Source organism: Gluconacetobacter liquefaciens (genome assembly GCF_003350405.1).
Lineage (GTDB): Bacteria > Pseudomonadota > Alphaproteobacteria > Acetobacterales > Acetobacteraceae > Gluconacetobacter > Gluconacetobacter liquefaciens.
Genome location: NZ_QQAW01000004.1, coordinates 1 through 56,672 on the forward strand (window position 1 = coordinate 1; position 56,672 = coordinate 56,672).

General features: G+C 66.5%; 58 protein-coding genes (1 of these 58 running past the window's edge). 25 read left to right on the forward strand and 33 right to left on the reverse strand.

Annotated elements, in window-relative coordinates; translation table 11 throughout:
- Window positions 1-363 precede the first annotated feature (363 nt).
- The 5 genes from C7453_RS08305 (at window position 364) to spt (ending at window position 5,163) form a co-directional block, all read left to right on the forward strand.
- Window positions 364-570: a hypothetical protein gene (locus C7453_RS08305; protein ID WP_114727096.1), complete on the forward strand. Its 207-nt coding sequence runs from the start codon at window positions 364-366 to the stop codon at window positions 568-570.
- A 9-nt stretch (window positions 571-579) separates the two neighbouring features.
- Window positions 580-1,710, forward strand: coding sequence for a sensor domain-containing protein (locus C7453_RS08310; RefSeq protein ID WP_114727097.1), 1,131 nt, complete (start codon window positions 580-582; stop codon window positions 1,708-1,710).
- 69 nt (window positions 1,711-1,779) lie between these two features.
- Window positions 1,780-3,516 (forward strand): fatty acyl-AMP ligase, encoded by a 1,737-nt coding sequence (locus tag C7453_RS08315; protein WP_114727098.1) that lies wholly within the window; start codon window positions 1,780-1,782, stop codon window positions 3,514-3,516.
- A 194-nt stretch (window positions 3,517-3,710) separates the two neighbouring features.
- Window positions 3,711-3,962, forward strand: a complete 252-nt coding sequence (locus tag C7453_RS08320; RefSeq protein WP_114727099.1) for an acyl carrier protein — start codon at window positions 3,711-3,713, stop codon at window positions 3,960-3,962.
- A 4-nt stretch (window positions 3,963-3,966) separates the two neighbouring features.
- Complete coding sequence (spt, locus tag C7453_RS08325) at window positions 3,967-5,163, forward strand: serine palmitoyltransferase (protein ID WP_114727100.1); 1,197 nt, start codon at window positions 3,967-3,969, stop codon at window positions 5,161-5,163.
- Between the two features lie 80 nt (window positions 5,164-5,243).
- Here spt and C7453_RS08330 read toward each other — a convergent pair whose 3' ends face one another.
- On the reverse strand, window positions 5,244-6,203 hold the full coding sequence (locus tag C7453_RS08330; RefSeq protein ID WP_114727101.1) for a hypothetical protein: 960 nt from the start codon (window positions 6,201-6,203) through the stop codon (window positions 5,244-5,246).
- Window positions 6,204-6,208: 5 nt separating this feature from the next.
- The gene (locus tag C7453_RS08335; RefSeq protein ID WP_114727102.1) at window positions 6,209-7,180 is read right to left on the reverse strand and encodes a diacylglycerol kinase family protein; all 972 of its coding nucleotides are present in this window, start codon (window positions 7,178-7,180) and stop codon (window positions 6,209-6,211) included.
- Window positions 7,181-7,300: 120 nt separating this feature from the next.
- Between C7453_RS08335 and C7453_RS08340 the strand changes: the two genes are divergently transcribed.
- The 6 genes from C7453_RS08340 (at window position 7,301) to C7453_RS08365 (ending at window position 13,190) form a co-directional block, all read left to right on the forward strand.
- The gene (locus C7453_RS08340) at window positions 7,301-8,197 is read left to right on the forward strand and encodes a metallophosphoesterase family protein (RefSeq protein ID WP_245948930.1); all 897 of its coding nucleotides are present in this window, start codon (window positions 7,301-7,303) and stop codon (window positions 8,195-8,197) included.
- Window positions 8,198-8,223: 26 nt separating this feature from the next.
- Window positions 8,224-9,432: an LptF/LptG family permease gene (locus C7453_RS08345; protein ID WP_114727104.1), complete on the forward strand. Its 1,209-nt coding sequence runs from the start codon at window positions 8,224-8,226 to the stop codon at window positions 9,430-9,432.
- Window positions 9,429-10,535, forward strand: a complete 1,107-nt coding sequence (locus C7453_RS08350; protein ID WP_114727105.1) for an LptF/LptG family permease — start codon at window positions 9,429-9,431, stop codon at window positions 10,533-10,535. The genes C7453_RS08345 and C7453_RS08350 overlap by 4 nt, the downstream gene beginning before the upstream one ends.
- Entirely contained in the window at window positions 10,532-11,311 is a 780-nt protein-coding gene (locus C7453_RS08355) for a sterol desaturase family protein (RefSeq protein WP_114727106.1), read from the forward strand. The genes C7453_RS08350 and C7453_RS08355 overlap by 4 nt, the downstream gene beginning before the upstream one ends.
- A 74-nt stretch (window positions 11,312-11,385) precedes the next feature.
- Entirely contained in the window at window positions 11,386-12,099 is a 714-nt protein-coding gene (locus C7453_RS08360) for an NTP transferase domain-containing protein (protein ID WP_114727342.1), read from the forward strand.
- Window positions 12,100-12,104: 5 nt separating this feature from the next.
- Window positions 12,105-13,190 (forward strand): glycosyltransferase family 4 protein, encoded by a 1,086-nt coding sequence (locus C7453_RS08365; protein WP_114727107.1) that lies wholly within the window; start codon window positions 12,105-12,107, stop codon window positions 13,188-13,190.
- A 7-nt stretch (window positions 13,191-13,197) separates the two neighbouring features.
- On the opposite strand, the gene C7453_RS08370 is transcribed toward C7453_RS08365, so the two are convergent.
- Window positions 13,198-14,115, reverse strand: coding sequence for a glucosamine inositolphosphorylceramide transferase family protein (locus C7453_RS08370; protein WP_114727343.1), 918 nt, complete (start codon window positions 14,113-14,115; stop codon window positions 13,198-13,200).
- A gap of 121 nt (window positions 14,116-14,236) precedes the next feature.
- Between C7453_RS08370 and C7453_RS08375 the strand changes: the two genes are divergently transcribed.
- From C7453_RS08375 to C7453_RS08385, 3 genes are all read left to right on the forward strand, one after another.
- Window positions 14,237-14,734 (forward strand): MmcB family DNA repair protein, encoded by a 498-nt coding sequence (locus C7453_RS08375; protein ID WP_114727344.1) that lies wholly within the window; start codon window positions 14,237-14,239, stop codon window positions 14,732-14,734.
- Window positions 14,735-14,772: 38 nt separating this feature from the next.
- The gene (locus C7453_RS08380) at window positions 14,773-15,564 is read left to right on the forward strand and encodes an inositol monophosphatase family protein (protein WP_114727108.1); all 792 of its coding nucleotides are present in this window, start codon (window positions 14,773-14,775) and stop codon (window positions 15,562-15,564) included.
- A gap of 197 nt (window positions 15,565-15,761) precedes the next feature.
- A complete protein-coding gene (locus C7453_RS08385; RefSeq protein WP_114727109.1) occupies window positions 15,762-16,586 on the forward strand; it encodes a lipid-binding SYLF domain-containing protein in 825 nt (274 codons plus the stop codon).
- Window positions 16,587-16,609: 23 nt separating this feature from the next.
- On the opposite strand, the gene mltG is transcribed toward C7453_RS08385, so the two are convergent.
- From mltG to C7453_RS08440, 11 genes are all read right to left on the reverse strand, one after another.
- The gene (gene mltG / locus C7453_RS08390) at window positions 16,610-17,602 is read right to left on the reverse strand and encodes an endolytic transglycosylase MltG (RefSeq protein ID WP_114727345.1); all 993 of its coding nucleotides are present in this window, start codon (window positions 17,600-17,602) and stop codon (window positions 16,610-16,612) included.
- 89 nt (window positions 17,603-17,691) lie between these two features.
- On the reverse strand, window positions 17,692-18,978 hold the full coding sequence (fabF, locus tag C7453_RS08395; RefSeq protein WP_114727110.1) for a beta-ketoacyl-ACP synthase II: 1,287 nt from the start codon (window positions 18,976-18,978) through the stop codon (window positions 17,692-17,694).
- A 48-nt stretch (window positions 18,979-19,026) separates the two neighbouring features.
- Entirely contained in the window at window positions 19,027-19,266 is a 240-nt protein-coding gene (locus C7453_RS08400) for an acyl carrier protein (RefSeq protein ID WP_012227163.1), read from the reverse strand.
- A gap of 276 nt (window positions 19,267-19,542) precedes the next feature.
- Window positions 19,543-20,292: a 3-oxoacyl-[acyl-carrier-protein] reductase gene (fabG, locus tag C7453_RS08405; protein ID WP_114727346.1), complete on the reverse strand. Its 750-nt coding sequence runs from the start codon at window positions 20,290-20,292 to the stop codon at window positions 19,543-19,545.
- 29 nt (window positions 20,293-20,321) lie between these two features.
- Window positions 20,322-21,293: an ACP S-malonyltransferase gene (fabD, locus tag C7453_RS08410; RefSeq protein ID WP_114727111.1), complete on the reverse strand. Its 972-nt coding sequence runs from the start codon at window positions 21,291-21,293 to the stop codon at window positions 20,322-20,324.
- 68 nt (window positions 21,294-21,361) lie between these two features.
- Complete coding sequence (locus C7453_RS08415; RefSeq protein ID WP_114727112.1) at window positions 21,362-21,892, reverse strand: YdcF family protein; 531 nt, start codon at window positions 21,890-21,892, stop codon at window positions 21,362-21,364.
- Entirely contained in the window at window positions 21,889-22,773 is an 885-nt protein-coding gene (locus C7453_RS08420) for a hypothetical protein (RefSeq protein ID WP_114727113.1), read from the reverse strand. Before C7453_RS08420 ends, C7453_RS08415 begins: the two co-directional genes overlap by 4 nt.
- A gap of 4 nt (window positions 22,774-22,777) precedes the next feature.
- The gene (locus C7453_RS08425; protein ID WP_114727114.1) at window positions 22,778-23,536 is read right to left on the reverse strand and encodes a glycine betaine ABC transporter substrate-binding protein; all 759 of its coding nucleotides are present in this window, start codon (window positions 23,534-23,536) and stop codon (window positions 22,778-22,780) included.
- Between the two features lie 114 nt (window positions 23,537-23,650).
- Window positions 23,651-25,753 carry a M13 family metallopeptidase gene (locus C7453_RS08430; RefSeq protein WP_114727115.1) on the reverse strand — a complete coding sequence of 701 codons (2,103 nt, stop codon included), beginning with the start codon at window positions 25,751-25,753 and terminating at the stop codon, window positions 23,651-23,653.
- Between the two features lie 45 nt (window positions 25,754-25,798).
- Complete coding sequence (locus tag C7453_RS08435; protein ID WP_114727116.1) at window positions 25,799-26,419, reverse strand: Dabb family protein; 621 nt, start codon at window positions 26,417-26,419, stop codon at window positions 25,799-25,801.
- A 27-nt stretch (window positions 26,420-26,446) separates the two neighbouring features.
- On the reverse strand, window positions 26,447-27,271 hold the full coding sequence (locus C7453_RS08440) for an acyl-ACP desaturase (RefSeq protein WP_114727117.1): 825 nt from the start codon (window positions 27,269-27,271) through the stop codon (window positions 26,447-26,449).
- 213 nt (window positions 27,272-27,484) lie between these two features.
- Here C7453_RS08440 and sucC point away from each other — a divergent pair, with 213 nt between their 5' ends.
- On the forward strand, window positions 27,485-28,687 hold the full coding sequence (gene sucC, locus C7453_RS08445; protein WP_114727118.1) for an ADP-forming succinate--CoA ligase subunit beta: 1,203 nt from the start codon (window positions 27,485-27,487) through the stop codon (window positions 28,685-28,687).
- Window positions 28,687-29,568 (forward strand): succinate--CoA ligase subunit alpha, encoded by an 882-nt coding sequence (sucD, locus tag C7453_RS08450; protein WP_114727119.1) that lies wholly within the window; start codon window positions 28,687-28,689, stop codon window positions 29,566-29,568. The genes sucC and sucD overlap by 1 nt, the downstream gene beginning before the upstream one ends.
- Before the next feature lie 39 nt (window positions 29,569-29,607).
- Here sucD and C7453_RS08455 read toward each other — a convergent pair whose 3' ends face one another.
- The 5 genes from C7453_RS08455 to C7453_RS08475 all read right to left on the reverse strand — a co-directional run bounded on the left by C7453_RS08455 (window position 29,608) and on the right by C7453_RS08475 (window position 33,747).
- Window positions 29,608-30,417, reverse strand: coding sequence for a shikimate dehydrogenase family protein (locus tag C7453_RS08455; RefSeq protein ID WP_114727120.1), 810 nt, complete (start codon window positions 30,415-30,417; stop codon window positions 29,608-29,610).
- 39 nt (window positions 30,418-30,456) lie between these two features.
- Window positions 30,457-30,837, reverse strand: coding sequence for a hypothetical protein (locus C7453_RS08460; RefSeq protein ID WP_245948932.1), 381 nt, complete (start codon window positions 30,835-30,837; stop codon window positions 30,457-30,459).
- Between the two features lie 115 nt (window positions 30,838-30,952).
- Window positions 30,953-31,507: a hypothetical protein gene (locus tag C7453_RS18680; protein ID WP_141288973.1), complete on the reverse strand. Its 555-nt coding sequence runs from the start codon at window positions 31,505-31,507 to the stop codon at window positions 30,953-30,955.
- Window positions 31,508-31,788: 281 nt separating this feature from the next.
- Entirely contained in the window at window positions 31,789-32,433 is a 645-nt protein-coding gene (locus C7453_RS08470) for a TetR/AcrR family transcriptional regulator (protein WP_141288972.1), read from the reverse strand.
- A gap of 57 nt (window positions 32,434-32,490) precedes the next feature.
- A complete protein-coding gene (locus C7453_RS08475) occupies window positions 32,491-33,747 on the reverse strand; it encodes a DUF2075 domain-containing protein (RefSeq protein WP_114727123.1) in 1,257 nt (418 codons plus the stop codon).
- 227 nt (window positions 33,748-33,974) lie between these two features.
- On the opposite strand from C7453_RS08475, the gene bioB reads away from it, so the two are divergent.
- From bioB to C7453_RS08500, 5 genes are all read left to right on the forward strand, one after another.
- Window positions 33,975-34,988, forward strand: a complete 1,014-nt coding sequence (gene bioB, locus C7453_RS08480) for a biotin synthase BioB (protein ID WP_114727124.1) — start codon at window positions 33,975-33,977, stop codon at window positions 34,986-34,988.
- Window positions 34,989-35,080: 92 nt separating this feature from the next.
- On the forward strand, window positions 35,081-35,716 hold the full coding sequence (queE, locus tag C7453_RS08485) for a 7-carboxy-7-deazaguanine synthase (protein ID WP_114727125.1): 636 nt from the start codon (window positions 35,081-35,083) through the stop codon (window positions 35,714-35,716).
- Between the two features lies 1 nt (window position 35,717).
- A complete protein-coding gene (gene queC / locus C7453_RS08490) occupies window positions 35,718-36,455 on the forward strand; it encodes a 7-cyano-7-deazaguanine synthase QueC (protein ID WP_114727126.1) in 738 nt (245 codons plus the stop codon).
- Window positions 36,448-36,975, forward strand: a complete 528-nt coding sequence (locus C7453_RS08495; RefSeq protein ID WP_114727127.1) for a 6-pyruvoyl trahydropterin synthase family protein — start codon at window positions 36,448-36,450, stop codon at window positions 36,973-36,975. Before queC ends, C7453_RS08495 begins: the two co-directional genes overlap by 8 nt.
- The gene (locus C7453_RS08500) at window positions 36,968-38,473 is read left to right on the forward strand and encodes a SulP family inorganic anion transporter (protein WP_114727128.1); all 1,506 of its coding nucleotides are present in this window, start codon (window positions 36,968-36,970) and stop codon (window positions 38,471-38,473) included. The genes C7453_RS08495 and C7453_RS08500 overlap by 8 nt, the downstream gene beginning before the upstream one ends.
- Before the next feature lie 270 nt (window positions 38,474-38,743).
- Here the strand turns inward: C7453_RS08500 and C7453_RS08505 are convergent, their stop codons facing one another.
- The 10 genes from C7453_RS08505 to C7453_RS08550 form a co-directional block, all read right to left on the reverse strand.
- Complete coding sequence (locus C7453_RS08505) at window positions 38,744-39,592, reverse strand: hypothetical protein (RefSeq protein ID WP_114727129.1); 849 nt, start codon at window positions 39,590-39,592, stop codon at window positions 38,744-38,746.
- Complete coding sequence (locus C7453_RS08510) at window positions 39,589-40,545, reverse strand: MlaD family protein (protein ID WP_114727130.1); 957 nt, start codon at window positions 40,543-40,545, stop codon at window positions 39,589-39,591. Before C7453_RS08510 ends, C7453_RS08505 begins: the two co-directional genes overlap by 4 nt.
- Complete coding sequence (locus C7453_RS08515; RefSeq protein WP_114727131.1) at window positions 40,545-41,240, reverse strand: ABC transporter ATP-binding protein; 696 nt, start codon at window positions 41,238-41,240, stop codon at window positions 40,545-40,547. The genes C7453_RS08510 and C7453_RS08515 overlap by 1 nt, the downstream gene beginning before the upstream one ends.
- 3 nt (window positions 41,241-41,243) lie before the next feature.
- Window positions 41,244-42,098 carry an MlaE family ABC transporter permease gene (locus C7453_RS08520; protein WP_114727348.1) on the reverse strand — a complete coding sequence of 285 codons (855 nt, stop codon included), beginning with the start codon at window positions 42,096-42,098 and terminating at the stop codon, window positions 41,244-41,246.
- Between the two features lie 32 nt (window positions 42,099-42,130).
- Window positions 42,131-44,452, reverse strand: a complete 2,322-nt coding sequence (locus C7453_RS08525; RefSeq protein WP_114727132.1) for an adenylate/guanylate cyclase domain-containing protein — start codon at window positions 44,450-44,452, stop codon at window positions 42,131-42,133.
- A gap of 111 nt (window positions 44,453-44,563) precedes the next feature.
- Complete coding sequence (gene dnaQ, locus C7453_RS08530; protein ID WP_114727133.1) at window positions 44,564-45,244, reverse strand: DNA polymerase III subunit epsilon; 681 nt, start codon at window positions 45,242-45,244, stop codon at window positions 44,564-44,566.
- Window positions 45,241-45,867, reverse strand: a complete 627-nt coding sequence (gene coaE, locus C7453_RS08535; protein ID WP_114727134.1) for a dephospho-CoA kinase — start codon at window positions 45,865-45,867, stop codon at window positions 45,241-45,243. Before coaE ends, dnaQ begins: the two co-directional genes overlap by 4 nt.
- Window positions 45,868-45,869: 2 nt before the next feature.
- Window positions 45,870-46,778 (reverse strand): shikimate dehydrogenase, encoded by a 909-nt coding sequence (locus C7453_RS08540; RefSeq protein WP_114727135.1) that lies wholly within the window; start codon window positions 46,776-46,778, stop codon window positions 45,870-45,872.
- Between the two features lie 8 nt (window positions 46,779-46,786).
- Window positions 46,787-47,563 (reverse strand): N-formylglutamate amidohydrolase, encoded by a 777-nt coding sequence (locus C7453_RS08545; protein ID WP_114727136.1) that lies wholly within the window; start codon window positions 47,561-47,563, stop codon window positions 46,787-46,789.
- A 100-nt stretch (window positions 47,564-47,663) separates the two neighbouring features.
- On the reverse strand, window positions 47,664-48,254 hold the full coding sequence (locus tag C7453_RS08550; protein WP_114727137.1) for a TlpA family protein disulfide reductase: 591 nt from the start codon (window positions 48,252-48,254) through the stop codon (window positions 47,664-47,666).
- 3 nt (window positions 48,255-48,257) lie between these two features.
- Between C7453_RS08550 and argH the strand changes: the two genes are divergently transcribed.
- Complete coding sequence (gene argH, locus C7453_RS08555) at window positions 48,258-49,688, forward strand: argininosuccinate lyase (RefSeq protein WP_114727138.1); 1,431 nt, start codon at window positions 48,258-48,260, stop codon at window positions 49,686-49,688.
- Entirely contained in the window at window positions 49,685-49,837 is a 153-nt protein-coding gene (locus C7453_RS18915) for a hypothetical protein (protein ID WP_170143165.1), read from the forward strand. Before argH ends, C7453_RS18915 begins: the two co-directional genes overlap by 4 nt.
- Before the next feature lie 250 nt (window positions 49,838-50,087).
- Here C7453_RS18915 and C7453_RS08560 read toward each other — a convergent pair whose 3' ends face one another.
- Both C7453_RS08560 and lysA read right to left on the reverse strand, forming a co-directional pair.
- Window positions 50,088-52,913 (reverse strand): DUF4175 domain-containing protein, encoded by a 2,826-nt coding sequence (locus tag C7453_RS08560; RefSeq protein ID WP_114727139.1) that lies wholly within the window; start codon window positions 52,911-52,913, stop codon window positions 50,088-50,090.
- 7 nt (window positions 52,914-52,920) lie between these two features.
- On the reverse strand, window positions 52,921-54,279 hold the full coding sequence (gene lysA / locus C7453_RS08565) for a diaminopimelate decarboxylase (RefSeq protein ID WP_114727140.1): 1,359 nt from the start codon (window positions 54,277-54,279) through the stop codon (window positions 52,921-52,923).
- Between the two features lie 117 nt (window positions 54,280-54,396).
- Between lysA and C7453_RS08570 the strand changes: the two genes are divergently transcribed.
- Window positions 54,397-54,801: a cytidine deaminase gene (locus C7453_RS08570; RefSeq protein ID WP_114727141.1), complete on the forward strand. Its 405-nt coding sequence runs from the start codon at window positions 54,397-54,399 to the stop codon at window positions 54,799-54,801.
- A gap of 4 nt (window positions 54,802-54,805) precedes the next feature.
- On the opposite strand, the gene C7453_RS19135 is transcribed toward C7453_RS08570, so the two are convergent.
- Window positions 54,806-55,201 (reverse strand): LytTR family DNA-binding domain-containing protein, encoded by a 396-nt coding sequence (locus tag C7453_RS19135; protein ID WP_211311037.1) that lies wholly within the window; start codon window positions 55,199-55,201, stop codon window positions 54,806-54,808.
- A gap of 539 nt (window positions 55,202-55,740) precedes the next feature.
- On the opposite strand from C7453_RS19135, the gene C7453_RS08580 reads away from it, so the two are divergent.
- Window positions 55,741-56,241: a DUF6622 family protein gene (locus tag C7453_RS08580; protein WP_141288971.1), complete on the forward strand. Its 501-nt coding sequence runs from the start codon at window positions 55,741-55,743 to the stop codon at window positions 56,239-56,241.
- Window positions 56,242-56,265: 24 nt separating this feature from the next.
- On the opposite strand, the gene C7453_RS08585 is transcribed toward C7453_RS08580, so the two are convergent.
- On the reverse strand, window positions 56,266-56,672 hold the 3' end of the coding sequence (locus tag C7453_RS08585) for an O-antigen ligase family protein (RefSeq protein ID WP_245948934.1). Its footprint extends 940 nt past the window's final position; 407 of the gene's 1,347 nt are visible here — the last part of the coding sequence; its start codon lies off the right edge, out of view; the stop codon is at window positions 56,266-56,268.

Sequence of the window (56,672 nt, forward strand, 5' to 3'; positions counted from 1 at the left end):
CCCCCCTCAAGAACCTCGCAGGCGGGGCGATGCAGATTGTTGCCAGTATCCGGCACTCCACTTTTCATCTCCAACGCCATTTTCATCCGGCCCTCAGCCATATACCGATATCAATGCAGCAGCCCCCACTCGAAACAGCCACCTCGTGGCAGAAGGGCACCGCCGAACGAACGTATCATCATGCATGGCTACTATGATGGCCGGAGGGACTGGTTGCCTGCTGATGGTCCTCGCGCTGCCGCCATACGTCCGACTGCTGACGCGGATGATCCACACATAAGATCCCGCAACGCTCAACATCGTGCTATGAATGATCAGTGCCGCGAACATTAGCCAATCGGCCTACCGCTGGAACCGTTATTGATGACCTTCCGTCTTATGGGCGCTCTTGTCATCGCATACAGCATGGATGCTGTCTTCCTCCTGCCCATTCTGGTGATCCTGCTTCACCTCTATGGACTGGCGGCCGTGGAGACCGCCGATTGCGACGGAACCATTATCGTGCTGCTTGCGCCACGGGCCATGATGCATGCACGCCTGCCATCCCAGATGCGTCCAGACCTGACCTGACCTCACCCGATGCGCATCGTTTTCCCTTTTATCGCCCAGCCCCATCAGATCGCGCATTCCCTGCCGATCGCGATGGAGATCGCGCGCCGGCATCCTGAGATTGCGGTCCATATCGCCTGCCTGACGGACGAGCAGGAGGCCTATATAAGACGCTTGGGTAGCCTCTACCCCGACTCGCACGTCTTTTATGAACGACTAACTCTCCCCCCGCTGTTACGGAGACAACTGACCCATCGCGGCCCCAGCGTTCTGACTAGATTGGCGGCTCTGTTTTTCAACAAGAATTATTTCGAGACATTTCAGGCTATTGTCGTTCCAGAGCGCACGTCACTCTATCTGCGCAGGATGGGCGTACGCAGCCCGCGCCTGATCTGGACCCGCCACGGTGCTGGAGACCGCGCTGTCGGCTTTGCCCGAGACGTCCGGCATTTCGATTTTATCCTGATGGCAGGAAGAAAGCTTGAAAAGCGATTGCTGAGCCAGGGTTCACTCCAGCCCGGACACTACGCCACGGGGGTCTATGCCAAATTTGATCTCGTGCGGCTGATGCATAGCAACGCAGCGCCGCTGTTCGGCAACAGACGCCCAACAGTTCTCTATAATCCGCATTTCAATGCGCGGCTAACATCGTGGTATAAATTCGGCACTCAAGTTCTGGACTATTTTGCCACTCAGGACCGATACAATCTTGTTTTCGCACCACATTACCGGTTGTTTGACGCACATCGCGACAAGGCCGCGAGTATTCTGCGCACCTATGAGGGGATACCGCACATGCTCATCGATCCAGGCAGTACCAGGAGCGTCGACATGACCTACACGATGGGCGCCGACCTCTATCTAGGCGATGTCAGCAGCCAGGTCGCCGAATTTCTGATCGAGCCGCGTCCCTGCCTGTTTCTTGACGCGCATGAGACGAAATGGCACGACAATCCCGACTATCTGTTCTGGTCCCTGGGGCCGGTGACTGACACGGCTGCCAGCCTTGACCAAGCTCTGGACGGTGCCGTTGCCGGGCACCCGGGTTTCCTTGACCGGCAAAAATCATATATACGCGAAACCTTCGGCCTCGCGGATATCGAGCCGACAGCGCCGATTGGCGCGGACGCCATCGTAGAATTCCTTCGAAAGGCGCATTGATGCGGGCTTTCGTCCTCGCTTTGAACCTGCCTTGATTACATACTCCAGGTGGAAGATTCGTTACCTGAAATGACACTCGATCCGACTCCGACAGATTCTGGTCAGGCGCGACGCCTGGGCGATTTTGCAACGTTTCCGGAAGCCTTGGATTACGCGGCCCTTGGGCAGGCGGGATTCAATGTTTATTCCGGGCGCGGCCAACTGCTGGAGTCCCTCCCCTACCGAACATTGCGCGAACAGGCCCTGGATGTCGCACGGCGACTGCTGACGCTTGGGCTGCGACCTGGTGAACGGGTCGCGATCGTCGCAGAAAGCGATGGTGACTTCGCGCGGATCTTTTTTGGTTGTCAGTATGCGGGCCTGGTGCCGGCTCCGCTGCCACTGCCGGTCGCATTCGGCGGGCGCGAAGGCTATGTGACGACCCTGCGCGGCATGATCGAAAGCGCCGGCGCCGTCGCCGTGATCGTGCCCGACATCATTGCCGGCTGGACAGGCGAGATCATCGACGGCTTCGATCTGCGTTTCGGCGGGAGTCCAGCCGAACTGATGGCCCTGCCGGTCGAACCAGTCACATTGCCGGCTGTCTCGCCGGACGACCTCTCCTACCTGCAATTCTCCTCGGGCAGCACGCGCTTTCCGATGGGGGTGGCGGTCACCCAGAAATCGGGCATGGCCAATGCCCGCGCGATCGCCCGCGACGGCCTGAAGGTCCGCGAAACCGGTGACCGATGCGTGTCCTGGCTGCCGCTCTATCATGACATGGGCCTCGTCGGCTTTTTCCTGACGCCGGTCACCTGTCAGTTGACCGTCGATATGCTGCCAACGCGCGAGTTTGCCCGTCGTCCCCATGTCTGGCTGGATTTGATCAGCCGCAATCGCGGTACTATCTCCTACAGCCCATCCTTCGGTTTCGAACTGTGCGCCCGCCGTGCCTCGACGGTTACGCTGGAACTGTCCTGCTGGCGCGTCGCGGGTATCGGTGGCGACATGATCCGTCACCACATCCTGGAAGAATTCGCCGAACGCTTCGCCGCATCCGGTTTCGACGGAAGGGCCTTTACCGCCAGCTACGGCATGGCCGAGGCCACGCTGGCCATCAGCTTCGTGCCCCTGCATACGGGTATACAGACCGATACCGTCGATCTGCGCTTCCTGGAAACGCAGGGTATCGCGCGCCCGTCGAACGATCCTTCCCATGCTCTCCGGACTTTCATCCTGTGCGGCAAGGTCCTGCCCGAGCATGAACTGGAAGTGCGTGACCCTGCCGGTCGTCGCCAGCCGGATCGCAAGGTCGGCACCATTTTCGTCCGTGGCCCCAGCCTGATGCGCGGCTATTTCAACCAGCCGCAGGAGACCCAGCGCGTCCTGGATGCCGATGGCTGGCTGAATACCGGTGACCTCGGCTACATGATCGACGGACAGGTGGTCGTCACCGGCCGCGCCAAGGACCTGATCATCATCAACGGCCGCAATATCTGGCCGCAAGACCTGGAATGGTCGGCGGAAACCGAAATCGGCGCGCTACGCAGCCGCGATGTTGCCGTCTTCTCGATCGATCAGGAAAAAGGCGAGAAGGTCGTCGCCCTGATCCAGTGCCGCGCCGCCACCCCCGAAGCCCGCGAAACCCTGCGCAACGAGGCCGCCAGCCTGTTCCGCCGCCAGCATGGGGTCGATGTCTCGGTCATCCTGATCCCGCCCCATACGCTGCCGCAGACTTCATCGGGGAAACTGACCCGCGCACGGGCCAAGGCCATGCTGCTGTCGGGCGCCTTCGACTCGGTCAGCGAAACCGCGTCGGTCGCGTGATCCGCTGGGGTCTGTTGCGCCACACACGGGCCCCAGCTTCAATACTGGCCATCCGACCGGATTTCGATATAAGGGCATCCTCTTTTGTTGAGAGGGGGCGCAGGCAATCCGCCAGACTGCCCTGATCCTCCTATGGCAGGCGGGGTTCGGGCACGTCATACGGGGACGGCTCCCGCAATAAGGATGTATTTATAATGAGTGAAACGGTCGCGGACGTCTCTGCCCTGATCATCCAGACGCTGCTGGCGAATCCCAAAGTCCCCCGCGACATCAGCGGCAGCAGCAAGATCGTCGAAGATCTGGCCTTCGATTCACTCGCAGTCATGAATTTCGTGATGGAAATCGAGGATTCCCTCGATGTGTCCGTTCCGCTCGACCGGCTTGCCGACATCCGCACCATCGACGACCTGGCCAACTGCATCGTGTCGCTCAAGCAGGGCGGCTGACTCCATGTCGATCTTCTCCAAATACGAGCCGCTGGCCCGTTCGCTGGCGGCCGTGACCCATGGCGGAGGCCGCAACCCGTTTTCCGTCGTGATCGACCATCCCATATCTTCGACCGTGGGCGTGATCGAAGGGCGCGAGACCCTGCTGTTCGGCACCAACAATTACCTGGGCCTCAGCCAGAGCGAAGCGGCGATCGAGGCCGCGATCGACACGCTGCGGACCCACGGCGTCGGCACCACCGGATCGCGTATCGCCAACGGCACCCAAGGGCTGCATCGCCAGTTGGAGGAGCGCATCGCCGCTTTCTTCCGCCGCCGGCATTGCATGGTGTTCTCGACCGGCTATCAGGCAAATCTGGGTATGATCTCGGCCCTGGCCGGCAAGGACGATTACCTGCTGCTGGACGCCGACAGCCATGCCAGCATCTATGACGGCAGCCGGCTCAGCCAGGCCCAGGTCATCCGCTTCCGGCATAATGATGCCGACGACCTGCACAAGCGCCTGCGGCGGCTGGACGGCACCCCAGGCGCCAAACTGATCGTCGTCGAAGGCATCTACTCGATGATGGGCGACGTGGTACCGATGGCCGAATTCGCGGCGGTCAAGCGCGAAACCGGCGCCTGGCTGCTGGCCGACGAAGCCCATTCCGTCGGCGTCATGGGCGAGCACGGCCGCGGCGTCGCCGAATCATGCGGCGTGGAGAACGATGTCGATTTCGTCGTCGGCACCTTCTCCAAGAGCCTCGGCACGGTCGGCGGTTACTGTGTTTCCGACGATGACGGGCTGGACCTGATCCGCCTGTGCTCGCGGCCCTATATGTTCACCGCGTCGCTGCCGCCCGATGTGATTGCCGCCACCATGGCGGCCTTGAGCGAACTGGAACAACGGCCGGAGCTTCGGCACCGCCTGATGGACAATGCCCGGCGCCTGCATGCGGGCCTGAATGCCATCGGGCTGCGCACCGGCCTGCAGGCCAGCCCCGTCGTATCGGTGGTGCTGGACGAGATCGACGAGGCCGTGCGGTTCTGGAACCGGCTCCTGGATCTGGGCGTGTACGTCAATCTCAGCCTGCCGCCCGCCACCCCCGACCAGCACCCACTGCTGCGAACCTCGGTGATGGCAACGCACGACGCCGCCCAGATCGACCAGGCGATCGAAATCTTCGCCATCGTGGCTCGCGAGCTGGGCCTCGGTCAGTAACGCCATGTTCCCGCTTCTACCGTCTTCAGGCGGTGGAAGCGATCCGGACCATCCTGATGTGTCAGGCGCCCTGACGCTCCTTACCTGCGGAAGACCCCAGCCCCCTGCAACCGCCAGAGCAGCCGAGGCAGGCAGATCAGCGGATGCCGGGCCTCGAACGGCGTCAAGGCGAGGTCGAAGCCGCTATGGCGCCGCACTTTCCAGGCAATATAGCGCGCACCGCCAGCGAAGGTGAACGCCGCCTTGAACAGGCGCGCGACATTCAGCGGACGCCCCATATCGGCGCGCACCCGCCATTGGCGCTCCGCTCGGGCGCGTGCTTCCGCCGGAACCACCGGATATAACGTCTCACCCTCCTGCCTGAACGACAGGCCGGACGCCGCCCAGGCCGCCGGCAGCAACGCCGCGAACCGCGTCCCCAATTCGCCGGCCAACAGCATGGTGGCGCGATTTCCCCCCTCGACCCGCAATTCCGCGGCATAGGTCCGGCGAAACAGGCTTTCCCAATAGACCAGAGCCGATCCGCTCTCCGGACCAAGCATGGCCGCCCACCAGGCAGCCACCCCCACGGCACGGATCAAACACCCCAGAATCGCGTCCGCCGCCACCCCATCGCGCACCCATACCAGCCGCGCCGGCTGACAGAAACGGGCCCAGATCGTGGTGTCCAGGCAGCCACGCGCCGTTAACGTCCGGAACTGCCCAAGGGTCAGAATGGCAACCTTGGCCCGGACAGTCCGGCCGTCGATGATGCGCTCGTGATATTCGACGTTCGGCGGCAACAGAGCGTTCGCCTCGCGCGCCGCCCTGCCGCGCACCCAGTCGGCCTGCCGCTCCAGCACGATATAGAAATCGAGGATGCCCTCCGGGTCCATCTGACGCAGACCCGACCCGTAGAACAGGACGCCCAACACCGGTGCATTCCCGACCAGTTGGCCGACAAAAGCCGTCACCACCGGCTCCACAGGGCGGACCAGTTCGTCGGTCAGAATGCGGGCAACCCGCCCGGCGGCGAGAGGATCGTGTCGCACGTCATTCATGAGAATCAGGCATTCCGGATAAAATCGAAGGCTGGCCCCGCCGACAGATAGGTCTGCCCATCCGAACCGGCATCCAGGATCTCGCCGTCCAGCACGAAATCCCCCGTCAGCCGCAAGGCCAGACGATCGGCCCGGCCACGCAGATAAGAAGGCGAGCGATCCATCCAGGCCGCGGGCCGCCCACGCAGGACCGACCACGTCGCGGAGAGCAGATGTTCAGGGAAAGCCCCAACATTCAGATAGGAGAGTCCCGCCCCTTCCCGCGCCGCGAAGGGCCACATCCCTCCGGGGAGACCGTCCAGCGTCGTGGCCAGGAACAGGAAGCAATCCGCCGTCCGAGGCACCTCGTCCCCCACCGCCAACGTCACGGAATCGCCGGCCAGCCATTTACGGCGCGTCGCGCGAAAGACCAGCCGCCCCAGGGAGGACGCGATCGCAATCCCAACGGCCAGTTCATGCGAAAAGCGATTGAGGATGACCGGCCGATGGGCGATCCGGATTCCGCGCGTAAAGGCGGCAGCACCATGGAACATCCCCAGCACAGCCGGACGCGCCGGATCGGACCAGCGAACGGCCAGCGCATCGCGCCGCCGGAGGCAACGCCGCAGCCCCCCCTCGCTTGCCAGAAGACTCAACCGCTCAAGCGCCGCCGTGCCACGCAGGCCAAACCCCACATCGGCGGCGATCAGGTTGGTATTCCCCGACGGCAGCACGGCGAGCGCCGGCAATGCATCCGCCGGATAAGCTTGATAAATGGCGGACATGACGTCACTGACGGTACCATCCCCGCCATCGATCGCGATCACTCCGACCTCGCGCCGCGCCAGTTCAGCCACGATCTCCACCAGACCGGGCCGGGATGCCGAATGAAAGAACAACGGCCCCAACACCTGTGACGCCCGCTGACCGAACGAACCGTCTTCACGGCCATTCCGACGGCTGCGCGGATTATGAATCAGGGCAAACCGCTCGCTCACGGCCTATCGACCTTTCTCTGTGACACCGACATTCTCCGGGTCATAAGCCGCGTTCCCTGCATTATTGCAAGATCGTGAACGCCCGAGGGCGGATTGGCCGAGGACTGACTGGAGGAAAGCGTGAACGAAACGACCCTGGCCCACCTGTCCGATCTGCATCTGGCACATGACGGACTACGCTTTCCTGCCTCGGCGCTGCTGAACAAGCGCATGACAAGCCAACTCTCCTGGCGGCGCCGGCGCCGGTTCCTGCATGTCGATACTGTTCTGGACGCGCTCGTCACAGACCTCCGCGCGATGGCGCCGGACGCAGTCGCCCTGACCGGGGACCTGACCAATCTGGGCCTCCCGGTCGAATGCCGACGCGCGGCAGCCTGGGTTGCAGCCCGCCTGCCCCGGCAGACCGCGATCATCCCCGGCAACCACGACATGCTGGTGCGCGAACCGTGGGATGCCACGCTGGGGGCCTGGAAACCCTGGATGGCCGCCCGGCCGGACGATTTCCCCTTCGTCCGCCGCTTCGGCCCTGTCGCACTGATCGGCGTCAATTCCGCCTGCCCCACCCCCTGGTTTTCCGCCGCCGGGCGGATCGGCGCGTCCCAGGCCGCCCGCCTGACCGAAATCCTGCACGAAACCGGCCGCGAAGGCGCCTTCCGCGTCGTCATGATCCACCATCCGCCGGTTCCCGGCATCGTCACCCGCCGTAAGGCGCTACAGGATGCCGGACTGTTCGCGACCGCCATCGCCCGGTCAGGCGCCGAACTGATCCTGCACGGCCACAGCCATCGCTCCGGCCTGTCCTCTCTGCCCGGCCCCACGGCGACGGTGCCGGTAATGGGCATTGCCTCGGCCTCGATGCTCGCTCCGGGCCAGGAACGCACCGCCGCGTGGCACCATATCCGCGTCGCCGGTACCGAACGCGGCTATTCCGCCGAAATCCGCCGTCGCCTGATCGCACCGGGCCAGCCGGTTCGCGAACTGCCCCCCTGGCGCTTCGATGCCTATCGCCTCCCCTAGACGATGCCTGTATGAATTACCCGACAATGACGCGCGCGCCTTTCCCTTCCGCCTTGCTGCAAAGGATTACGCCGGGAACCCTGGACCGTTATCTGGTACGGCAGATGGCCCCGCCCTTCCTGATCTCGCTGGCCGTGGTCATGACCGCGCTGCTGCTGGAACGGCTACTGGTGCTCCTGAACGTACTGGCGGCGGACGGCGGCACGCTCAAGGTTTTCGCCGGTCTGCTGGCCGACCTTATCCCGCATTATCTGGGCCTGGCCCTGCCGGCGGCGATCTGCGTCAGCGTCTTCGCCGTCGTGCGGCGGATGAGCCAGAACAACGAAATCGACGCCCTGATGGCCAGCGGCGTCTCACTGCTGCGCATCGCACGCCCCTTCATCCTCGTTGGCGCGGCCATGGGCCTGGTGGGGTTCAGTCTCTATGGCTTCATCCAGCCCTATGCCCGCTACGATTTCCGACAGGCGATGTATTTCGCCGCTCATGCGGGCTGGGCTCCCCACCTGCAAAGCGGAATGTTCGCCACTCCCTCCGACACGCTGATGCTGACGGCGGACCGGGTCGATGGCGCCGGCACCCGCCTGCATCACGTCTTCATCCGCGACCGGAGCGACGGCCTGGAACGCGACATCTCCGCCGAGAGCGGAACCTTGCGGATCGCCGACGACCGCACATCGGTCCGGCTGGACCTGAAGCACGGTACCATCGTCACCGAGCGGGAGGGCGAAACACCAACGCTGGTGCTGTTCGACACCACCACCCGCCTATTCAATACCGTCTCCCAGGCCCACGCCTTCCGCCTCCGCGGCAATGACGAGCGGGAGCTGACCCTGTTCGAACTGCTGCACGACGTGCGCACCGGCGATCCAACGATCCGCCGCCCCCACCTGGTCGCCGAACTCCATTTCCGCCTCGCCCGCGCATTGGCCATTCCCTTCATCCCGATCCTTGCGTGCGCGCTGGCAGGCATGGCCAAACGCCAGCGACGCAATCTGGGCCTGGCCATCGCCGCCATCAGCCTGGTCGGCTTCGATCACGCGCTACAACTGGGACTGAGTCTCGTCGCCAGCCGCGCCATGTCGCCCTGGCTGGTCATATGGGGTCCGTTCGTCCTGTTCTGCGGCTGCTGCGTCTGGCTGATCGCGCGCCGGTCCGGATCGGCGGGGGCCGGCCCGATCTGGCGGCGCTCCTTCGCCCGGCTGCGGGCACGTCCAACGGCCAGCCCGTCCTCATGAGCGCGCGTCCTCCATCGCCGGCACGCCACGTCCTGATCGGCTATCTCACCCGCGAACTGCTCGGACGAATCCTGACGACGGCCGCTATCCTGCTGGCACTTATGGAAGTCCTGGCGCTGCTGGAACAATTGACCCCGATCCTGGAACGACACCAGGGCGCACGCGGCATCGCCTATTACATGCTGCTGCACGCACCGCTGCTGGTGGGCGGCACCCTGCCGCTGGCGGTCCTGATCGGCTCACTGGTCCTGCTGATACAGATGACGACCGGCAGCGAGATCGCGATCCTGCGCGCCGCCGGCCTGACCACCCCCGGCCTGACCCGCCTGATGCTGCCGGCGATCCTCGCGCTCGGCGTTGCCGGCGCCCTGATCGACGATCAGATCACCCCGCGCACCGAACGGGCGCTGGCAAGCTGGTGGAACCGCACCGATCCCCATCCCGAAGCCGGGCACGGCTTCTGGTTCCGCTCAGGCATGACGCTGGCGGATATCGGCTATGTGGCGCAAGGCGGCACGACCGTCACCCATGTCGACCTGTATCAGCGCGACCCGAACGGCCGGCTGCTTCGCACCGTTCACCTGAACACGCTTCGCTATGCACACGGCACCTGGATCGGCGATGGCGGCCGCAGCCTGGAGCCGACGGGGGCTACCGTCCGCACGGCCACGCTCCTGCCGGCACCGGCTGTGGACCATGGCTGGCCGGCCGGGCTGCGCCCCACGGACATGATCCGGCTGTCGATGGACACGCCCCCGCTTTCCGTCGCCACCATCATCGCGATCCTGCGCGGGCACGCACCCGCGTCACAGCCGCCGGCGGCCCTGCGCACCGCACTGCTGGCACGGCTGCTCACCCCCTTCAGCTTTGCGGTAATGCTGTTATTGGCCCTGCCGGTGGTCTATATCCCACCACGAAGCGGAACGCGGAGCTGGCTGCCGGTCTGGTGCCTGGGCGCCGGCCTGCTGTTCGTGGTCTTCCAGGGCATGCTGCGGGCGCTGGGCAATGCCGGCACGCTGCCCGCCCCGGCGGCGACGCTACCCGGCATCGTCATCTTTACGCTCGCCGTCTGTGCCCTGGTGTTGAGGATTGAAGAGAGATGATCGGCACGACCCTACACAACACGTCTCTGCGCACCGGCCGGAGCTTCGACCTGGGGAAGATGAATCTCCGCCAGTTGTGGATCGCCTACCTGACCTATCCGACGATCCTGCTCTACATCGTTCTGGCCGTGATCAGCTTCGTCGTCCTGGCGCGGAATTTCCCCGGCATCGGCCCGACCCTGATCGCCGCAGGCGCCGTCGTCGCGGTCTACCCGCTGGCGTGGTACATGATCCATCGCTTCATCCTGCACGGCCGCTTCCTCTACCGGATGAAATGGACGGCAACGCTGTGGAAGCGCATCCATTTCGACCATCATCAGGACCCGCACCTGCTGGACGTTCTGTTCGGCTCGCCGCTGAACACGATTCCCACCATCGCGATCATCACCCTGCCGATCGGCTACCTGATCGGCAATGTCGGGGGTGCCGCGGCGGCCATGGGCACCGGGCTGGTCATTACCTGCATCTACGAATTCTTCCACTGCATCCAGCACCTCAACTACAAGCCGCGGATGCGCTGGATCCAGAAGATGAAGCAGCGCCACGTCCTGCATCATTTCCATGACGAGGACGGCAATTACGGCATCACCAGCTTCGTCGTCGACCGCGCCTTCGGCACCTATTATGTCGACGCCCGCGCACGGCCACGCAGCCCGCACGTCTTCAACCTGGGCTACGACCTGGAAGAAGCCAACCGCTATCCCTGGGTGATGGAACAGACCGGGGCGCCGCCGCGCGACCGGCCCGACGGCGCAACCTCGCGGAACGCGGCGTGACCTCCACCCAACCCGCGCCCGGCCCGCTGACCGTCCTGGTCCTGGCCGGCACCCGCGCCGGTACGGCGGACCCGATGGCCACCGCCGCCAACGTCTCGCACAAGGCGATCCTGCCCGTGGCCGGCCGGCCCATGATCGCGCGCGTGCTCGATGCGCTCGCCGCCTGCCCACGCATCCGCCGCATCGTCATCAGTATCGAAACCCCAGGCATCCTGGAGGGGCTCGAACTCGACCATCCGGTGGATTTCCTGCCCCCCGCCGCCGGCCCCAGCGCCAGCGTGATGGCGGCCCTGCGCACGCTCGGCACCCCTCTGCTGGTCACCACCGCCGACCACGCCCTGCTGCGCCCGGAATGGATCGAAACCTTCCTCGATTCCGTCGATGCGCACTGCGACATGGCCGCGGCCGTGGCGATGGAGGCCGACATCGCGCGCGATGTCCCCGGCACGAAACGCACGATGATCCGCTTGGCCGACGGGGCCTTTTCCGGCTGCAACCTGTTCCTGTTCCGCACGCCCGCCTCGATCGGCGTCGTGGAACTGTGGCAGCGGATCGAACAGGAGCGCAAACGGCCGATCCGCATGGCGCGCCTGCTGGGGATCGGAACCTTGCTGCGCTACATGACCGGCGGCCTCACCCGCTCAGCCCTGTGCGCCCGGGTAGGCAGCCTGAGCCAGGCCGCAGTCAGGCTGGTCCCCCTGCCCGACGGCCGCGCCGCCGTGGATGTCGACAAGCCCGCCGATCTGCTCCTGGTCGAATCCCTGCTCCGGAATCCCGCCGCCTCCTGACCCCCATGCGCATCGCCTACATCATCAACTCCCTGGAGGGTGGCGGCGCAGCCTTCCCCGTGCCCGACATCGCCGGTGTCCTCCGCCGCGCCGGGCACGAAGTCGCCGTCTTCGCGCTGCAACGCCGCGACGGCCGCGCCTTGGCGGCCTTGCAGGCAGCCGGCCTATCGGTCGAAATCTGCCCCGGCGGGCGGCGCGACCACCTGGCCGCCCTGCGCTGGCTGAACCACCAGATCGCCCAGTGGCAGCCCCACCTGATCTGGACCTCCCTCACCAGGGCAACGGTGATGGGCCAGATCGTCGGGCTGAGGCGTCGTATCCCAGTCGTAAGCTGGCAGCACTCCGCCGGATTGAGCCCCGCCAACACCCGCCTCCTGCGCAGCACCCGTCGTCTGAGCCGGATGTGGGTCGCCGATTCCACCTGCGTGCTGGATTTCATGCACCGCAGGCTGCACATTCCGGCCGACCGCGCCGCCTTGTGGCCAATCTTCCGCGCCGATCCAAACTGCCCGGCCGCCCGCCCATGGCAGGCGGGCGAGATCGTGCGGATCGGCTCACTGGGGCGTCTGCACCCGGTCAAGGGTTACGATATCCTGTGCCACGCCCTGGCGCTGCTAAAGACCGACCCGTCGCTGCCGCCCTTCGAGGTCACCATTGCCGGAGAAGGCGACGCCCGCCCCCAGATCGAGAACCTGATCCGCGAACACGACCTGAGTACACTGCGTCTGGCAGGCTTCACCAACGCGGTGCCGCACTTCCTCGCCACCCAGCACGGCTACGTCCAGCCCTCGCGCCATGAAGGATTGTGCATCGGCGTGCACCAGGCCATGCAGGCCGGACTGCCACCGATCGCCTCGGCCGTCGGCGAAATCCGCTACACGGTGCAGGACGGCATCTCCGGCCTGCTGGTGCCACCTGTCGACCCCACAGCCCTGGCCGAGGCGCTGGCCAGCATGCTGCGCCAGCCCCATTCACTCGCCACCATGGGCCACGCCGCGCGCACCCGCGTGCAGGACCTGTTCGCCCCCGAACGGTTCGACGCCGCCGGCCTGGCCATCCTGGACCGCATCGCCGCGTCGCCGCGCGGCTGACCACGTTCTACCCGCCCGCGCCCGTCCCGATCATCCGCCGGCCCAAACGGTCCAACGCGATCGCGATCCGGCGCGGAGACCGGCTGATCCGCTTCGCATCGACCAGCGTCACCTCCCCAGCCGCAGACAGTGTGTGCAACCCGTCGGTATAAGGCGTCCACTCCGACGCCGGGGCGATCGGGGGGCCAGCCTGACCGACGAAATGCCTCGTCCCCAGATCGGTCACCGTCAGTGGCACGATCGCCCCGCCATACGTGTTCGTACAGTCCTGCGTCGGCAGAATGACCCGCCCATCGACCAGCAGCGGCGTGCCCCCCGGCCGCGCACTCCGACGATCCCGCCGGACCGGATTGCCGGGATGCGGATGCCACGGTCCCCGCAACGTATCGGCCCAGGCTACATGCAGCAGGCTCTGCCTGTCTTCGCCCGACCCACCGGAGGGGCTGTAGAACATCCACCACCGGCCATCGATTTGCACCGGCGAAGCGTCGATCGCCGCTTCGGGAAAGACGAAATCCGGCACCCTCTCCCAGCGATCGGGAAAGGAGACGGCGCGATACAGCGTCAGCCGGCCAGAGCGATAGGCTTCGGGCAGCAGATAGATCTCGTCTCCCTCGGCAATCACCACCGGGTAGGACAGATGCCACGGCTCGGACAACACGGGCCGCGCCTCCAGAAGCCGCATGCCGCGATCGAAGACGAAAACGTCGATCCGACCGATCCGGACCCGGTAATCATAAGCCTCGACGAACAGATACAGCCGATCATCCCGCCACAGCCCGAACGGATCGGCGAGAAACCGGAACGGCCCCGGATCCGGCAACCAGGTCACCGGCAACCCGGCGACGTCGCCATGCCTCAGGATGTCGGACATCGGGCAGGACAGAATACCCGTCCGCCAGATATCGGTGCGCAGGAGGCCCATGCCCGCTCCCATGCTGCAATGCCGCCCCTGTGACGGCCGCCAAGCGGTCTATCCCATCAGACCCGGTTCGCAAACCGCGCCGGTCGTGACGCGCCGTCCCACCCGTGGCATGGTGCGCCCGATGCCCATCGACCCCGTCCAGAACCAGATCGCCATCCGCCGCGCGGTCAATCATCTCTGCGGCCAGATGGGCTGGGCGGCGCTGAACGAACTGGTCCTGCCGGATGGCCGTCGCGCCGATGTCATGGCCCTGCGGCCGGACAACGGTTTCGTGTGTATCGAGATCAAATCCGGCCCGCGCGATTTTCTCACCGACCAGAAATGGACCTGCTACCACGATTGGTGCGACCAGCTTTTCTTCGCCGTCGATCGCACCTTTCCCCTCTCCCTGCTGCCCGAGGCAACCGGGATCATGGTCGCGGACACCGATACGGTGCCCGCCGGCCTGAACGTGATCGCCGAAGCCGCCATCCTGCGCTCTCCCGTCCCGACCGCCCTGGCCGCCGCCCGTCGGCGCAAGCTGACATGGCTGTTCGCCACCCAGGCGGCCGGCCGGCTGGCCCGCCTGGACGACCCCGCCATCACGACCGCCCTGCGCACCGCCCGGCGGGTCGAATGATACCACACCGCCCCTCCCCCACGCTGAAAGGTTCCCCGATGTCCGATGCCGCCATCCTGTGCCGGTTCGAGGCCGCGCGCTCCATCGTCCGTGATGCGGCCGATCTGGCCATGGCGATGCGCCCGCCGCCGGGCGGCCCGTCGGGCAAACAGAAAAGCGCCCAGGACTGGCTGACCGAAGCCGACGGCGCGGTCGAGGCCCTGATCTCCGAACGGATCGGCGCCCTGTTCCCCGAGGACGGCTTCCAGGGCGAGGAAGAAGGGCGCACCCGCACCGGGCGCCTGCGCTGGGTGGTCGACCCGATCGACGGCACGTCGAACTACGCGCGCGGCCGTTCGCGCTGGTGCGTCTCGCTGGGCCTGATGGATGGCGACCAGCCGGTCGCCGGCATCATCCAGGCCCCGGCACTGCACGAGACCTATACCGCCGTGCGCGGTCATGGCGCCTTCCTCAACGGCCGGCCGATCAAGGCCTCGCCGGTTACCGACACCCGATCCGCGATGGTCGAAATGGGCTGGAGCAACAAGGTGCCCGACGGCATCTACGCGGCGAAAATGGCCGCGATCCTGGAACTGGGCGCCATGCCCCGCTCCGGTGGCTCCGGCGCGCTGGCCCTGGCCGATGTCGCATGCGGCCGGCTGGACGGCTATCTGGAAATGGTCATCAATCTGTGGGACGTCGCCGCCGCACTGGTGCTGCTGGAGGAAACCGGGGCCCGGTTCTCCCCCTTCCTGCGCGACGGCGGACTCGATCGCGGCATCACCCTGCTTGCGACGGCACCGGGAATCGCCACCGATCTGGCGGTGGCACTTGCAGTACCGCTGGACTGAGCGGCTGCCACCAGCCATGGTTACGCCATAAAAATCCGGCAGGAGACAAGGCGCGGGCCGGAATGCCGGCCACACGCCCACTCCTGCTTCACGGTCGCGTAGCCGGGCGTTTCCGGCCGCGCGACAGCGATACGATCTGCTCGGCATTCTGCGGCACGGACGGTCCGAAGGTCGCGCGATGCCGAAAATTATGGAGCATGCCCTTGCGAGACGGTCTTTCCCGCAAAACCCTGGCCCTGGCGGCCATTGCGCTGGCGCTGCCGGCGGCGCCGGCCCTGGCTGCGGGCGAACGGCAGCAGGCCCTGGTGGACCGCGCCACCCTGACCGTGCGCGAGATGTTCAGCGGCGCCCGCCCGGACAGCAAGATTACCCGATACATGAGCCAGGCGCGTGCGGTCATGGTCTGCCCGTCCATCTTCCGTATGTCGATCGGCTTCGGCGGCGCTGGCGGCGGCTGCGCCCTGCTGTCGCGAGACGCGCGCGGTTCCTGGTCCGATCCGGCCTTCTACACGCTCAGTTCGGCCAATGTGGGAATCCAGCTCGGCATGCAGGATTCCCAGATGATGTTCTTCGTCATGACCGATCGCGGCCTGCAGGCGTTGCTCGACAGCCAGTTCCAGTTCGGCGCCAATGCCGCCGCCTCCTTCGCGACCATGGGGTCCGGCATCGAGAGCGGCACGGCCGGCCAACGCAATACCGACATCATGGCGTTGCAGAAATCCGAGGGCCTGTTCGCCGGCGCCGCGCTGGGCGGCTCGAAACTGACGGTCAACAGCAGCGCGAACCGCGCCTACTACAACCAGATCGTCGGCCCCGAGGACATCGTCATCTCGATGCGGGTCAACAATCCCGGCGCCGACCCCCTGCGCGCCGCCTTGAGCGAAGTCCAGGCCCAGGCTACGGCCGGCGCACCCGCGGCAGCCCCGCCCGCCTACGCCCAGCCCGGCCCCGGCGCCGAACCCTCACAGGTCGCGGTACCCCCGTCCGGTCGGGTCAGCAGCCAGCCCCTCTCTCCCCCGTGAAAGCTGACCGTACGCGGTCAGATTCACTTGCCCGGTACCTGGCGCGCACGCCAGGTACCGACATTGCGGTTATGCTCCGCCAGGCTGCTGGCAAAGGCATGCCCCCCCCTGCCGTCGGCGACGAAATACAGCGCGTCGCTCTCGGCGGGATGCGCCACGGCCTCCAGTGACGCCAGGCCCGGCGCACAGATCGGCCCGGCCGGCAGGCCCGGCAATGTGTAGGTGTTATAGGCACCCGGCGCGTCCAATTCGGCCCGCGTCAGGCCATGGCCCAGCGGCCCAGCCCCACGATTGATCCCATAGACCACGGTCGGATCGGATTGCAGCCGCATGCCAAGGCGCAGCCGGTTGAGAAAGACGCGGGCCACCAGCGGGCGCTCCGCCGCAATCGCGGTCTCACGCTCCACCATCGAGGCCAGAACGACCAGCGTCCGCCGATCGGGAATCTCCGGCAAAGGCACCCGCTCACGCCAGACGGTCTCCAGCGTCGCCTCCAGGGCCGCCTGCATCCGCGCCAGCAGCGCGACACGCGGCGTCCCCCATTCATAATCATAGGTCTGCGGCAGAACGCTGCCCTCGGCCGGCGGCCCAAGCGGCGGCCCCGTCAGCACCGGCGCCCGGTCGATCAGGTCCGCCACCTGAAGCGCGGAAAACCCTTCGGGTACGGTCAGGCGATGCACCACCGGCTTGGCATGGCGCAACACGAACAACACATCGCGGAGCGAGGCATGGGCGGGAAATTCAAGTTCGGCCGCGTGCAGAACACCATCCTGGCGGGTCAGATGCACAGCCACGCGAAACAGCAGGCCGCTGGCCCGCCCCGGCGCGATCACCCCTTCACGCTGCAAGGTGGCCGCCGTGCTGGCCAAGCCACCACGGGCGACGACCACCGCGCGGGACTCTGGCGCCGGTCCCGGCGCGCCATATTGCCACCATCCCCAGGCAGCAATCCCCCCACCTGCCACGCACATCACCAGCAGCAGGCTCAGGCTGAAAATCAGAAGACGCTTGAGCATGATGCTCTTTTTCCGCGTCACGATGTCAAAGACAAGGGCCACCGGACTGACGGATCAGGCGCGTGCCTGATCCGTCAGTCCGCGCAGGGTCAGACGCCGCGTACGATGATGCTGGCGTTGGTGCCACCGAACCCGAAACTGTTCGACAGGGCGATATCGATCTTGCGGCGCTGGGCCTCATGCGCCACGCGGTCGATCGCGCTTTCGGTGGACGGATTGTCCAGGTTCAGCGTCGGCGGCGCGACATTGTCGCGGATCGCCAGGATCGAGAAAATCGCCTCGACGGCTCCGGCCGCACCCAGCAGATGGCCGATCGCGGATTTGGTCGACGACATCGCGACCTGGCTCGCCGCATCGCCGAACAGACGTTCGACTGCCTGCAATTCCAGGTCATCGGCCATGGTCGACGTACCATGGGCATTCACATAGCCGATATCGGAAGGCGCGATGCCGGCGCTGCGTACCGCGGCCTGCATGGCGCGATAGGCACCTTCATGCCCCTCGGCCGGCGCGGTGATGTGGTACGCATCGCCCGACATGCCGTATCCGATGATCTCGCCATAGATCTTGGCGCCACGCGCCTTCGCGTGCTCGTACTCCTCCAGCACCACGATGCCGGCGCCTTCGCCCATGACGAAGCCGTCGCGATCGCGATCCCAGGGGCGCGAGGCCTTCTCCGGCTCCGCGTTGAACGCGGTGGAGAGCGCACGGGCCGAACTGAACCCGGCGATTCCCAACGGGCACACCGCCGCTTCGGCGCCACCGGCCACCATCACGTCGGCGTCGCCGAGCATGATCAGGCGCGAGGCATCGCCGATCGCATGCACGCCGGAGGCGCACGCGGTCACAACCGAATGGTTGGGGCCCTTGAAACCGTATTTGATCGAAACATGGCCGGAGACCAGATTGATCAGCGCCGACGGGATGAAGAAGGGCGACAGGCGACGCGCCCGCCCCTCATGCACCGTGACCGACGCATCATAAATCGTCTGAAGTCCGCCGATGCCCGAACCGATCATCACGCCGGTCCGGCAGCGGTCCTCCTCGGATTCGGGCTTCCACCCGGAATCCTCGACCGCCTCGGTCGCCGCGACAAGACCCAGATGGATGAAGCGATCCATCTTCTTCTGGTCCTTGACCGGCACCCAGTCGGACAGGGTCAGGCAGCCCGCCTCGGTCGGCCCGGCCGGCACCTCGCCGGCGACATGCGCCGGCAGGTCCGAGGGATCGAACGAGGCAATGCGGCCGATCCCGCTTTCGCCGGCGATCAGGCGCGACCAGTTATGTTCGAGCCCCAGCCCGAGCGGGCTGACAATGCCCATACCGGTAACAACAACGCGCCGACGTCCCGGCGCTCCTCCGGCAGATTGTATCAACCCGCACCGCTCCCTGATCACAAAATCCGACGTTCCGTAGAAGCAGCCTCAGGCGGCCTTCTGCTTCTCGATGTAGTCGATGGCGTCCTTCACGGTCGCGATCTTCTCGGCTGCATCTTCCGGGATCTCGACGCTGAAAGCCTCTTCGAAGGCCATCACCAGCTCGACCGTATCCAGGCTGTCCGCGCCCAGATCGTCAATGAAGGAGGCCTCCGGCGTGACCTTGCTTTCCTCGACGCCGAGGTGCTCGACCACGATCTTCTTAACCTTGTCAGCGATTTCGCTCATCTGTCTTCGCTTCCTGTCTGCCCCAATGAGATACGGGCGGTTCGAAATTCATTCGTCCTGTCTGACGTCCCGCGAAGCGGAACCGCCGGACCATGCCCAGCCCGCTTCCGGACGAAGCAGCGGCGGATTAGCACGGTTCCTCGGCACTAGCCAAGGCGGCGGATCTTCTTTCCGTCATAATCCGCTGCCAAAACCTGAAATCCGGCTCCGCGAAATCGGCCTGTTGTCCGCCATATCCCTGCCTGCGTCCAGCGGAATCAGCGTGTTCCCCGTCGATCAGGGCATTGCCATCCCGCCGTTGACGTTCAGCGTGGTGCCGGTGATCCATCCGGCCTCGTCCGATGCCAGATAGGCGACGGACGCAGCAATATCCTCGGGTTTGCCCATCCGTCCCAGCGGAATGCCGCCCAGCAGCTTCTCGCGCTGCGCCTCCGGCAGCACGTCGGTCATCGCGGTCTGGATAAAGCCCGGCGCCACGACATTGACGGTCACGCCGCGCGAACCGGCTTCCTGCGCCAGCGACTTGGTCATGCCGATCATGCCCGCCTTGGCCGCCGCATAATTCGCCTGGCCGGCATTGCCGGTCACGCCGACGATCGAGGCGATGCTGACGATTCGCCCCGCCCGGCGGCGCAGCATGCCCTTCAGCACCGCGCGACACAGGCGGAAGGGGGCGGCCAGATCCACCTCCATCACGCGGTTCCAGTCCTCGTCCTTCATGCGAATCGCCAGTCCGTCCCGCGTCAGGCCGGCATTATTGACCAGGATATCCAGCGGCGCGCCGGCCGCGACCTCGGCGGCGGCCACCAGCGCGTCGGCCGCCTTCGGGTCCGACAGGTCGGCGGGGCACACATGAACCCGCTCGCCATCGGGCGCGATCTCACTGGCCACGGCGGCCAGCACCGCCTCACGCGTGCCGGAAAGTACCACGCGCGCGCCCTGGGCATGCAGGGTCCGCGCGATCGCGGCACCGATTCCCCCCGATGCGCCCGTCACCAGCGCGGTCTTGCCATCCAACCTGAACATCAGCCCGTCCTTGCCTGAAAAATCATCTCTCATAGCGACGCGAGAAACGCCTCGATATCCGCCGGGGTGCCGACCGAGCGGCTCGCCGCATCGGGCGCGATGCGCCGCACCAGCCCGGACAGCACCTTGCCGGCCCCCAGTTCCACAAAACTGTCGACGCCCATCGCCGCCATCGCCTCGACACTTTCGCGCCAGCGCACGGTGCCGGTCACCTGCCGCACCAGCAGGTCGCGAATCGCCTGCGGGTCGGTCACCTTGGCCGCCGAGACATTGGCCACCAGCGGCACGATCGGCGGCGCAATTTCGGCCCGCTCCAGCGCCTCGCCCATCGCATCGGCTGCCGGGGCCATCAGCGAGCAATGAAACGGCGCCGACACCGGCAGCACCACCGCCCGCTTCACCCCGCGCGCCTTGGCAATCGGAATCGCCCGCTCGATCGCCGTCGCCCGGCCCGAAATAACGATCTGTCCGCCGCCATTATCGTTGGCCACTTCAATGATTTCCGTGCGGTCCGGCTCGCCTTCCACGCGCACGATCGCGGCCTCGGCGCAGATCGCGCGCGCCTCGTCCAGATCCACGCCGATCAGCGCCGCCATCCCGCCCTCGCCCGCCGGCACCGCTTTCTGCATTGCCGTGCCGCGCTGGCGCAGCAGGCGCGCCGTCTGCGCGATCCCGAACGATCCCGCCGCCGCCAGCGCCGAATATTCTCCCAGCGAATGCCCCGCCACCAACGCGGCCACGCGCTTCAGCTCCAGCCCGCCTTCCTTCTCCAGCACCCGCAGCACCGCCATAGACACCGCCATCAGGGCAGGCTGGGTATTTTCGGTGCGGGTCAGATCTTCCATCGGCCCCTCGAAGATCAGGGCGGAAAGCTTCTGGTTCAGCGCGTCGTCGACTTCCTGGAACACCTCACGCGCCGGGGCGAAGGCTGCGGCCAGTTCGGCGCCCATCCCGACGGACTGGCTACCCTGACCGGGGAAGATGAAGGCGTGAACGGTCATGCTGTCCTCATTATCCAAAAGAAATCTCACGTTCCGGCCCGCGAAATGCCGACAGGACGCGGCGCCTGTCAATCGCGCGGCACGGTCTCACGGCGACGGAGCACCAGCAGCAGGACGTCCCATGGCAGAGCCGCGACCTCGCGCAGGCGCCAGAACCAGCGCCGCCGCAGGCCCCGGGCAGCCGGCACCCGGGGCGGGGGCACCCGCACCACCCGCCAGCCAGCAAGCCGCATCAGCACCAGACAGCGCGGCAGGTGATAGCCGCTGCTGGCAACCGCAACGGCGCCGCGATAACCACGCGCGCGCAGCAGCACGGAGCAGGCTAGCACCGAGTCCAGCGTATCCCGCGCCGTCGCCTCGATCAGGATCGCCGAATCCCGCACCCCGGTCCGACGCAGCAATTCCGCCATCACAGGCGCCTCGGCCGGGCGGCCACCCAGGCTGCCGCCGGTCGGCACGAACAGCGGCGCCGCGCAGGTCCGCCCGAAGGCCTCGGCCGCCGCAACCCGGCGGCATAATGTCGCGGAAGGTGTGCCGTCGGGATGAACCGTGGCCCCGAAGATCACAATGGCGAGCGGCGCTTCCGGCCGCCCGCTCACAACGGCGCCTGAAGCAGAAGCTGGTTCAGCCCGGCGAAGGTGGCGAACGTCATCCGCCACACCTGCCGAAACTGCGCGGCATCGACGCCCCGATTATCCAGGAGCGCCGCCAGTTCACCCACCGTGCGCCTGCCGTCGATCAGCGGCAGCAGCCCGCGCGCCTGCGAGATGACCGGCACCAGCACCTCACGCCCCGCCAGACGGACCGGCAACCGATTATCGGGCCGCATCAGCCGCGAGAGCCCCAACCCGTCCAAGGCACGCAGCACCGGCACGCAAGCCGGGTCCATCGGATCGGCCCGCCCCACGACCTCGCCCGCACGGCGGACATAAGCCACATGAAACGCCCGCCCTGCGCCACGCGACTCGGCCAGACCGGCCCGTACGCGATCGGGCACGAAATCGAGATCGGTGCAAAAGGCCGGGTCGGCCTCCAGAAGCGCCGGATCGTATTCCAGCGGCGCCATCAGGCAGACCGGCACCAGCCGCGCCGCCGCCAGCAGGTCAAACAGTCCATCGACAGCGCAGCCAGCGTCCCGCCCATCCGATGCGGGCACCACGACGCGCATGCCGCCCCCCGGCGCCAGCAGGCCGCCCAGGGCCTCCAGCCGCGCCACCGGCTCCGCCTCCGCGCTCAGGTCGCAATCAATATAATCGTAAACAGAAGACGGGAGTGACGCACCGGCAGCAAGAAACCCGACCTCCCCCGGTCGCCCCTCCGCTTCCAAGCGCTCCGCCAGTCGCGCCGCACCAGCCGCATCGCCCCCGGCCACCAGCACGCGCAGCGGGCAGGAGCGCGGCCGCAGGGCTCCGAACAGCCAGTAATCGACCTCACGCAGATCACCGACCGACCCGATCGTCAGAGAGGATGCGTGCACCATGACCCTACCGGGGCAGCAGCTTTCCGCGCTGCCAGGCTTCGGCCGCCTCATCGCCGGTCATGCCGTCGCAGCGCACCGCATATTCCAGCGCGCTCACCACCTTGTGGCCCAGCATCAGCTCGTCCAGCTCATCCAGCAGGTCGGAATCCAGTTCCGCCCGCGCCTCGCGGCGCACCAGCATCCGGGCCGCCTGCTCGCCGGCCAGCACGTTCCTGGGGTCTTCCAGCGGCCGCAGCCGGCCGCCATGGTGCAGGAAATGCGGCTGCCACAGCGGCAGGACCGCCGCCTCCCCGGTCTCGATCGCCTTCGCGGCATATTGCCAGGCATCTTCATCCGGACGGGCATCGATGGTGAAGCCGCGCTCCGTCAGCCCATAGGACCCGACGCCGAGCCGCACCCGTTCCAGCACCGATTCCGCCGCCACGATATTGCGGTTGACCACCCCGTCATCCAGCCCCAGATCAGCGATCGAAGCCACACCCGGCGCGCAGCCTTCAGGCATGAACCAGCCGAAAACGGGCTTGTACAACTCACCCAGCGGGTCCATGCCCAGCGACGGGTCCGCCCAGACGGCATCGACATCAGGCAGCCACGCGGAGACGAACAGGTCGATCTCGCCCGCCTTCATGGCCGCCGTCAGCTCGTCCCGGCTACCGGTAACGTATTCGACGTCCAGGTCATAAGCTTCCAGTACACGCACGACTGCCGCGGCAGCCGCCGCGTGCAGGATGGTTTCCGGATGGCCAAGCGTCACCGTCGTCATCGCACCTCTCCCCGATCACGAGGGTGGTTCCAGCAGGTGGCATCCGTTTACGCAAGGGGCGGAACGGCAAAAAACCGCCCCGCCCCTGTTCTCAGGCCATGCGGTTTCCCGCCGTCACCAGATCTTCACCCGCTCTTCAGGCTTCAGATACAGCGTGTCGCCCGGCTTGACGTTCCAGGCCTTGTACCAGGCATCAACATTGTGCATCGGAATATTCACCCGCGCCTGCGGCGGCGAATGCGGGTCCGTCATCACCCGCTGGCGGATGGTGTCGTCACGCAGTTTCTGCCGCCAGACCTGCGCCCAGCCGAGGAACACGCGCTGGTCCCCCGTCAAGCCGCCGATCACCGGGGCCGGCTTGCCGTGCAGCGAGGCATGATAGGCATCCAGCGCCAGGGTCAGGCCGCCCAGATCGGCGATGTTCTCGCCCATCGTCAGCTTGCCGTTCACATGCACGCCCGGCAGCACTTCGAAGGCGTCGTACTGCTTGCCGAAGCGATCGGCGAGCTTGTTGAAGCGTGCCGCGTCATCCTTGGTCCACCATTCTTTCAGGCGGCCCATATAGTCGAACTTCCGCCCTTCATCATCGAAGGAATGCGTCATCTCATGGCCGATCACACCGCCGATCGCACCGTAATTGACCGCCGGGTCCGCCTTTGGGTTGAAGAAGGGCGGCTGCAGGATCGCCGCCGGAAACACCACCTCGTTGAACAGGGGGTTATTGTAGGCATTGACGGTCTGCGGGGTCATGTCCCACTCGTCCCGATCGACCGGGTGGCCCAGATGACCCAGCCAGTAACGCCACTCGAAGGCCTCGGCGCGGGCAGCATTGCCATAGGCGTCCCCCTGCCTGACGACGAGGGTCGAATAATCCCGCCAGCGCTTGGGATAGCCGATCTGGATGGTGAAATGGTCCAGCTTCTGCACGGCGGCGGCGCGGGTCTGCGCCCCCATCCATGCGTTATGCTGCAACCGCACCCGGAAGGCCGCCTTCAGTTCGGTGGTCAGCGATTCCATCATCTGCCGGTATTCCGGCGGGAAATAGCGCGCGACATAGGTCTGTCCCAGCGCCATGCCCATCGCGTGGCCGGTGGCCGTCACGCCGCGTTTCCACCGTTCGGGCAGTTGCGGCTGGCCACCCAGCGTCTTGTCGTTGAAATCGAACGACGCCTGCACGAACGCCTTGGGCAGGTAATGCGCGGCACTGCCCGCCAGATGGAAGGCCAGCCACGCCCGCAGCGTGTCCAACGGCGTTTCCGACGCAATCTTCGCCTCGCCGACGACGGCATCGGGCTCGCCGACGATCAGCGTGCCCGATTTCACGATCGTCTCGGGCAGTTCGGCACCGGTCAGATACGCCGCCCAGTCGAAGCCGGGCGCACGCCTGGCCAGGTCGGCAACCGTGATGGGGTTATAGGTCTTGTCCGGGTCGCGCATGTCCTGCCGCGCCCAGTGGACCTCCGCCAGCCGGGTCTCGAACGCCACGATGGCCTGGGCCTGCTTCGCGGCATCCGGCCATCCGATCAGGGTCAGGACCTGCTGGACATAAGCCTGATAGGCGGTCTTCTTCGCCGCCAGTGCGGGCTTCAGGTAATAATCACGATCCGGCAGGCCCAGGCCTCCCTGGTCCAGCATCAGCGCATAGACTGTCGGGTCCTTGGCATCCGGCTGGATGCCCAACCCGAACAGCGAATGCTGGAACCCCGTCTGCGCATGCCCCAGCAGGGCGGCAAAAGCGCTCCGGTCTTCCACCGCGCGAATGGCGTCCAGGTCGGCGGCGAGCGGCTTGCTCCCCTGCGCCTCGATTCCCTTTTCGTCCATGAAGGTGGCGTAGAACGTGCCCAGCTTCTGGTCGACCGTCGCGGGATCGGCCACCGGATGGGCCGCCAGGTCATTCAGGATACCCTGCACGCGCTTGCGCGACAGTTCATGCAGCATGTTGAACGGCCCATAGGCCGTCATGTCGGGCGGAATGACGATATCGCGTATCGCTCGGCCATTCGCGTAGCCGAAGAAATTGTTGCCGGGCGCGATCGACAGGTCACGTCCGTCCACATCGAAGCCCCAGGCGCCGTAAGACGGGGCATCGACCACATCGGCCACCTTCGCGTCGGCGGCCTGATCGGCCGCCCGCGCCCCACCGCCCCAGATCGCGGCCGCCAGCAGGGCCGCGCCGCACAGCCAGCCACGCCGGCCATACCGTCTGAAATCCGACATCCCGTTGCCTCAAATTCTGTTACAAACGGGTTACGGTAGAACGGTTTATTTACGATGCCCAGCCCGTGCCCCGGCCGTTTTCACAGGCTCCGGCGGACGCGCCAGCGCGGCCACGCGATAGTCGAAACTCAGGACCCCGGCCAGATACGGCGCCGCGAACGCCTTGAACGCATCATGCGCTGGGTCGAAGAACCCCGGCTGGGTCACGACCGGCCGGCCGACATAATAATTCCGGTCCCCTTCCGAGCGAAAACTCACCAGGAAGCCCATCTGGTACCCCTCGTCGGCGCCCTCCCCGCTGTTCTGAAAGCCGGTCTCGATCGACTCGACCACCGGGCGGCCATCCGGACGACGGGAATCGACTGCCAGTTCCAGGAAGTGCCGGGCCACCTCCGCCTTCTGGAACGGCGTCACATTCTTGAGAAAGCGGAACAGCACCACATGCCGGACCAGAGCCGGGCGGAAAGCGGGCGCGGTGAAGGCGGCAACCCCGACCTGGGCCAGATCCTGCTGCACTGCGACGGCGGCGGCATCAGGCGGCGGCGGCGTCGCGGGCGACGTCGCGATCGGCAGGGAATACGGCTCGGCCAGCGCGGCCCCCGTCGGCGACAGCGCCGCCACGGTCAGGCCGAGGCTCGCGGCCGCGATCATTTTGCGCACCAACATCGTCACTCCCTCCTGGTTCCTGCCCCGTCAGGCCAACGCCGCCTGACGCGCGAATTTCTTCTGGCGTATGCGAATCAGATGATACATGCCCCGCGCGACCAGTTCATGCACCCAGCCATGCGGCGCGATCCCGATCGTCTTAAGGATCATCCCGGTCACGCGCACAGTGTGCCGGGGCTGATAATAGCGCATCGCCCGCGCCATATAAGCGGCAATGCAGCGGCCATGGTCATACGGCAGGCCAACCGGATCGTTGGTCGTATGATAGGCCGAGGCGAGTTCGTCATCCTCGCTTTCCGTCACCCGACCCAGCGCAATGCGCATGCGCTGCCACACGCCCAGCTTCTCGCGCTTCAGGTAACGGTTCATGTGGTCGTAGAACAGCTTGAAATGCCTGTATTCGTCCGCCGCGATCTGCCGGCAGATCGCCTTCAGCAGCGGCTCGTCCGTGGCATCGGCCAGAGCGGTATAGAAGGATGACGTCCCCGTCTCGACCATGCAGCGGGCGATCAGTTCGCCGGTGCGCGATCCGCGAATGGACCGATCGACCTCCAGTTCCAGCTTGTACGACGCGCGATACCGCTCGAACGCCTGCGGATAATCCCATGACGGGTCGGCCAGCATCGCCCACCGCCCCAGCGCGTCGCCATGCTGTACTTCCTCGACCGCCCAGTTGTCCGCCGCCGCGCGAAAGGCCGGATCGTCGAAGAACACATTGTTCAGATAATGCGCATAATCCACGCCGTTCCGTTCGACGACCGACGCCGCCTTGACCAACTGGACGATATCGGGGTCGACGCGCGCCGGATCGAAACAGTCCCAATCCATCTGCTCAAGGCGCCAGTGTTTCATCGTACTCCGTCTTTCATGCCATCCGCCCCGCTTCCCTTTCTCCCGTCCTTCCATGCGGAAGGGCATATACGAAGCCTGAACAAGTCCTTTTCAGCATCCGAGATGGCATAAACCACCCGATTATGCCATGCAGACGATAGCTGTCGCATACGCGGCCGGCGCACCGCCCGGGCTTCCCGAGGCGCAACGACAACAAACGCGGATCATAACCGTATGAACATACACGAATATCAGGCGAAAGCCCTGTTGAAGGGATTCGGCATGCCCGTGCTGGACGGGCGGGTCGTCCGTTCACCCGACGAAGCCCTGGTGGCCGCCCGCACGATCGGCGGCCCGATCGTCGTCGTCAAGGCACAGATTCATGCCGGTGGCCGCGGCGCCGGCCATTTCGCCGACGATCCGGGCGGCAAGGGCGGCGTCCGCCTGGCCCGCACGCCCGACGACGCGCAGCAGGCCGCCGTCGCGATGCTGGACAGCACGCTGATCACCCGCCAGACCGGCCCGGCCGGCCGCGTCGTCCGCCGCCTGTATATCGAAGCGGGCTGCGAGATCGCGCGCGAACTCTATCTCTCCCTGCTGGTCGATCGCGCCACCGGCCGCATCGTCATCGTCGCCTCCCAGGACGGCGGCATGGCGATCGAAGACGTCGCCGCCGCCACGCCCGAACGCATCCTGAAGGAGGCGATCGACCCCGCCACCGGCCTGTCCGACTACCAGGCCCGCAATCTCGCGGCGCGGCTGGACCTCCATGGCCGCTCGATCCGCGCCTTCACCACCGTCCTGCGCGCGGCCTACGAGGCGTTCGTGTCGCTCGACGCCGCGATCGTCGAGATCAACCCGCTGGTCGTCACCGGCTCGGGCGATCTGGTGGCGCTCGACGCCAAGATGAGCTTCGACGACAACGCCCTGTTCCGCCATCCGGAACTGGAAGAACTCCGCGACGAGAACGAGGAAGACCCCCGCGAGCGCGAAGCCGCCCGCCACGGCCTGGCCTATGTCGGGCTCGACGGCACGATCGGCTGCATGGTCAACGGCGCCGGCCTGGCCATGGCGACCATGGACATCATCAAGATGGAAGGCGAGGAACCGGCCAACTTCCTCGATGTCGGCGGCGGCGCCTCGCGCGAGCGGGTGGCGGCGGCATTCCGCATCGTGCTGTCCGACCAGAAGGTGCGTGGCATCCTGGTGAACATCTTCGGCGGCATCATGCGCTGCGACATCATCGCCGAGGCCATCGTCGCCGCCTCGCGCGAAACGGGCCTGCGCGTGCCCCTCGTGGTTCGCCTTGCCGGCACGAATGTCGAACGCGGCGAGGAAATCCTGTCCCGCTCCGGCCTGAAGATCATCCCCGCCAGCGACCTGGGCGACGCGGCCCGCAAGATCGTCGCCGCCGTGCGCGCGGAAGGAGTCGCCTGATGTCCATCCTCGTCCATAGCGATACGCGCGTCATCACCCAGGGCTTCACCGGCGCCCAGGGCACCTTCCACTCCGAACAGGCCCTGGCCTACGGCACGAAACTGGTCGGCGGCGTCACCCCCGGCCGGGGCGGCGAAACCCATCTCGGCCTGCCGGTCTTCGATACGGTCGCCCAGGCGTGCGCGGCCACGCGGGTCGATGCCAGCGTCATCTACGTGCCGCCCGCCGGTGCCGCCGACGCGATCCTGGAGGCCATCGCCGCCGGCGTGCCCCTGATCGTCTGCATCACCGAGGGCATTCCGGTGCTGGACATGGTGCGCGTGCAGCAGGTGCTGCATCGGTCGGACAGCCTGCTGATCGGTCCCAACTGCCCTGGCATCATCACGCCCGGCGAATGCAAGATCGGCATCATGCCCGGCGCGATCCACCGACCCGGCAAGGTCGGCATCGTCTCGCGCTCCGGTACCCTGACCTACGAGGCCGTCGCCCAAACCACCGCGGTCGGACTGGGGCAGAGCACCTGCGTCGGCATCGGCGGCGATCCGGTCAAGGGCATGGATTTCACCGATGTGCTGGAACGCTTCATCGCCGACCCCGATACCGACTCGATCATCATGATCGGCGAGATCGGCGGCACGTCGGAAATCGACGGCGCCACCCTCATCCGCGACAGCGGAACGAAGAAGCCGGTCGTGGGCTTCATCGCCGGCGCCACCGCCCCACCCGGCCGCCGCATGGGCCATGCCGGCGCCGTCATCACCGGCGGGCACGAGACGGCGGCCGCCAAGATAGAAGCCCTGCGCGACGCTGGAATCCACATCTCCGCCAGCCCCGCCCTGCTGGGCCGGACATTGCTGGACGTCCTGTCAGGCAGTTTCTAACGCCCAACCCGGTCCGCCCCCGCCCAAGGGGCGGACCGATCACGCCTGCCGGCGCCCGATCCGCCCGTCTGCGGAAAAATACCGAAAAATCGCCTCCAACTGGCCATCCAGCATGGCCCGTCCCGGATGGATCGCCGCCCCCCGCCCTGTGGCCGCATGCAGGATCGGCGTAATCTCCGGGGTCATGATCACCTCAGCCACCAGGACGCCCGGCCCGACCCGCTCCGGGTCGAAAGGCAACGGATCGTCCGCACGTAGGCCAAGCGAGGTCGCATTGACGACCAGATCATGCCCGCCGACATCCTCCCCGATCCCAACGTCCAACTCTCCAAACCGGGACGCCAGCCGCTCATGGAGCGCCAGCAGCCGCTCCCGCGAGCGATTGATCAGCGTCAGCCGCGCGGGCTCCCGCTCGGCCAGCGCCACCGCGATCGCACTGGCCGCCCCACCAGCCCCGACGATGCAGATCCGTCGCCCGGCCACCGAATGCCCGGCGGTGGTCAACCCCGCGACAAAACCCTCGCCATCCAGTATGTCGCCCGCAAACGCATCCTCGCCAACCCGGCGCAGCACATTGACCGCCCCCGCCAGCCTGGCACGGGGCGTCAGGTCCCGACACAGTTCCAGGACGGCCATCTTGTGCGGAACAGTGACGACCGCCCCCTCAAAATTCCCAATTCGCAACAACCCGCCCAGAGCACCCGACAAGTCCGCCGGCGGAACGTCGAAGGGCACCATGACCGCATCGAGCCCATTTTGCTCAAACAGCGCGTTCATCGCCTGAGGCGTACGAACATGCGCGACAGGATGCCCGACAAGGCCGAACAGTTTGGTTTTTCCGCCGATCATCGTCGCACCTCCGGCCAATTCACACACGAGATACCCCGATCAGCATAGACGGCAGTATTTCCGATAATCAGCCTGATGCCGAAACAGGAACAGCATATAATAATCGCGATAATGGCGCTTGTTCCGGGCAATCTTCTCATAGAATGGAAAGACGTCGTTCGGCCCATCGAACCCGTCGACGCCCGCCACGGAAATCACACATCTTGCTTGGAAGAGCGGAGCATACAGGGCACTATTCGGATCGTTGACCCGTCGCACATGATAAAGATTCTTCCTGAAATCCTTGAGGCGTTCAGGAAGAAGAAAAATCATATCCTTTTCGATAAAGGTCTGCGTGCCGTCCGGTCGACGAAAATAACGCATGTCATCGGGCATATCGACGTAGAAGGCCGCATCACGCACGATCACAAGAGCCACCATGCCAACAGGCTGGAATGCATGGTAAAAAACACTCCATTTTCCAAACAGCCCACAAGAATATCAAATAAACTTTACTCTCGAATAATAACGGACTGGAGAACCATTCATTCCGCCCCTACTGGATCAAACCCGCAGATGCCAGACGGACATCGGAAGATTCGATTTCTCCCTTGCGAATCATCTCTTTTACCGTCGCGACGGAAAGGGTTGGCGGCTTCAACTTTCCACGCGGCTTCTTCTCGTTGTCATCTTCAATAAAGACCTTGGTTGACGGATCGAGATAGCCATAACCACACAGGAACGGGTTCCGCACATCGGCCATAACCATGACAGCGTGATACCGCGTCTGCCCGACCCAGTTCTCAGAAATCGATTCCTGATTGACGCCAGGATAGTTAAAACTCACACCACGAGAATGAAAAAAATCAAAAATACCCCCCATGAGAGCATCTATTAATTTTTGCTTTCTTGGATTGAATTGAAATCCATAATAAAAATGATCTTTATAGACCGTCTCTTCTTTCGGAAGAGATTTCGGATTAATCAGTCCCACGATGCTCTGCATGGTAGAGGGCTTGGGCTTCACTTTGACTGGCCCTTCACGAAATATAATAGCCCCCCGATGATTATAAAATATAGGTATAATAACGTGTTTTGGATCATCGCTCATAGAATCATCTCCTGAAATTCGGGATATCAGATTTTTCCTGTCCCCGGCAATGAATTGATATCAAACCATCGCGGTATGTAATGGCTCAGGGAATGACGTGCATCAGCGCACAAGACCAGATTCATCCATCATGACCCAGCATCACTCTTTGCCGGACTGGAACAAACCTCCACATCCCTGGTATCTCTCTGTATAGGTGAGATTATATTACCAACAATGCGTTCACGCTCGGCCGAAGACGCGCGTCGGACGACCTCCGGCCTACATTTTCATTCAGGCTCTCAGGCCGCCGCCAGCACCATCGGCAACACGTCCGACACCAGCCGCCGGGAAAGCTCGGCCTCGTCCCGCTTCGAAAGCCCCTTCAGCCGCATCATCAGCAGCGGCAGCATGACGGCCCCCATCACCATCATCAGGGTCAGTTCGGGCGTCCCGTCATGCCGGAGCAATCCATCCTCACGCGCCTCCTGCAACAGGGGCAGCATGGCCTCCTGGTAGGGTTCCCAGATTTCACGCAGGATATAATCCTGCCGCTCGCCGGGCAGGCTCAGTTCGTCGGAGAGAAATTTCGCCAGTTCGGGAATGTCGCAATTGGCGGTGATAAAGCGCGTCAGCCCTTCCCTTACCCGCTCCTCGGTAGAGCCCGAGCCACCGTGCAATTCCTCGATCGAATGGCGCGCCGCAGCCAGACGCAGCGCAATCTCGTCCACCACCGCTTTCCACAGCGCGAATTTCGACCCGAACTGATGGGAAATCAGCGCGGGATCGACCCCCGCCTCCGCCGCGATCTCCCGCAATCCCGCTCCGTCATACCCCTTGCGCGAGAAACAATGCAGGGCCGCGCCCAGCATGGCGTCACGCGCCGCAGGTGTTCCCTTCGCCGGCCGCCCCCGGCGACGGCTGAGCGGAGTATGATGGATCGGCACCAGATCGTCCTTTTTTCAGTGTCAAGTCCGAATCCTAGCACCGCCGGATTGGGTTTCCTATTCGTTCCCTGATGAAAAACCCGGCATCGCGGCGGTCGGACCCGATTCACGCTGACGCCACAATGTCATCAACCGTGCCCGCAGGGCCGGCCGGCTGGCATAGAGATAAAGCCCCCGCATCGGCCGCGTCATCAGCACGTTGATCGCGTTCAGCATGATCTGCTCGCGCGCACCCTCCGGGTCGGCAATCGCCCCTTTTCCGGCAAACGCGGCGCCATCCTCATAGCGCGCCGCATCGATGGTGATCCGATCCGTCACCGCGTCATAATCGACGCTCGGGCCGAGAATGACTCCGGCATAATTCAGGTCGAACCCCTGCACGGTATAAACCGATCCCACTTCATCAATGGTATCGGCCCGTTCCGCCCACGGCAGCCGCGCCTGCGGCAACGCCCGATCCCATCGCAGGTGAAAGCGCCCCTCGGTGATGAAATGATCATGTCCGTCGAGAACATAAGGATAATCATAAGTCGCCAGCATCCGGCACAGCCCAACCGCGTCCTCATGCCGGCGGATCAGCGCGTACATCGCCTGCGCATCGTCGAAGAGGCGGAAATCGAACGGCTGGGGCGCCGGCAGCGGCAGCAGTTCCCGCCTGCAGAACGCCTCGATCCAGCGCGGCACGTCATCATGGGCGTGCATGCGGAACTGGGTCGTCAGCCGCTCGAAGGCGGCCGGCCGATCCCCCAGCAGCCGACGCAGCGACGCCTCATCCCAGAAACTCTTGAATTTCAGAACCTGCCGCGGATCGAAGACCATGACGACGACACGACTGGCGCGGATAATCTCCTCCAACTGGTTGTCCTGAAGAAAGCGATTATAGGCATCCCGGCGGCTCAACAGCAGATGCGCCTCGTCGACGAACACGATATCCGCCCCCTGCCCGCTCTTGTGCGCCTGGTTGATAAAGCTGGTCGGTCGCTCATAATCGCGTTTGCGCAGGATTGCGGAGCCCTCGGCAATCCGGCGGTACAGCTTGATCATCTCCGGGTGGTTGACCAGAAACATCATGCTCCGGCCCGACAGGGCATCCCCGCTGCCACGCCCCGCCGCCTGCCGCAGCCTGGCGAACGCAGCATTCATGACGATGCTCTTGCCCGTGCCGGCGGCCCCCTCCAGCACCAGCACGCCGCCACGCCCCCCTGCATGCAGCCGGCAGAAATCCAAGATCCGGCCCACCAGCCGCTCCTGTTCCTCCGTCAGCTCATGATCGGGCGAGAGTTTGAGCGCGGCACGATTGTCTGAAATAGGCATGGCGAGCGTGCAGTCCCTGCGTCTGAACCGCGCCCTCGGTCAAAAAGGGCGCCTCCGTAGTGGCCATTTCCGTTATTCAACAGTCAATGATTTTTTGAATCCACACCCTCTCTCCTCTATCCCGTGGCGCACCCCAACAAGCCCTGACGGTGCGACATGGGTGACATCCCCCCTGCTTCTGTGGCACAGCGTTCTCCCTTATCGCCGACAATCCAGGAACCTGCCCGATGCCCGATGGTCTCATGCCGGCCGCATCGCCCGCTTTCGCCGATCCGTCCCTTCCGCCGGTCCGTACCGACTGGACGCGAGACGAAATCGCGGCGCTGATCGCCCTGCCCTTCCCCGAACTGCTGTTCCGGGCCCAGAGCGTGCATCGCGCCCGCTTCGACCCCACCGAGGTGCAGATCTCCACCCTGCTCTCGATCAAGACCGGCGGCTGCCCGGAAGACTGCGCCTACTGTCCGCAGAGCGCGATGCACGAGGATGGCGGCGTCAAGGCCAGCCGCCTGATGGCGGTGGACGCCGTGCTGAAGGAAGCCCGCGCCGCGCGTGATGCCGGGGCCGCCCGCTTCTGCATGGGCGCCGCCTGGCGCTCCCCCAAGGATCATGACCTCGAAACCGTCTGCGCGATGGTCGAGGGCGTGAAGGCCCTGGGGCTGGAAAGCTGCGTCACCCTGGGCATGCTCGATGCCCGCCAGGCCCAGCGCCTGCGCGATGCCGGGCTGGACTACTACAACCACAATCTCGACACCTCGCCCGAGCATTACGGCAACATCATCTCCACCCGCACCTATCAGGACCGGCTGGACACGCTGTCCAATGTTCGTGACGCCGGGATCAATGTCTGCTGCGGCGGCATCGTCGGCATGGGCGAGGACGAAAGCGACCGCGCCGGCCTCATCGCCAGCCTGGCCAGCCTGCCCAAACACCCCGAGAGCGTGCCGATCAACCTGCTGGTGCGCGTCGCCGGCACCCCGCTGGCCGAGGCCGAGGCGGTCGACCCGATCGATTTCGTGCGCATCATCGCCGCCGCCCGCATCGCCATGCCCGCCAGCCGCGTCCGCCTGGCCGCCGGGCGCGAGGACATGACGGACGAAGCCCAGACCCTGTGCTTCCTGGCCGGCGCCAACTCGATCTTCTACGGCGAAAAACTGCTCACCACCCCCAACCCCGAAGCTAGCCGCGACGCCCGCCTGCTGGCCCGCCTGGGCATGCACACGTCTCTGGTTCAGGCATCCTGAACAGGCTGCCGGCCGCCTCCATACGGCCGGCAGACACCGACAGCACGATTTAAGGCTTGCGTCCGGGCACGGCCTGTCCGAAATCACGCCGCATGGCCTATATGATCAAGGAGATGTTCGCGACCCTCCAGGGTGAGGGCGCGCATGCCGGCCGCGCCGCCGTGTTCTGCCGTTTCGCCGGATGCAATCTCTGGTCGGGGCGGGAGGCCGATCGCGCGGACGCGACCTGTCGTTTCTGCGACACCGATTTCGTCGGCACCGATGGTGAAGGCGGCGGCCGCTTCGCCGACGCCGACGCCCTGGCCGATGCCATCGCCGCCACCTGGGCCGCACCGGACATGGACCACGCCTTCGTCGTCTTCACCGGCGGCGAACCCCTGCTGCAACTCGACGCCCCCCTGATTGCGGCGGTCCATGCACGCGGCTTCGAAATCGCCATCGAAACCAACGGCACCCTCCCGGCCCCCGAGGGTATCGACTGGATCTGCGTCAGCCCGAAGGCCGACGCACCACTGGTCCAGCGCACTGGCCACGAACTGAAACTGGTCTACCCCCAGCCGGAGCGACTGCCCGAAACCGTCGCCGACCTGGATTTCCAGCAATTCTGGCTCCAGCCGATGGACGGCCCCGACCAGGCCCGCAATACCGCACAGGCCGTCGCCTACTGCCGCACCCACCCACGCTGGCGCCTCTCGTTGCAGACCCACAAGCTGATCGGGATTCCCTGACATGGCCGCATCCCTCACCCCCGCCGACCCGAAACAGGAAAGCGCGATCGTCCTGTTCTCCGGCGGCCAGGATTCCGCGACCTGCCTCGCCTGGGCCCTGTCGCGCTTCGGTCGCGTCGAGACGCTGGGCTTCGCCTACGGCCAGCGCCATGCGGTAGAACTGGAATGCCGCGACACATTGCGCGCGGGCATGGCGGCGCACGACCCCGCCTGGGCGGCACGCCTGGGCGAGGACCACACGCTGGCGCTCGACGCCCTGGGCGCGGTCTCCGACACCGCGCTGACCCGCGACGCCGCCATCACGATGAACGAGAACGGTCTGCCCAGCACCTTCGTGCCCGGCCGCAACCTGATCTTCCTCACCTTCGCCGCCGCCCTGGCCGCCCGCCGGGGCGCCCGCCACATCATCGGCGGCATGTGCGAGACCGATTATTCCGGCTACCCCGATTGCCGCGACGACACGATCAAGGCCATGCAGGTGGCGCTTAATCTCGGCATGGCCAGCCGCCTGGTCCTGCATACGCCGCTGATGTGGATCGACAAGGCCGATACCTGGCGTCTGGCCGAAAGCCTGGGCGGCCCCGATCTGGTCGCCCTGATCAACCGTGAGAGCCATAGCTGCTATCTGGGCACCCGCGAGACGATGCACCCCTGGGGCCATGGTTGCGGCACCTGCCCGGCCTGCGACCTGCGCCGCAATGGCTGGGAACGCTACATGGCAGGGCGCAAGAATGCTTGATCTGGTCTTCACCCGCCGTTTCTCGATGGGCCACCGGCTGATCCACGGTGCCAGCGAAAGCTGCGCCCTGCCCCACGGCCACAACGAATTCGTCACCGTGCGCCTGCGCCCCACCGCCCCCCGCGCGCTGGACGGGGCCGGCAACATGGTCGTGTCTTTCCAGCGCGCCAAGTCGCGCTGGCACCGCTTCGTGGACGAACGGCTGGACCACGCCCTGCAACTGGCCGAGGACGACCCACTCCTGGCGTGGTTCCGCGCGCACGAGCCAGAGCGCGCCCGCCGCATCATCGTCACGCCCGGCGACCCGACCACCGAACTGATGGCCTGCCTGATGATGGCCAAACTCAACGCGCTGCTGGACGCCGACGGCGCCCTGCTGCGCTGCGCGGAGATCACCTTGCAGGAAACCCCGACCAACACAGTCCGCTACGAAGGCGACCCGCTGGACATGCTGCCGGCCCCCCGTCCACCGGCACAATGCTGGTGGCTGCGCGCCGACGACAGCATCGCCGATGTCTGAATCAACATTGTCCGAATCCGCCTTGTCCGCCTCCCCGCTCTCCGGCTTTGCCCGCTACCGCGCCGAATGGACGGCCAATCCGGTGCGCGAGATCCTCGCCGGCATGGTCGGCACCTTCGCGCTGATCCCCGAAGTCATCGCCTTCTCCTTCGCCGCCGGGGTCGACCCGGAGGTCGGGCTGTATGCGTCGTTCGTCATCAGCGTCGTCATCGCCATCGCGGGCGGCCGCCCGGCCATGATCTCCGGCGCCGCCGGCTCAGTCGCACTGGTGGCAGCAGCACTGGTCCGGGCGCACGGCGTGCAATACCTGCTGGCCGCCACCCTGCTGGCCGGCCTGTTGCAGATGCTGGCCGGCGCGGCACGGCTGCACCTGCTCATGCGCTACGTCTCCCGCCCCGTCCGCACCGGCTTCGTCAATGCCCTGGCGATCCTGATCTTCTCGGCGCAGCTACCGCACATGCTCCATGTCACGTGGCACACCTATGCCTTGATCGCGCTGGGCCTGGTCATCATCTACGGCGTGCCACGCCTGTTCACCGCCATCCCCTCGCCGCTGATCTGCATCCTGGCCCTCACGGCCGTCGCCACCGCCTGGCCCATGCCGGTGCATACGGTGGCCGATCTGGGCCGCCTGCCCGACAGCCTGCCGCACCTGGTCTGGCCGCAGGTGCCGTTCTCCCTCGCCACGCTCGACATCATCCTGCCCTTCGCCGCCGCCATGGCCATGGTCGGCCTGCTGGAATCGATGATGACCGCCAGCGTCGTCGACGACATGACAGAAACCCACAGCAGCAAGCGCACCGAATGCGTCGGCCTCGGCCTGGCCAACGTCGCCGTCGGCCTGTTCGGCGGCATCGCCGGCTGCGGCATGATCGGCCAGACGGTCGGCAATCTCCGCTATGGCGGGCGCGGCCGTCTCTCCACCTTCATCGCCGGCGCCTTTCTCCTGCTACTGATGGTGGCGCTGCGGCCATGGGTCGCCCGCGTACCCGTCGCCGCCCTGGTAGCGATCATGATCATGGTCTCGGCCAGCACCTTTTCCTGGTCGTCGCTGCGCGACCTCCGCACCCACCCGCGCGGCGCCAGCCTGATCATGCTGGCAACGGTGGCGGTGGTCGTGGTCACCCACAATCTGGCGGCGGGCGTGCTGGTGGGCGTGCTGCTCAGCGGCCTGCTCTTCGCCGCCAACGTCTCGCGACTGGTCACGGTCGACGCCCGGTACGACGCCGCCACCGACACCCGGACCTACAGCGTAACGGGCCAGATCTTCTTCGCCTCCGCCGACCTGTTCGCCGAGGCGTTCGACACGCACGACACCGCCCGCCACATCCGCATCGACCTGCGCCACGCCCATTTCTGGGACATCACGGCCGTCGGCACGCTGCGCGACATCGTCTCACGAATGGAAAGCCACGGTCTCACGGTCGAACTCGAGGGCCTGAACACGGCCAGTGCAACCCTCATCACCCGTCATTCGGATCTCAGAACGGGGCAGTAAATGCGCGCTGGCGGCGACCCGACGCGCGTTTCCTGCGCTTCGGTGCTCGCGGCCATCAAGGCCGCTCCGCTCCGATGCTCGGAAACACACGACGGCCGTGCCGCTGCGCGGCACTCTCGCTCGCCAGCCCACATTTCCAGCCCCGTTCTCCGAGGCACCACACGCCTCAGACCGACGGAGTCGACTCCGCGAACAGCCACCAAGGCCGCCCCGCACCACGCTCGCGCGCCAGCCCACATGTCCAGCCCCGTTCTCCAAGGCCCACACGCCTCAGACCGGCGGAGCCGGCTCCACAAACGGGTCGGGCGCCCCGATAGCAGGCGCCACGCCCGGCGATTGCGCATGCAGGCTCTGCCCGGCCTGTAGCGTCAAGGCTGCCGCGCCGGCGGCATCCCCCGCCTGCCCAGCCGCGCGGGCCGCCAGGGTCAGCACGCGCGCCATGCCGCGATAATCCACCATCTGCCGCCGCAGATCGGCAGCCTGCACGGCCAGGTCCCGCGCCCCTGCCGGGTCATGGGGCAGCCGCATCCGGGCCTGCAATTCATCCTCGTCCGCCTGCCATTTCGCGGCCACGGGGCGCTTATGGGCCAGATGCGCCACGGCCTGCGCCAGCATCGTCCGGTCGCCCATCCCATCCGCGATCAACCCGGTCAGCAGACTGGCCTGTTCGGCAATCGCCAGATCGGGGCTCGCCATCGCCCCGGCGGCCAACGGCGCCGCCTCGCGGTCCCGCGACAGCCGATGCAGGGCCGCAGCCTGCGTCAGGTCCAGCCCCGCATCGGCGCCCGACCGCCCCCGCACCGCCAGCGCGGCCCGCGTGGCCGCAAGGGTCGAGAGCGCATCGGCCGGCTTATCCTGCGCCAGTTGCACCACCGCCAGATTATAGCCGGCATCGCCGATCGCCCCGGCATCGTCGCGCGCCAGCGCGCGCGTGCCCGCCTGCCGGTACTGGCCTTCCGCGACCGTCAGCCGCTCCAGTCCCGCCGACTGCTGCCCGCTCTCCATCGCCTGGTCCAGCACCGCATCGCCGGCCGGCGCCGCCTTGCCGCCCCCACACCCGGCCAACGCCGGCATGGCCAGTATCAGCAGCAGGGCCGCGCGCGTGCACCCAACCTTCATGGCGCGATCCTCCCCGCCGGCAGGCGGTGCGACGCGGGGGCTTTCGCTCCGCCGCCGCCCAGCAGCCACAGGCCGCGCAACTGGTCCGTCAGCTTCTGCAGGCTGGCGGCGGTGGTCTGCGCCTGCGTCAGCAGCACCGGCAACTCGGCCGACGTCTCCTGCAGGTTGCGCGTGATCGCCGGCATGTTCGGGGTGGCCTTGCGCAGGTCGCCCGACATGGCGCGGACATTGGCCATGCTGGCATCGGCCTTCGCCATGACCGACGACAATTGCCGCTCAATCGGTGTCAAATGGGCAACCGCATCGTTCAGCGACGTCACCAGCGTCTCGGCCTGACGGATCAGCTTGTCGTCGGTCATCAACTGCCCGGCGGTGCCCTTGCCGGCATGCAGGTCCGTCATCGTGGCATCCAGCATCGACATCATATGCTGCGCACTATCCAGCACCGGCATCACCCGCGCGCGGATATCGGCGAACGTCTGGGTGATCATGTCGGCCGGATTGGGTGCCGGATGCGCGGTCAGCACCGCGTAATGCCAGTCCATCACCTGCCCGGTGCCGCGCGTGATATCGATATAGTTCGCCCCGGCCACCACGAAGCGCCGCCGGATGGTGGCGGTGCTGTCGCGGCGCACGAAGGGTTCGATATCCGGGTCGATATCCGCGATCGCATACATCCCGCCGCTCGGATTGATGCGGATGCGCCGGATGGTGCCGGCATGAATGCCCACCACCTCGACATCGTCGCCCGGTGCCAGCCCACTGACGCCGCCATCAGGCAGCACGATCTGCAACCGACCGGCCGGCGTCAGCCAGTTATGCAGCACGCCCGCCTCGATCACGGCCGCCGCACAGATCAGCAGCGCCACCAGCACCAGCAGCCCGACCCATTCGTCGGCATAGCGCACCCGCACCAATTGCCGCGTCAGGCCCTTTACTTGATCCTTGGCCATCAGACCCCCCGCACCGGGAAAAGGCCTTCATCGAGAAGGCGCAGATGAACATTCACCGCCGACCGGTAATCGGCCCAGGTGGCGGCACGGCGCACAAACCAGATCACCGCCGCGCCCCGGTCGCGCGCCGCCGTGATCGCTTCCAGAAACGCGACCGCCGCATCTGCCGGCAGCACGTCGGAGATATCCTCCAGCACCAGCAGGTCGGGCCGGCCGAGAAAAGCCCGCACACAGGCGGCCCGCGCCAGGTCGGCCGGCGACAGATGCCCCGGACTGGTCACCGGCAGGCCGGGAAAGCCGAACGCCAGCCCCAGCGCCATGGCATCCGCCACCACGTCCGCGGTCGGCCGCGTCGTGTGATGCAGTTGCTGGAGAATGATGTTCTGGTGCGTGCCGAACAGGTCCAGCCAAGATCCGCGCCGGGTAATCCGCCCGATCCGCCCCCGCAGGGCGTAAAGCTGGCGATCCCCCAGTTCGGCCCAGTCCAGACCCATGAACCGCACGTTGCCCGAGGCCAGCGAGATCATGCCGCAGCACAGGTCGGCAAACAGCGTCGCCCGCGCGGAATCCCGGCATTCCACCACCGCACAGTCACCGGGCATCAGCCGCAGGTCGATCGGCACCGGCGCCATGCCGCTTTCGTCGAACGACGGCTGGGCGGCACGAAGTTCCAGGATCGGTCCCTCGTTCGCCATCGCTCAGCCCCCCAGGGTGAACAGGATATTGACGACCATCACCGTCATGATCCCCCGCGCGAACCCGCGCGGCATCAGGGTCGCGATCGTATCGTCGGCATCCACCAGCAGGCCGGTCATGCAGGCCCCCAGGCCCACGAAGAACCCGACCAGAATGAATTTCAGCGGAATGATCAGAAAATCCCACGACGACATCGCGGCCAATACATTGGCGAAGAACGTCCACACCGATGTCGTGATCACCCCCGAGGCATGGGTAATGATAAAACCCATCAGCAGCGCATTGGTGGCGAACAGGATGCCCAGCGTAAATCCGCCGACCATGAAGGCGCAGGTGCGCGGCAGCACCAGCAGCAGGAACGGGTCCATGCCCTGCGCCTGCAGCGCGCGGATCTGCCCCCCCAGCGTCAGCATGCCGATCTCCGTCAGCACCAGCATGCCGCTACGCCCCAGCAGGATGATCCCCACCAGCACCGGCGAGATCTCGCGCACCAGCACCGACACCAGGATCGACCCCGTCATCTGCGCCATGCCGGCAAAACCAAGCCAGTAGACCGCCTGCGATACCACCATCAGCCCCGCCAGCGTGGCGGTCACGATGGTGCTCAGAAACCCGCCGCTCACCACCTGGCGCAGGCACTGGCGAAATTCCTCCCGCACCGTCCGCCGCCAGGAATTGGGGCGCATGCTCTCGCGCACCACCCCCCACGCCGACCCGATCAGCACCAGCACGAACCGGACCTGATGGCGCGTCAGCCGCCCGATCCATGCCAGGGCGGGCCTGATACGCGCCAGCCGCGCCTTCAGCCAGCCCGACGGCCCGCCGGGCTGAACCTCCGGCGGCCCGTCTTCCGACATGTCGGACGGCGCCGGTGCAACCGCCTCGCCCGTCACCGGCGCCCCGCCAGAACATAGGTGCGCGTCATCCCCGCATGCGGCACGAAGAAGCGCCCGCGCTCACGGAACAGGAACCGCCCGCGCAGAAGCTGATAGACCTCCTCCGACACCTGGATCGTGCCGACATCCGGTGCCCCCTGGGCCATCATCTCGGCCATGCCGATGGCATCGCCCCACAGATTGAACACTTTCGGGTCGTCACCGAGCAGCCCGCCGAACACCGGACCGACATCGATCCCCATGCGGAAGACCGGGTCCAGGTCGGCGCGCGACAGGATCGAGAGCGACGCCTCGCGCATCACCAGCGCCGCATTCGCCATCCGCTCGGCAGCCGTCGGATCGGGCGTATGCGTGCACCCGGCCACGCAGACCAGCCGATGGCCCAGCATCTTGATGGAATACAGCCCATGGTCCCGCGCCACGGTCTGGAGCTGAACCGCCAGCGCCTCCACCAGCGCGATGATCCGCGCCGGATCGGCCCGCGAGGAGGTGATGATATCGGCAAAGGTAATGACCATGACCGCCACGGCCGGGAACAGCCCTTCCACCGGCCCCCCATGCCCGTCAGCCTGCGTGCTGCCCGGCGGAATCAGGAAGCCGTCGCCCAGCGAATGCTCGGCCTCCTCTGCAGGCGGCGCGGCCAGTTCCTCGGCGGCGGCGGCAACGGCGCTGTAATGCTGGGCGGAAAAACGCGCCGACACCACCCCCCCGATCATGGCAACGAAATGCGACACCAGCCCGGCGCGCGGCGCATCCTCCAGCGTGATCATGCCAATCGGCCCCGACGCCCCCAGGATGGGGGCCAGGAACAGGCTATGGCTACCGAAGGTCCGCATGAACAGCCGATGAAAACTGACCGTCCGCTCGTCCGCCCCCGCATCGGGCACCGTGATCGCATCGCCATGCGCCACCAGGTCGAAAAAAGCCTGCAGGTCGGTGCGCGACAGTTCGAAACCACCCGAATGGGCATCGTGCCGCGCATCGTAGGAATCGACGCACAGCAATGTGGAGCCGTCATGCATCAGCCGCCAGACCGAGGCCCGCCGCGCCAGCGTCATCTCCGCCAGGCTGCGCGTCAGGATCAGCGCCTCGTCGGTCGGGTCGAACAGCGCCGGGTAACCGGCCACCGCGCGCAGCGTCTGGCTCTCGCGCCCCGAAACCGCACGCAGGCCCGCCAGCTCCGCCGCCACATGGTCGGTCCGCCGCCCCTGGCGGAACAGCAGCCCCCCCAGCAGCGCGGCAAGGGCCACGATCAGCAGCGAGAACAGCAGGTTCTGCCGGCCGTCCACCATGGCGAAATTGGCGAAATCGCTTTCCGGCGCAACCAGGATCAGCACCCATTTCTTCGCCGTCGAGGGCAGCGGGGCCGCCATGGTCACGAAATTACGCTTGCCGCTGCGAATCGCATGCGGCCCGTATCCCAGCACGCGATACACGTCGAAAGCCTGCGCCAGCGCCGGATAGGTCTGGGGGTCCAGCACCATCTTCGACGGGTCCCAGTTGGCTTTCTTCGCCACATCCAGCATGTGCCGCCCGGCCAGAAGATGCCCGTCCTGGTCAAGGATCAGCGCATGGCCGCTCTTGCCGATCTTGAGGGAATCCAGAAAATTCGTCAGCTCGTTCATCGACAGGTTGACGGCGAAGACGAACTTCCGGCCATCCTGCCCCTGATAGACGATCGAGGCCGTAATGATCATCTGGCCGGTCTGGCTGATCAGATAGGGCGCCGACCAGTAAAGCTTGCCGGACTCCGCCGCCCCCCTGAACCATTCGCGGGTCCTTGGGTCAAAATTGCCGGTCGGATTGCTCTCCGTCCGCAGCATGGCGCCCTTCTCGTCATGAAACTGATGGACGAACTGCGCCCCGGCCCCCTCGCCGGTCAGTTGCGTCGTCTCCAGCCCCTTGCCCTTCGGGTCGCGTTCGATCAGGTCGAAATGCCCTTCGGAATCGGCCAGATAGAAGGAATGCACCTGCGGCACATGCCGCAGCATGCTGCCGCCGTAGGAATTGAAGATCTTGATGATGGCGGTCTGCGGGCCATGCTCCAGCATATCGCGCGCAATCACCGTTCCCGCCGTGGCCGGGCCCAGGTAATCGCCGACTTCCTGCGCGATGTAGTTCTGCTCGCTGACCAGCAGGTCGTGGGTCAGCGCCAGCGCGCCGGAACGGATCGAGCGATAGGAATGCAGCCCGATTCCGGCAATGACGGCCACCACCAGAACGACGCCGAAAATGGGCACACCGACATGCAGCAGAAAACGCCTGACCTGATCGGAACGGGCATCGGCGGGGTCCACGATCTCGTCAGCGTTCAATGATCTCTTCCCGATCTGTTGGCCCAGAGCGCACGACGGCTGCCCGGTTACGATAGGATACACGCGCCACAAAAACCAACCCGCGAGATGCCTACCTGCCACCCACCGCCGTTACAAAGACCAGATCGGCTCCTTGACCTTCTCCAGAAAACGGCTGTGCGCCGCCAGTTCCTCGGGCGTCGGCACAATCGGGCGCGGCGTACGGTTCGTAACACGGGCGTAGCTGTGCGCCGCCGGGCCGCCGGCCCCATCCTCCATCATCAGGCCCAGCCCGCGTTGGCGCCCCCCCATCAGTTCCAGATAGACCTCGGCCAAAAGCCGGCAGTCGAGCAGCGCGTTATGGGTGGTTCGGGCCGAGAGATCGATGTCGAAACGCCGGCACAGGGCATCCAGGCTGTTCGGCAGGCCCGGATAGCGTTCGCGCGCGATATCCAGCGTATCGACCATCCGGTCCAGCGACAGCACCGGCCGGCCGGCACGCTCCAGTTCCGCGTTTAGGAAGCCGAAATCGAAGCGCGCATTATGGGCGATCATCTCGTCCGGCCCGATAAACGCCAGAAACGCATCAGCGATCTCGTGAAACCGGGGCTTGCCCTCCAGATCCGCCAGCGTAAAGCCGTGAACCTTCGTCGCCTCCTCGGGGATGTCGCGCTCGGGGTGGATCAGCACATGAAAATTCTGCCCGGTCGGCAGATCGTCGATCAGTTCCAGCGCGGCGATTTCGATGACCCGATCCCCCTTCTTCGGGTCCAGGCCAGTCGTCTCGGTATCAAACAGAATCGTTCGCTTCATGGCGTCTTCCCTTCCCCGCGCATCCGCATTCCGGCATCCGCGCGCATCCGCGCGACCAGGCGCCGCACCCGGCGCACCGTGTCATTCCGCGACAACCCGGTACAGATCACATCATCCGCCCGCCGCCGCTTCTCGCGATCGGGCATCTGGCGCGCGATCACCGCCGCCACCTCGCCGGGCGCCATGCCCCGTCGCCTTGCCACGCGATGAATCTGCACATCAGGCGGCGCCGACACCACCGCAACCCGGTCGCACAACCGGTCCCCGCCGCCTTCGAACAGCAGGGGAATATCGAGCACCGCCCAGGAATGCCCAGCCCGCCGCGCCCGTGCCAGAAACCGGTCCCGCTCCTGCCGCACCATGGGGTGGATAATGCGCTCCAGCCCTTTCATGACCGTCCCATCGGCAATGGCCGCCCGCCGCAGCACCGCGCGATCCAGCACCCCCTCCCGCACCGAGCCCGGCACCAGCCGCCCGATCGCCGGCAACGCCCGGCCACCGGGCGCCTGCAACGCATGGACCACAGCATCGGCATCGAATACCGGGAAGCCGGCACGCCGCAGCATCCGCGCCACCGTCGACTTGCCCATGCCGATCCCGCCGGTCAGGCCGAGAATGCGCATCGTCACCGCGCGAGGTCGGCGTCGAACAGCGCCTGGATATCGGCATCGACCTCCGGATCGACCCCGAACCAGCATTTGAACCCCAGCCGCGCCTGATGCAGCAGCATCCCCGTGCCGTCCACCACCCGCAGCCCCCGTGCCACGGCGGCTGTCAGCAGCGGCGTCATGCGCGGCACGTAAACGATGTCCGACACCACCATGTCATCGGGCGCCCGCGACAGGTCGGGCGTAAACACGTCGCCTGGGCCGCCATGCATGCCCAGCGACGTCGTATTCACCAGCAGCGCATGCCCCGGCAGACGGTCCGTCCAGTCCGCCCAATCGATCACCGAAACCGGCACCGAGCCGTCGCCCGACAGCGCCTCGGCCAACGCGACAGCCCGGGCGGTCGTGCGATTGGCCACCGAAACCGCCATCCCACGATCCAGCAGGCTGGCGGCAACCGCCCGCGCGGCACCCCCGGCGCCCAGCAGCAGCACCGGCCCCCGCGCCACATCCACGCCCTTCGCCTCCAGGCTGGCGACGAACCCGTCGCCATCGGTCGAATGCGCCTCGATCGTCCCATCCTGCGCAAAGACCAGTGTATTGACCGACCCGGACCGCACGGCGGAACGATGCAGCCGGTCGGCAATCGCGAACGCCGCCTCCTTGTGCGGAATGGTCACGTTCGCCCCTCGGAACCCCGCGGCGCGCAGGCCATGCACCGCCACGTCGAATGCGCCGGGCGCCACCGGCAACGGCACATAGGCACCGTCGATGCCATACCGGGCCAGCCAGAAATTATGCAGTAGGGGCGAGCGCGAATGCGCCACCGGCCACCCGATCACCCCGGCCAGCGCGGTCGTCCCGCGAATCGTCAGCCGGCCGGGCGCAACCAGCGCCGAAGAAGGATGCTCCACCACGTCGTCCATTTCCGCCTTCATGCCGTGTAGCGCGCCCAGGCCAGAGGCAGCAGCCGCGCCAGCCGATCGGCCCATTCGCGTTGCCCCGCCGCATCGGCCACCAGATCCTGCCTTATCTCCAGTTCCACATGCGGCAGGTCACGCCTCTCGCCATGGAACGGCACCGTGAAGTCGCTGGTATCGGTCAGCGCATAGGGCTCGTTGTCCCCCACCAGCAGGCCCGGTTCCCGATCCAGCAGGTCCTTCAGGATCAGCCCGAAACGCGGGCCATGATTATGCAGGATGCCCGCATGCCACGGGCGCGCCATGTTATCCATCTCGGGCGTGAAACTATGCAGCGACACCAGCACCGTCGGCTGTCCCTGTGCCAGCCGTGCGTCCAGCTCCTCGGTAATCCGGTCGTGATAGGGTCGGAAGATCCGCTCTACCCGCTCCGTCTCCGCCGCCGCATCCAGTGCCGCATTGCCCGGCACCAGGGTTCCGTCACTGGCCCGCACGATCGAGGTCGGGTGCCCAGGCGCGCGATTGCAGTCGATCACCAGCCGCGAATAGACCTGCTCGACCAGAATCGTCTCCAGCCGCTCGGCCAGCAGGCGCCCCATGCCGGCCATGCCGATATCCCAGGCGATATGCCGTTCCCAGTCCGGCGCCGGCACGCCCAGATCGCCCAGCCGGGCCGGCACCGCCCGCCCCGCATGGTCGCTGACCAGAACGAATGGCGACAGGCCCGCCCGGCCATGCACCCGCACCGGCTGCGGATCGTCCGCGCCCAGCAGCGGTCCATCCTGTCGCATTCTGTCGTCCTCACCTGATATGCCGATCCCGGCCGGTTCTACCGCGCCCCCCGCCGGCACGAAAGCCACAGCCCGCGCCTCAGCCCCACAGCGCAGTCCCTCAACCGCCGGCCGCCAACCCCCGCACCCGCTCCGGCGTCGATGCCGGGTCCCAGCGCACCGGGCCGACGACCCGCGCCACCTCGCGCCCCGCCCGGTCGATTACCAGCGTCACCGGCACCCCGTCCTCCCGCAACGCGGTCGGTATCTGCATGTGCGGGTCGCACAGCACCGGCAGGTCGGCGATGCCATGGGTGCGATAGAATCGCCGCACCAGGTCCACCCCTCCATGGTCGATCGACACCGGCAGCACCACGATATCCCCCGCCGGCGCCACCTGCCGCGCCAGCGCGGCCAGCGCCGGCATCTCCGCCACACAGGGCTGGCACCAGGTCGCCCACAGATTCAGCACCACGATCCGCCCGTGCCAGTCGGCCAGATGCCGCGTCGCCCCTGCGTCATCCACGAAGCTCAACTCCGGCAGCGCACGCGGCGCGGCCGTGCGGTGCGCCGGCAGGTCCACCGGCACCGGCCCCTCCGCCCGTGCCGGTCTCGCAAGGATGGAATTGCACCCGGCCCACGCGGCCAGTAGGGTGCCGCCATCTGCGAGCAATGCTCGCCGACCGACGGTTTTCGACAGGATCTGGGGCATGGCATGTCTGTGAACGAAGAACATGCGACCGACAATGACTCCGCACGGGCGAATGTCCAGTGGGGCGGTCGGTTCGCGGGTGGCCCCTCGGCCATCATGCAGGACATCAACGCCTCGATCGGCTTCGACAAGGCCCTGTGGCGGCAGGATATTGCGGGCTCGCTGGCCCACGCCGCCATGCTGGCGAAAACCGGCATCATCAGTGCCGAAGACGAAGCCGAGATCCGTCGCGGCCTGACCGGCATCGGCGAAGAGATCGAAGCCGGCCGGTTCGATTTCAGCCCCCGGCTGGAAGACATCCACATGAATATCGAGGCCCGGCTGTCCGACCGGATCGGCGAGGCCGGCAAGCGCCTGCACACCGCGCGCTCGCGCAACGACCAGGTCGCGACCGATTTCCGCCTCTGGGTGCGCGACGCCATCGACGGGCTGGACGGCCAGATCGCATCCCTGATGCGCGCCCTCGCCCGCCGCGCGCGCGAACACGCGGCCGACCCCATGCCGGGCTTCACCCACCTGCAGACCGCCCAGCCCGTCACCTTCGGCCATCACCTGATGGCCTATGTGGAAATGCTGGCCCGCGATCGCGGCCGCCTGGCCGACACCCGCCGCCGCCTGAACGAATGCCCGCTCGGCTCGGCGGCCCTGGCCGGCACCTCCTTCCCGATCGACCGGCGGATGACGGCCAGCGCCCTGGGCTTCGACCGCCCGACCGCCAATTCGCTCGACGCCGTGTCCGACCGCGATTTCGCGCTGGAATATCTCTCGGCGCTGTCGATCATGGCCATGCACCTGTCGCGCTTGTCCGAGGAAATCGTGATCTGGTGCTCGGCGCCCTTCGCCTTCATCCGCCTGTCCGACGCCTTCACCACCGGCTCGTCGATCATGCCGCAGAAGCGCAACCCCGACGCGGCGGAACTGGTGCGCGCCAAGATCGGCCGCATCACCGGTGCGCTGGTCGGATTGCTGACGGTCATGAAGGGCCTGCCGCTGGCCTACGCCAAGGACATGCAGGAAGATAAAGAGCCGGTCTTCGCCGCCACCGACGCCGCCGCCCTGTCGTTGGCGGCCTGCGACGGCATGATCCGCGACCTCAAGCCCAATACCGAGCGCATGCGCGCCTATGCGGGCTCCGGCTTCTCCACTGCCACCGACCTCGCGGACTGGCTGGTGCGGGTGCTGAAACTTCCTTTCCGCACAGCCCACCACGTCACCGGCCGTCTGGTCGCGCTGGCGGAAAGCCGCAACGTGGACATCTCCGACCTCTCGCTGGCCGACATGCAGGCCGAAGAGCCCGGCATCACGCAGGACATCTTCTCAGTCCTCACCGTCGAAGCCTCGCTCGCCTCCCGCACCAGCGAAGGCGGCACCGCCCCCGCCAATGTCCGCGCGCAGGCCGAACGCTGGCTGGCCGCCCTGGGCGCTACGCCATGACCCGGCGTCTGATGCGCCCCCTGGGCACCGCTCTGGGTCTCGCCCTGCTGCTGACGGGCCTCACGGCCTGCGGCAAGAAAGGGCCGCCCTCAGCCCCCGGCCCGACCTCGCATATGACGTATCCCCGCACCTACCCCATGCCCGACTAAATTTGTGGGGGGAAACGCGCGCTGGTGGCGACCCGATGCGCGTTTCCTGTGCTCCGGTGCTCACGGCCATCAAGGCCGCTCCGCTCCGGTGCTCGGAAACACACACCGGCCGCGGCCCTGCGGGCCGCTCTCGCTCACCAGCCCACGTTTCCCCCCACAAATTCCGAGTCTCACGCCGACCAGTAAACGATCTGGCGTTCGCGGCCTTTCGGCCGCTCCGCTTCGATGTTCGCCCTGACGCTGGCAGTTTTCAGAACGGCTTCAGCAGGCGATCCAGATAATCCAGTTCGTCGCGCGGACGGGTGCGGTCGGAATCCCGGCGACGCAACTCCTGCTCAATCTCGCGGGCACGCTCGCGCGACATCGCATCGGGCACATGGGTATCGGCATCGATTCCCTCCTTGCCCTCGCCAGTCCGCCGGCCCAGTGGATCGCGGTCCCCCTTTTCGTCTTCCTGCGCGCTTTCGCCGGAATCCTCGCCATCGCCCGGCTTGCCGCCACCGGAACTGTTCGAGAAGCCCGGCAGGAAACTGGTCATGCCGCTGCCGCCCGATCCCTTCATGGCCTGATGCATCTGCTGGTCGCCCTTCTGCAGGTCGGCCAGGGCCTTGCGCTGCGCCGCCGCCGCCGCCGCGTCATCGCCACCGGCCAGCGCGGTACGTGCGTTCTTGATCGACTGTCCCGCGTCGGCAAAGCCGGACGGCGCGTCCTTCCCCGTCAGTCCCTTGAATTCACGCCCCAACTCACCCAGCGCCCGCCCCAGCGCGCGCTGCATGGCCCGGTCATTCCCTCGCGCGGCCTCGTCGCCCGGCATATCCTCGCCCCGCTGGCCCGGCCCGGACGACGGCGCCCCCTTTGCCGCCCCATCGGCGGCAGCACTCCCCGGCGGCGGACCGCCCTGCTGGCCGGACTGCTCGTCCTGCATTCCGGGCAACGGCCGCAGGCCAAGACGACGCATCAGTTCGGCAGCCGGCATCGTCGTCAGATCACCATCCGAATCCGCCTCTTCTTCCTGCTTCGCCCGCCGCTCGGCCTCGGCCTTGTCCCGCGCGCGCTGCACACGATCGAGGCGCGCCTGGCTGTGATCCAGCAGGCCGGACTGGCGGGCAATCAGGTCCCGCAGCGCCGCCTGCTGCTCGGCGGCCTGCTGGCGCGCCATCATCTGCGCCGCCAGGTTCGCCATGTCCTGCGGCGAGGCCGTGCGCATATGTTCCAGCATGTCTTCCATGCGCTGCATCATCTGCATCGCATCGGCGGAGCGGCCATTCTTCGCCGCATCCTGCATCTGCTGCATCATTTTCGACAGCGCGCGGTCCCCATCCTGGGTCATCCCAGGCAAATCGGGGATCGCGGTATGCGACTGCAACGCCTGTTGGGCCAGCGCCTGCATCCGGCGGGAAATCGCCTGACGCAACGCCTCCATCCGCCGCTGCAATTCGCTCTGTTCGGCAGGTGACTGACCCTGCGCTCCCAATGCCCGCATGCGGTTCAACTGCGCGGTCACGGCATCCTGCGCCGCGCGAACATCCAGCGCCGCCTGGGCACCGGCCTGCCCGCCATGCCGCACATCCTCGATCTCCAGCGCCAGATACCACAGCCGCGCCACCACCTGATCCAGCGCCGCCTGATGCGCCACATCGGTGCTCTCCAGCAGAGCCGCCGCCGCCGCAAGGTTCAGCAGCATCCCCGCATCGGCCTGGAACGGATCAGGCATCTCCCCCAGCGCCGCCAGATCGGCAGCGCCCTCGGCCGTTCCTTCACGCCCCAGCGCCAGCCGGCGCCTGATATCCAGCACGGCCTTGGCCACCGGGCTGGTGAACTTGCGCGCACCAAGACGGAATCGCGCCTCGGGGCTCTTCCCCTGCTGCCCGCTGGTGCTGGTCGCCACCAACCGTCCCACGACCTCTTCGCCCGCCCAGGGATCGGCCGAAAGATCAGGCGTGGTCACGCCGGACGCATCGCGCGGCTGGCCATCCAGCGGAATCGGCACGCTCAACACCCGCCCGGCCGCCGCTCCCTTGCCCTGCGGCGCCAGTCGCAACTCGGCATGCAGCGACGCAATGCCATAGGCCTGCTTGGCGGCATAAGGCAGCCGCGTGCGCCATTCGCCGGCAGCGCTGCCCGGCCGCGCACCCCACGCCACCGTCGGCGCCGCGTCCGGCATGACCGTCACGGTCCAGTCGCTGAAGGTCCGCCCCCGCCCGCGCAGCGCCAGCGTCGCACTGCCCAGCAGTTTGATCTCCGCCGACCAGCTTCCCGGCCCCAGCGCGCGGAACCGTTCGTCCGCCACGGCAGGCCCCGCCCCCATCGGCGCAACACGTACACTCGGCCGCCCATGCAGATCCGTCACGCTGACACTCAGGACCGATCCCTGGGGCACCGTCGCCTGCCCCGTACGCTCGTCCAGAAATACCGGTGCGCCAGGCGCATAGGCCGGCAGCGTAATCCAAGCCTGAATATGCGGCCGCGCCGCCCCCGGATCGTCCAGTCCCGGCCAGAACGCCGCCGCAAGCCGTCCCGGCACCTCAGGCCCGGCCCAGCCCAAAGCCGCCAGCAGAGCCACCGGCACGACAATCCCCAGACGCCAGGGGTCCTGCGCGCCAGCCCACAGCCGCGGCCATCCCGACCGCAACCGGCCGATCGCATGGCCCGTGCGCCATAGATGCGCCGCCCACAATCCCGCCTGTTCCGTGCCGCCCGTCGCCGGATGGTCGGCCAGCGTCTGCAACGGCCGATGCGCCAGCCCCGACGCCCGCTCGATCCGCCGGTCGATATCGTCCGGCGTCGGCGCCACCACCCGTCGCCCCCGCCAGACGATCCACCCCACGCAGGCACCGGCCAGCAGGGCCAGGATCACCCCACGCAACAGGTCGGACAACGCCTGCGGCAGCCCCAGCAGGCCCGCGATCATGTAGGCGGCCAACACCCCCAGCACCGGCAGCACGACAGGCCGCAGCGCCTCGATCCACAAGACCAGCCGCGCCCGATGCCGCGCCGCCGCCAGACGCACCGCGAACGGCACGACGGAAGACGCCCGCGCCCCGTCATTCCCCAGGGATGTGGACCCGCCCACCATGCCGGGCTCAGCCGCCCGCCGGCGCGGGCATCACCCAGTCGGGAATCCGGTCCGCCGCCCACAGGCTCTCCACGGGCTGGCGCTCGCGGATCACCGACCAGCGCCCGCCATCCACCAGCACCTGGGCTGCCAGCGGCCGGCCGTTATAAGTGGAACTCATGACCGCCCCATAAGCACCGGTATCCAGCAGCGCCACCCGCGCGCCCTCATCCAGACGCGGCAGAAACCGCCCATCCGCAAAGGAATCCGCACTTTCGCAGACCGGCCCGACCACATTCACCGCCTCCACCGGCCGCGTCGCATCGCGCGCCGAAACCGGCAGAATCCCATGCCATGCCTCATAAAGACTGGGCCGCATCAGGTCGTTCATCGCCGCGTCCAGGATCAGGAAGGACGGCAATCCATCCTCGCCGGCCTTGCGCAGAATCACCCGCGACAGCAGCAATCCGGCCGACCCCGCCAGCCAGCGCCCCGGCTCGATCGCCAGCCGCACATCCAGATCGCCCAGTTCAGCCCGGATCGCCCCGGCCAGAGCCTCCGGCGCGCCCTCGACCTCATCGCGATAGGTGATGCCAAGCCCCCCGCCACAATCGACCAGACTGACCGGCAGTCCTCGCGCCCGTACCGCACGCACCAGGTCAGCCACCCGCGCGAACGCGGCCCGATAAGGCGCCATGGCAACGATCTGGCTGCCGATATGCACCGAGAACCCCAGCGGCTTCAGCCCCGGCAACGAAGCCGAACGCTCGTACAGCGCGGCCGCGCGGGCATAGGCAATGCCGAACTTGTTGGTCGAAAGCCCCGTGGTGATCTTCTCGTGCGTGCCAGCATCCACGTCGGGATTCACCCGCAGCGTTATCGGCGCCACCCAGCCGGACGACGCGGCGACGTCGGAGAGAATATCCAGTTCCTCGGCACTCTCGACCGCGATGTGGCCAATGCCTTCGGCGAGCGCCAGCGCCATTTCCTCGCGCGTCTTGCCCACGCCCGAAAACACGATCCGCCCCGCCGGCACCCCCGCCGCACGGGCACGGCGCAGTTCGCCTCCGCTGACCACATCGGCCCCGGCCCCCTCCGCCGCCAGAATACGCAGCACGGCCAGATGATCGTTCGCCTTCACCGCGAAATGGATCGACGGCGCCAGCCCCGCCCCGCGCATCGCACCATCCAGCAGGCGATAGCGCGCCCGCAGCGTTCCCGCCCCCATGACCCATGTCGGCGTACCGACCGCATCCGCAATCGCGTTCAGCGGCACATCCTCCAGCGTCAGGCCGTCAAGGGCATGCATCGACAGATGCGGGCGCGCGGCCAGCAGGTCGGCAACGGTCGGGTCCTGCTCGGCAGGCGAAGAGGGGCAATCCAGCATGGATCGAGAATACCGGCACGGCGCCCCGGTTCCAAGCGCCACAGACCCCGCATGCTGTTCTTTCGCCATATGATCCGATAGAGGGTTCATCAGGCTGCACAAACCAGGGAGGCCACAATGTCCGACGACACGCTGATCGACGCCGCGATCGCCGTCCGCACCAACGCCTACGCCCCCTATTCGCGCTTTCTGGTCGGCGCGGCCCTGCATGACGCCGACGGCCGCCTCTTCGTCGGCTGCAATACCGAAAACGCCGCCTACCCCGAGGGCATCTGCGCCGAAGGCGGGGCAATCTCGGCCATGGCGGCCGCCGGCGGCCGGCGCATCACGGATATCGTCATCTGCGGCGGCGGCGACCGCGCCTGCGCCCCCTGCGGCGGATGCCGTCAGAAAATCCGCGAATTCGGCGCTCCGGACCTGAGAATCCGCATGGTCAACCCATCCGGCGACGTACTGCTGGTCCGCACCCTGGCCGAACTGCTGCCCGACGCCTTCGGCCCCGAAGACCTGGCGACAGCCTGAGGCTCTATAGCCAGCCGACCGCCCGGCAAGCCGCGACACGCGCCTTGCTGACGGGAATACTGAGCCCCGAGGGCAATTCCAGTTGCCAGGACTGCCCCCGGCGCGCGGCCAGAGGCGCCGCATGCATCGCCACCCAGAACGAACGATGCACCTGTAACCCCGCCTCCTCGCCCAGACTGTCGATCGCATCGCGCAGGCGCAGCAGCGCCAGCGCCTGCCCCCTGTCGGTATGAATCCGCAGATAATGATCCTCCGCCGCGAGCGCGAGCAGCCGCGCCCCCGCCAGGTCCGGGGCATGCCGCCCAAGGAAATCGCGGCACGGCACACCGTCCGCGATAGACACCCGCGCCGGCGCAAGCTCACCGGAAACCACGCCCCGCGTCGCAGACCGCTGCCCCATATCCCATAGCGAATAGCGGCCAGAATGAACGCAAGCCCCATCGCATCGGCATAGAACAGGGCAAAGTCGCCGAACGTGCCGACGGTCCCGTGGATAACAAGCATGCACAACGGCACAGCGGGGACGGACGCAATCCCCAGCGTCAGAAGATAACCCCGAAAGAATGCCCGGCCGCCTGCGCGCCCAATGCCAAACCGCCGCGTCACGCCGTCGCGTACCAGCCACACCGCCACTTCCCAGATCGCGATACAGGCCAGCCATTCGACCGCCCGTCGCGGCAGCGGCAGATGCGCGCTGCCCCATGGGGCCAGGAACGTCATGGCGATGGCGGTCGCAAAGGCAAAGCCGGCTCGCCGCTTCAGGTCACACCGCATCTCCGCCAGCGCATCGTCCAAGGCGTCCCCCATTCACGCTTCGCGAACGGCATATAAGCATCCATTCGCGAAAACGACGAGACACTGACGAAACCGGCCCTGCCCGCAACATCCGATCTCCGCAACATGACGTGGTCGACCCACCAACCACGAACGGAGAATCCCGTGTCTGCCCCGATGATCGTCTCGCATGTGCCGCTATGGGTCTGGCTGCTGCTGGCCTATCTGGTCTGGCAGGGCTCCCAAGCCCTGTCCGACCATACCGTTCCGCTGCGCCGGGTGGTACTGGTGCCGATCGTGTTCATCATCTGGGGCCTCTCGGGCCTGATCTCACGATCCGAAGGAAGCATGGCCCCCTCCCTGACCTGGATGGTGGCGGCGGCAAGCCTGATACCGGCCGGCTACCGGATCGGACCACGACACATGACGATCGACCGCGCGCGCGCACTCGTGCACCGCACAGGCACCCCCTGGCCGCTGGTGCGGAATGTCAGCCTGTTCGCCGCGCAATTCGCCATCGGCATGGCAATAGCAATGCGACCGGAACAACAGTTCGCGCTGGGCCTGCTGCGCGCCGCACTATCCGGCGCGCTGGCAGGCTATTTCCTGGGCTGGGCACTGGCCTTCCGCCGCCAGTACGAGGACGCTGGCCGCATGACGGCTTAAACGCCCCGCGAGAGCCCGGTACGATCACAAACGACGATCGCCCCGGCTCTCACCCGCGATATCGGCCGAGGCCGCGAGCCCCCAGCCGACCATCAGAAAGATCCAGCCCGCCGTGCGCACCGTGAACAGCGCACTGCTGGACGCCAGCGGCCACAGCATCACACAACTCGTCACGCACAGCATCGCCTGCTGCGGCGCCTGCACCGGCGACAGCGCCCGGATCATCCGCCACAACCAGCACACCACCATGGCCAGGAAACAGACCAGCCCCACCAGCCCCGCCGTGGTCGCCACATCCAGATAGATATTATGCGGATGAATGTTGCACCCGGTCGCGACGCCATGGCTCGGGAAGGTACGGCCGAACAGCACAAGATCGCGAACATAGGCCGGGTCGGCACAGGCATTCCTGAACCCGTCCACCCCCACCC

Bases quoted from the DNA above. Each gene is read 5' to 3' on its own strand.
- C7453_RS08305 (WP_114727096.1), top strand. From the start codon at position 364: ATGACCTTCCGTCTTATGGGCGCTCTTGTCATCGCATACAGCATGGAT.
- C7453_RS08310 (WP_114727097.1), top strand. From the start codon at position 580: ATGCGCATCGTTTTCCCTTTTATCGCCCAGCCCCATCAGATCGCGCAT.
- C7453_RS08315 (WP_114727098.1), top strand. From the start codon at position 1,780: ATGACACTCGATCCGACTCCGACAGATTCTGGTCAGGCGCGACGCCTG.
- C7453_RS08320 (WP_114727099.1), top strand. From the start codon at position 3,711: ATGAGTGAAACGGTCGCGGACGTCTCTGCCCTGATCATCCAGACGCTG.
- spt (WP_114727100.1), top strand. From the start codon at position 3,967: ATGTCGATCTTCTCCAAATACGAGCCGCTGGCCCGTTCGCTGGCGGCC.
- C7453_RS08330 (WP_114727101.1), bottom strand. From the start codon at position 6,203: ATGAATGACGTGCGACACGATCCTCTCGCCGCCGGGCGGGTTGCCCGC.
- C7453_RS08345 (WP_114727104.1), top strand. From the start codon at position 8,224: ATGACGCGCGCGCCTTTCCCTTCCGCCTTGCTGCAAAGGATTACGCCG.
- C7453_RS08350 (WP_114727105.1), top strand. From the start codon at position 9,429: ATGAGCGCGCGTCCTCCATCGCCGGCACGCCACGTCCTGATCGGCTAT.
- C7453_RS08355 (WP_114727106.1), top strand. From the start codon at position 10,532: ATGATCGGCACGACCCTACACAACACGTCTCTGCGCACCGGCCGGAGC.
- C7453_RS08360 (WP_114727342.1), top strand. From the start codon at position 11,386: ATGGCCACCGCCGCCAACGTCTCGCACAAGGCGATCCTGCCCGTGGCC.
- C7453_RS08365 (WP_114727107.1), top strand. From the start codon at position 12,105: ATGCGCATCGCCTACATCATCAACTCCCTGGAGGGTGGCGGCGCAGCC.
- C7453_RS08370 (WP_114727343.1), bottom strand. From the start codon at position 14,115: ATGGGCCTCCTGCGCACCGATATCTGGCGGACGGGTATTCTGTCCTGC.
- C7453_RS08375 (WP_114727344.1), top strand. From the start codon at position 14,237: ATGCCCATCGACCCCGTCCAGAACCAGATCGCCATCCGCCGCGCGGTC.
- C7453_RS08380 (WP_114727108.1), top strand. From the start codon at position 14,773: ATGTCCGATGCCGCCATCCTGTGCCGGTTCGAGGCCGCGCGCTCCATC.
- C7453_RS08385 (WP_114727109.1), top strand. From the start codon at position 15,762: ATGCCCTTGCGAGACGGTCTTTCCCGCAAAACCCTGGCCCTGGCGGCC.
- mltG (WP_114727345.1), bottom strand. From the start codon at position 17,602: ATGCTCAAGCGTCTTCTGATTTTCAGCCTGAGCCTGCTGCTGGTGATG.
- C7453_RS08400 (WP_012227163.1), bottom strand. From the start codon at position 19,266: ATGAGCGAAATCGCTGACAAGGTTAAGAAGATCGTGGTCGAGCACCTC.
- fabG (WP_114727346.1), bottom strand. From the start codon at position 20,292: ATGTTCAGGTTGGATGGCAAGACCGCGCTGGTGACGGGCGCATCGGGG.
- fabD (WP_114727111.1), bottom strand. From the start codon at position 21,293: ATGACCGTTCACGCCTTCATCTTCCCCGGTCAGGGTAGCCAGTCCGTC.
- C7453_RS08420 (WP_114727113.1), bottom strand. From the start codon at position 22,773: ATGGTGCACGCATCCTCTCTGACGATCGGGTCGGTCGGTGATCTGCGT.
- C7453_RS08425 (WP_114727114.1), bottom strand. From the start codon at position 23,536: ATGACGACGGTGACGCTTGGCCATCCGGAAACCATCCTGCACGCGGCG.
- C7453_RS08430 (WP_114727115.1), bottom strand. From the start codon at position 25,753: ATGTCGGATTTCAGACGGTATGGCCGGCGTGGCTGGCTGTGCGGCGCG.
- C7453_RS08435 (WP_114727116.1), bottom strand. From the start codon at position 26,419: ATGTTGGTGCGCAAAATGATCGCGGCCGCGAGCCTCGGCCTGACCGTG.
- C7453_RS08440 (WP_114727117.1), bottom strand. From the start codon at position 27,271: ATGAAACACTGGCGCCTTGAGCAGATGGATTGGGACTGTTTCGATCCG.
- sucC (WP_114727118.1), top strand. From the start codon at position 27,485: ATGAACATACACGAATATCAGGCGAAAGCCCTGTTGAAGGGATTCGGC.
- sucD (WP_114727119.1), top strand. From the start codon at position 28,687: ATGTCCATCCTCGTCCATAGCGATACGCGCGTCATCACCCAGGGCTTC.
- C7453_RS08455 (WP_114727120.1), bottom strand. From the start codon at position 30,417: ATGATCGGCGGAAAAACCAAACTGTTCGGCCTTGTCGGGCATCCTGTC.
- C7453_RS08460 (WP_245948932.1), bottom strand. From the start codon at position 30,837: ATGGTGGCTCTTGTGATCGTGCGTGATGCGGCCTTCTACGTCGATATG.
- C7453_RS18680 (WP_141288973.1), bottom strand. From the start codon at position 31,507: ATGAGCGATGATCCAAAACACGTTATTATACCTATATTTTATAATCAT.
- C7453_RS08475 (WP_114727123.1), bottom strand. From the start codon at position 33,747: ATGCCTATTTCAGACAATCGTGCCGCGCTCAAACTCTCGCCCGATCAT.
- bioB (WP_114727124.1), top strand. From the start codon at position 33,975: ATGCCCGATGGTCTCATGCCGGCCGCATCGCCCGCTTTCGCCGATCCG.
- queE (WP_114727125.1), top strand. From the start codon at position 35,081: ATGGCCTATATGATCAAGGAGATGTTCGCGACCCTCCAGGGTGAGGGC.
- queC (WP_114727126.1), top strand. From the start codon at position 35,718: ATGGCCGCATCCCTCACCCCCGCCGACCCGAAACAGGAAAGCGCGATC.
- C7453_RS08495 (WP_114727127.1), top strand. From the start codon at position 36,448: ATGCTTGATCTGGTCTTCACCCGCCGTTTCTCGATGGGCCACCGGCTG.
- C7453_RS08500 (WP_114727128.1), top strand. From the start codon at position 36,968: ATGTCTGAATCAACATTGTCCGAATCCGCCTTGTCCGCCTCCCCGCTC.
- C7453_RS08505 (WP_114727129.1), bottom strand. From the start codon at position 39,592: ATGAAGGTTGGGTGCACGCGCGCGGCCCTGCTGCTGATACTGGCCATG.
- C7453_RS08510 (WP_114727130.1), bottom strand. From the start codon at position 40,545: ATGGCCAAGGATCAAGTAAAGGGCCTGACGCGGCAATTGGTGCGGGTG.
- C7453_RS08515 (WP_114727131.1), bottom strand. From the start codon at position 41,240: ATGGCGAACGAGGGACCGATCCTGGAACTTCGTGCCGCCCAGCCGTCG.
- C7453_RS08520 (WP_114727348.1), bottom strand. From the start codon at position 42,098: ATGTCGGAAGACGGGCCGCCGGAGGTTCAGCCCGGCGGGCCGTCGGGC.
- dnaQ (WP_114727133.1), bottom strand. From the start codon at position 45,244: ATGAAGCGAACGATTCTGTTTGATACCGAGACGACTGGCCTGGACCCG.
- coaE (WP_114727134.1), bottom strand. From the start codon at position 45,867: ATGCGCATTCTCGGCCTGACCGGCGGGATCGGCATGGGCAAGTCGACG.
- C7453_RS08540 (WP_114727135.1), bottom strand. From the start codon at position 46,778: ATGGACGACGTGGTGGAGCATCCTTCTTCGGCGCTGGTTGCGCCCGGC.
- C7453_RS08545 (WP_114727136.1), bottom strand. From the start codon at position 47,563: ATGCGACAGGATGGACCGCTGCTGGGCGCGGACGATCCGCAGCCGGTG.
- C7453_RS08550 (WP_114727137.1), bottom strand. From the start codon at position 48,254: ATGCCCCAGATCCTGTCGAAAACCGTCGGTCGGCGAGCATTGCTCGCA.
- argH (WP_114727138.1), top strand. From the start codon at position 48,258: ATGTCTGTGAACGAAGAACATGCGACCGACAATGACTCCGCACGGGCG.
- C7453_RS18915 (WP_170143165.1), top strand. From the start codon at position 49,685: ATGACCCGGCGTCTGATGCGCCCCCTGGGCACCGCTCTGGGTCTCGCC.
- C7453_RS08560 (WP_114727139.1), bottom strand. From the start codon at position 52,913: ATGGTGGGCGGGTCCACATCCCTGGGGAATGACGGGGCGCGGGCGTCT.
- lysA (WP_114727140.1), bottom strand. From the start codon at position 54,279: ATGCTGGATTGCCCCTCTTCGCCTGCCGAGCAGGACCCGACCGTTGCC.
- C7453_RS08570 (WP_114727141.1), top strand. From the start codon at position 54,397: ATGTCCGACGACACGCTGATCGACGCCGCGATCGCCGTCCGCACCAAC.
- C7453_RS19135 (WP_211311037.1), bottom strand. From the start codon at position 55,201: ATGGGGCAGCGGTCTGCGACGCGGGGCGTGGTTTCCGGTGAGCTTGCG.